Annotated in this window: 34 protein-coding genes and 1 pseudogene (1 of these 35 cut by a window edge); 18 read left to right on the top strand and 17 right to left on the bottom strand. The window is 72.5% G+C overall.

Annotation, left to right across the window (positions count from 1 at the left end; genetic code table 11):
- The coding region (locus tag Q6347_RS15040; protein WP_304607780.1) for an ATP-binding cassette domain-containing protein at window positions 1-454 on the bottom strand (454 nt) is incomplete at its 3' end.
- 405 nt (window positions 455-859) lie between these two features.
- On the opposite strand from Q6347_RS15040, the gene Q6347_RS15035 reads away from it, so the two are divergent.
- Genes Q6347_RS15035 through Q6347_RS15020 form a run of 4 tightly spaced genes read left to right on the top strand, consistent with a single transcriptional unit; the run spans window position 860 to window position 6913 of the window.
- Window positions 860-1525 carry a YoaK family protein gene (locus tag Q6347_RS15035; protein ID WP_304607779.1) on the top strand — a complete coding sequence of 222 codons (666 nt, stop codon included), beginning with the start codon at window positions 860-862 and terminating at the stop codon, window positions 1523-1525.
- A complete protein-coding gene (locus Q6347_RS15030) occupies window positions 1522-3309 on the top strand; it encodes a gamma-glutamyltransferase family protein (RefSeq protein ID WP_304607778.1) in 1788 nt (595 codons plus the stop codon). Before Q6347_RS15035 ends, Q6347_RS15030 begins: the two co-directional genes overlap by 4 nt.
- 59 nt (window positions 3310-3368) lie before the next feature.
- On the top strand, window positions 3369-6104 hold the full coding sequence (locus tag Q6347_RS15025; protein ID WP_304607777.1) for a glycosyltransferase: 2736 nt from the start codon (window positions 3369-3371) through the stop codon (window positions 6102-6104).
- Complete coding sequence (locus tag Q6347_RS15020; RefSeq protein ID WP_304607776.1) at window positions 6101-6913, top strand: polysaccharide pyruvyl transferase family protein; 813 nt, start codon at window positions 6101-6103, stop codon at window positions 6911-6913. The genes Q6347_RS15025 and Q6347_RS15020 overlap by 4 nt, the downstream gene beginning before the upstream one ends.
- Before the next feature lie 37 nt (window positions 6914-6950).
- Here the strand turns inward: Q6347_RS15020 and Q6347_RS15015 are convergent, their stop codons facing one another.
- From Q6347_RS15015 to Q6347_RS15000, 4 genes are all read right to left on the bottom strand, one after another.
- On the bottom strand, window positions 6951-7922 hold the full coding sequence (locus Q6347_RS15015; protein ID WP_304607775.1) for a sulfotransferase family 2 domain-containing protein: 972 nt from the start codon (window positions 7920-7922) through the stop codon (window positions 6951-6953).
- Window positions 7923-8016: 94 nt separating this feature from the next.
- Window positions 8017-9327 carry a sulfate adenylyltransferase subunit CysN gene (gene cysN / locus Q6347_RS15010; protein WP_171247384.1) on the bottom strand — a complete coding sequence of 437 codons (1311 nt, stop codon included), beginning with the start codon at window positions 9325-9327 and terminating at the stop codon, window positions 8017-8019.
- A gap of 3 nt (window positions 9328-9330) precedes the next feature.
- The gene (gene cysD / locus Q6347_RS15005) at window positions 9331-10233 is read right to left on the bottom strand and encodes a sulfate adenylyltransferase subunit CysD (RefSeq protein WP_171247385.1); all 903 of its coding nucleotides are present in this window, start codon (window positions 10231-10233) and stop codon (window positions 9331-9333) included.
- Complete coding sequence (locus Q6347_RS15000) at window positions 10230-11114, bottom strand: inositol monophosphatase family protein (protein WP_304607774.1); 885 nt, start codon at window positions 11112-11114, stop codon at window positions 10230-10232. Before Q6347_RS15000 ends, cysD begins: the two co-directional genes overlap by 4 nt.
- Before the next feature lie 69 nt (window positions 11115-11183).
- On the opposite strand from Q6347_RS15000, the gene Q6347_RS14995 reads away from it, so the two are divergent.
- Genes Q6347_RS14995 through cysC form a run of 3 tightly spaced genes read left to right on the top strand, consistent with a single transcriptional unit; the run spans window position 11184 to window position 13488 of the window.
- Window positions 11184-11306 (top strand): hypothetical protein, encoded by a 123-nt coding sequence (locus tag Q6347_RS14995; protein ID WP_304607773.1) that lies wholly within the window; start codon window positions 11184-11186, stop codon window positions 11304-11306.
- Complete coding sequence (locus Q6347_RS14990; protein ID WP_304603327.1) at window positions 11303-12265, top strand: sulfite exporter TauE/SafE family protein; 963 nt, start codon at window positions 11303-11305, stop codon at window positions 12263-12265. Before Q6347_RS14995 ends, Q6347_RS14990 begins: the two co-directional genes overlap by 4 nt.
- On the top strand, window positions 12262-13488 hold the full coding sequence (gene cysC, locus Q6347_RS14985; protein WP_304607772.1) for an adenylyl-sulfate kinase: 1227 nt from the start codon (window positions 12262-12264) through the stop codon (window positions 13486-13488). The genes Q6347_RS14990 and cysC overlap by 4 nt, the downstream gene beginning before the upstream one ends.
- Window positions 13489-13501: 13 nt before the next feature.
- Here cysC and Q6347_RS14980 read toward each other — a convergent pair whose 3' ends face one another.
- Both Q6347_RS14980 and Q6347_RS14975 read right to left on the bottom strand, forming a co-directional pair.
- Complete coding sequence (locus tag Q6347_RS14980; RefSeq protein ID WP_369810867.1) at window positions 13502-14512, bottom strand: ABC transporter ATP-binding protein; 1011 nt, start codon at window positions 14510-14512, stop codon at window positions 13502-13504.
- Window positions 14505-15413: an ABC transporter permease gene (locus Q6347_RS14975; RefSeq protein ID WP_304607771.1), complete on the bottom strand. Its 909-nt coding sequence runs from the start codon at window positions 15411-15413 to the stop codon at window positions 14505-14507. Before Q6347_RS14975 ends, Q6347_RS14980 begins: the two co-directional genes overlap by 8 nt.
- A 244-nt stretch (window positions 15414-15657) precedes the next feature.
- Here Q6347_RS14975 and Q6347_RS14970 point away from each other — a divergent pair, with 244 nt between their 5' ends.
- Window positions 15658-16668, top strand: coding sequence for a hypothetical protein (locus tag Q6347_RS14970; protein ID WP_304607770.1), 1011 nt, complete (start codon window positions 15658-15660; stop codon window positions 16666-16668).
- Window positions 16665-17861 carry a DUF6716 putative glycosyltransferase gene (locus Q6347_RS14965; protein ID WP_304607769.1) on the top strand — a complete coding sequence of 399 codons (1197 nt, stop codon included), beginning with the start codon at window positions 16665-16667 and terminating at the stop codon, window positions 17859-17861. Before Q6347_RS14970 ends, Q6347_RS14965 begins: the two co-directional genes overlap by 4 nt.
- A 6-nt stretch (window positions 17862-17867) precedes the next feature.
- Here Q6347_RS14965 and Q6347_RS14960 read toward each other — a convergent pair whose 3' ends face one another.
- From Q6347_RS14960 to Q6347_RS14940, 5 genes and pseudogenes are all read right to left on the bottom strand, one after another.
- Window positions 17868-18944, bottom strand: coding sequence for a glycosyltransferase family 2 protein (locus Q6347_RS14960; RefSeq protein WP_304607768.1), 1077 nt, complete (start codon window positions 18942-18944; stop codon window positions 17868-17870).
- Window positions 18937-20358 (bottom strand): polysialyltransferase family glycosyltransferase, encoded by a 1422-nt coding sequence (locus Q6347_RS14955; RefSeq protein ID WP_304607767.1) that lies wholly within the window; start codon window positions 20356-20358, stop codon window positions 18937-18939. Before Q6347_RS14955 ends, Q6347_RS14960 begins: the two co-directional genes overlap by 8 nt.
- Entirely contained in the window at window positions 20355-21326 is a 972-nt protein-coding gene (locus Q6347_RS14950) for a glycosyltransferase family 2 protein (protein ID WP_304607766.1), read from the bottom strand. The genes Q6347_RS14955 and Q6347_RS14950 overlap by 4 nt, the downstream gene beginning before the upstream one ends.
- 31 nt (window positions 21327-21357) lie before the next feature.
- Window positions 21358-22257: an N-acetylneuraminate synthase family protein gene (locus Q6347_RS14945; protein ID WP_216077611.1), complete on the bottom strand. Its 900-nt coding sequence runs from the start codon at window positions 22255-22257 to the stop codon at window positions 21358-21360.
- 72 nt (window positions 22258-22329) lie between these two features.
- Window positions 22330-23457, bottom strand: a pseudogene (locus tag Q6347_RS14940) (cytidylyltransferase domain-containing protein); the annotation flags it as partial.
- 199 nt (window positions 23458-23656) lie between these two features.
- Between Q6347_RS14940 and Q6347_RS14935 the strand changes: the two are divergent.
- Entirely contained in the window at window positions 23657-24532 is an 876-nt protein-coding gene (locus Q6347_RS14935) for a hypothetical protein (RefSeq protein WP_304607765.1), read from the top strand.
- On the top strand, window positions 24529-25470 hold the full coding sequence (locus Q6347_RS14930; RefSeq protein ID WP_304607764.1) for a hypothetical protein: 942 nt from the start codon (window positions 24529-24531) through the stop codon (window positions 25468-25470). Before Q6347_RS14935 ends, Q6347_RS14930 begins: the two co-directional genes overlap by 4 nt.
- Here the strand turns inward: Q6347_RS14930 and Q6347_RS14925 are convergent.
- Window positions 25422-26198: a hypothetical protein gene (locus Q6347_RS14925; protein ID WP_304607763.1), complete on the bottom strand. Its 777-nt coding sequence runs from the start codon at window positions 26196-26198 to the stop codon at window positions 25422-25424. The two genes, Q6347_RS14930 and Q6347_RS14925, sit on opposite strands and share 49 nt — an antisense overlap.
- 82 nt (window positions 26199-26280) lie before the next feature.
- Between Q6347_RS14925 and manA the strand changes: the two genes are divergently transcribed.
- Window positions 26281-27513 carry a mannose-6-phosphate isomerase, class I gene (gene manA / locus Q6347_RS14920; RefSeq protein WP_369810866.1) on the top strand — a complete coding sequence of 411 codons (1233 nt, stop codon included), beginning with the start codon at window positions 26281-26283 and terminating at the stop codon, window positions 27511-27513.
- 9 nt (window positions 27514-27522) lie between these two features.
- On the opposite strand, the gene glf is transcribed toward manA, so the two are convergent.
- The 3 genes from glf to Q6347_RS14905 are packed head-to-tail and all read right to left on the bottom strand — an operon-like array spanning window position 27523 to window position 32410.
- Window positions 27523-28659, bottom strand: coding sequence for a UDP-galactopyranose mutase (glf, locus tag Q6347_RS14915; RefSeq protein ID WP_304603315.1), 1137 nt, complete (start codon window positions 28657-28659; stop codon window positions 27523-27525).
- Entirely contained in the window at window positions 28656-30530 is a 1875-nt protein-coding gene (locus Q6347_RS14910) for a glycosyltransferase (RefSeq protein ID WP_304607761.1), read from the bottom strand. Before Q6347_RS14910 ends, glf begins: the two co-directional genes overlap by 4 nt.
- A 41-nt stretch (window positions 30531-30571) precedes the next feature.
- A complete protein-coding gene (locus Q6347_RS14905; RefSeq protein ID WP_304607760.1) occupies window positions 30572-32410 on the bottom strand; it encodes a glycosyltransferase in 1839 nt (612 codons plus the stop codon).
- A 242-nt stretch (window positions 32411-32652) separates the two neighbouring features.
- Here Q6347_RS14905 and Q6347_RS14900 point away from each other — a divergent pair, with 242 nt between their 5' ends.
- From Q6347_RS14900 to Q6347_RS14890, 3 genes are all read left to right on the top strand, one after another.
- Entirely contained in the window at window positions 32653-34095 is a 1443-nt protein-coding gene (locus tag Q6347_RS14900) for a bifunctional 2-polyprenyl-6-hydroxyphenol methylase/3-demethylubiquinol 3-O-methyltransferase UbiG (RefSeq protein WP_304607759.1), read from the top strand.
- Window positions 34096-34115: 20 nt separating this feature from the next.
- Complete coding sequence (locus Q6347_RS14895; RefSeq protein ID WP_304607758.1) at window positions 34116-34454, top strand: hypothetical protein; 339 nt, start codon at window positions 34116-34118, stop codon at window positions 34452-34454.
- 110 nt (window positions 34455-34564) lie between these two features.
- Window positions 34565-36016 (top strand): glycosyltransferase family 2 protein, encoded by a 1452-nt coding sequence (locus Q6347_RS14890; protein WP_304607757.1) that lies wholly within the window; start codon window positions 34565-34567, stop codon window positions 36014-36016.
- A 33-nt stretch (window positions 36017-36049) separates the two neighbouring features.
- Here Q6347_RS14890 and Q6347_RS14885 read toward each other — a convergent pair whose 3' ends face one another.
- Window positions 36050-37288: a hypothetical protein gene (locus Q6347_RS14885; protein ID WP_304607756.1), complete on the bottom strand. Its 1239-nt coding sequence runs from the start codon at window positions 37286-37288 to the stop codon at window positions 36050-36052.
- A 226-nt stretch (window positions 37289-37514) separates the two neighbouring features.
- Between Q6347_RS14885 and Q6347_RS14880 the strand changes: the two genes are divergently transcribed.
- The 3 genes in view from Q6347_RS14880 to Q6347_RS14870 are tightly spaced (at most 38 nt apart) and all read left to right on the top strand, a layout consistent with a single transcriptional unit that may run on beyond the window.
- Window positions 37515-38279: a Stf0 family sulfotransferase gene (locus Q6347_RS14880; RefSeq protein ID WP_304607755.1), complete on the top strand. Its 765-nt coding sequence runs from the start codon at window positions 37515-37517 to the stop codon at window positions 38277-38279.
- A gap of 38 nt (window positions 38280-38317) precedes the next feature.
- The gene (locus Q6347_RS14875; protein WP_304607754.1) at window positions 38318-41227 is read left to right on the top strand and encodes a glycosyltransferase family A protein; all 2910 of its coding nucleotides are present in this window, start codon (window positions 38318-38320) and stop codon (window positions 41225-41227) included.
- Window positions 41224-41961: the 5' portion of a polysaccharide pyruvyl transferase family protein gene (locus Q6347_RS14870; protein WP_304607753.1), read on the top strand. It continues 60 nt past the right edge of the window; only the first 738 of its 798 coding nucleotides appear in the window; the start codon lies at window positions 41224-41226; its stop codon lies beyond the right edge, outside the window. The genes Q6347_RS14875 and Q6347_RS14870 overlap by 4 nt, the downstream gene beginning before the upstream one ends.

The following is a 41961-nucleotide window of genomic DNA, read 5'->3' as shown; positions in this document are numbered from 1 at the left end:
CCAGGCCGACGCGCTGGCGCATGCCGCCCGAGAGCTGGCTGGGCATGGACGCGCCCCAGCCTCCGAGGCCCACCATGCCGAGGGCCTCCTCGGCCTTGGCCTCGCGCTCGGCCTTGTTCACGCCGCGCAGCGTCAGCGGGTAGGCGGCGTTCTCGCCGACGGTGCGGTGCGGCAGCAGGGCGAAGTGCTGGAACACCATCGACACCTTGCTGCGACGCACGTCGCGCAGGCCGTTCTTGGACAGGTGGGTGACGTCCTGCCCGTCGATCGTGATGACGCCGTCGGTCGGCTCGAGCAGGCCGTTGACCATGCGGATCAACGTCGACTTACCGGAACCGGACAGACCCATGACGACGAAGATCTCGCCGGGCTTCACGTCGAAGGTGGCGTCGATGACCGCGGCGGTCAGTCCCTCCTTGCGGAGCTGATCGCGGTCCGCGCCCTCTTTCAGCATCCGGACACCGCGTTGCGGTCGGCGCCCGAAGATCTTTGTCAGGCCACTTGCCTCGATGGCTGGCACAATTCTCCCTGGTCAGGGGCCATTTACTGGTCGTCGGACTCGGCCGGGGCCAGGCCCGTGCAGGCTGCGACCACCGGCTCGTCGGGCCGGTCGGTCACGAGTCGACACTCACGCACTACCCATCACACTAAGCGATATCTCGCGGGGACCGGCGGGGACCCCTGGAGCGGGCCGATGATCTTTATCACGATGTGTACCAATTTGTTATCGAGATGTGATCTGGCGCGCCTCGGGACAAGACATATCGGAAACATGGGCGCCCTTTGACCGGTGAGCGGCCTCACGATGATCCGGTCGGCCGTGTGCTCGACGTGCCCGCGTCGGGCCTAGGGTGGCGGCGTGCCTCGCGACCGCCTCCATCTCGGCCTCATGCTCGCCCTGACGTTCTCCACGGGGATCGCGGACGCCGTCGGCTTTCTCGGCCTCGACCGCGTCTTCACCGGCAACATGACGGGGAACGTGGTCATCCTCGGCATGGGCGTCGCCGGCGCCGACGACCTCCCCGTCGTCGGCCCGCTGCTGGCGTTCGTCACCTTCCTCGCGGGCGCCGGGCTCGGCGGCCTGGTGCTGCGCGCCGACGACGTCGGGTGGTCCGGACGCACGACGGCCTGCTTCGGCGCGGTCGGCGCGGTGCTCGTCGCCCTGACCGTGCTGCTCGGCGTCCACGACACCGACATGCCGCACGGCATCCAGCTCACGGTCACCGGGATGCTGGCGGGCGCGATGGGTCTCCAGGCCGCCGCGGCCCGACACCTCGCGGTCAAGGAGATCACCACCGTCGTGGTCACGAGTGCCATCACCGGGCTGGCCATGGACTCGCGACTCGTCGGGGGCCACGGACGTCACGTCGGCCGCCGGGTCGCGGCGATCGTCCTGCTCGGGGCCGGCGCCGGTGTCGGCGCCGCGCTGCTGCAGATCCACCTCGCCCTCGGCGTCGCCGTCAGCGCAGTGATCGCGCTGGCCGTGACCGTCGTCGGACACCTTCGCGGACGGGAGACCGCATGACCTTCACCCCACCACCCGCCTCGACCACCCGGCCCGACCTGCAGGGCACGTTCGGGATGGCCGCCTCCACGCACTGGCTGGCCACCGCGAGCGCCCAGTCGGTGCTGGAGCGGGACGGCAACGCCTTCGACGCCGCCTGCGCGGCGGCGTTCGTCCTGCACGTCGTCGAGCCGCACCTCAACGGACCCGGCGGCGACCTCGTCGGCCTGTTCAGCACCGCCGACGAACCCGACGACCCCCGCGTCCTCATGGGGCAGGGCCCGGCACCGGCGGGCGCCACGATCGACCACTACCGCGACACCGAGGGCCTCGATCTCGTCCCCGGCTCCGGCGCCCTGGCCGCCGCCGTCCCGGCCGCGGTCGACGCCTGGCTCGTGCTGCTGCGCGACCACGGCACCTGGACCGTGCGCGACGTGCTGGCCTACGCCGTCGGCTACGCCCGCGACGGCCACCCCGTGCTGCCGGCCGTGGCCGCGACCGTCGAACGGGTCAGCGGGCTCTTCGCCGAGCACTGGCCGACGTCGGCGGCGCGGTGGATGCCGGACAGCCGGCCCCCACGCGCCGGCGAGACGGTCACGAACCCCGCCTACGCCGCGCTGCTGGAGCAGCTCGGTGACGCCGCCGACGGCGCACCCTCCCGGGGCGCCGGGGTCGAGGCCGCCCGAACCGCCTGGCGCGAGCTGGTCGGACCCGCCGTGGAGGAGTTCGTCGCGACGCCGCACCGGCACGCCGACGGGCGCGACCACGCCGGCGTGATGACGGCGGCCGACGTCGCGGGGTCGTGGGCGGGCTACGAGCAGCCCACGACGACGGAGTTCCGGGGCCGCACGATCGTCAAGACGGGCGCCTGGGGCCAGGGGCCCGTGCTGCTGCAGGCGCTGCGCCTGCTGGACGGCTTCGAGGACGAGCGCCTGGACGTGGCCACCGAGCTCGGCGCGCACACGGTGCTCGAGACGCTCAAGCTGGCCCTCGCCGACCGGGACGCCTGGTACGGCGACACGGACGTGCCGCTGGACCACCTGCTGTCCGCCGCCTACGCGGCGGACCGTCGCGCACTCGTCGGCGACCGGGCCTCGCACGAGCTGCGGCCGGGCAGCGTCCCGGGGCGCACCGCTCCCCCGCTCCCGCCGCTGCGCACGGCCGGGGCCGCCGCCTCGGGCACCGGCGAACCGACCGTCCAGGTGAACGGCACCACCCGCGGCGACACCTGCCACCTCGACGTCGTCGACCGGTGGGGCAACATGATCAGCGCCACCCCCTCCGGGGGCTGGCTGCAGTCCTCCCCCACCATCCCGGCGCTCGGCTTCTGCCTCGGCACCCGGCTGCAGATGACCTGGCTGGACGAGTCCTCGCCGTCCCGGCTCGCCCCCGGCGTGCGGCCGCGCACGACGCTGTCGCCAACCCTCGTGCTCGACGGCGGCCTGCCGGTCATGGCCTGCGGCACGCCGGGCGGCGACCAGCAGGACCAGTGGCAGCTGCCGTTCCTGCTGCGCGTGCTGGTGGGCGGGTACACCCCGCAGGAGGCGATCGACGCCCCGACGCTGCACACCACCTCGATGGCCGACTCGTTCTGGCCCCGCGCCTGGACACCGGGCGGTGCCGTCGTCGAGTCGCGGCTCGGCGCCGACGTGATCGACGGGCTCGCACGGCGCGGCCACGTGCTCACCGAGGCGGGGCCGTGGTCGCTGGGCCGGCTGTCCGCGGTGACCCGGGACGCCGCCGGGGGCCTGCTCGGTGCCGCCGCCAACCCGCGCGGCGCACAGGGCTACGCGACGGGGCGGTGACCGGAGGGCCCGAGCTCGGAGGCTCAGGAGGCGACCGGACTCGACGGTACGATCGCGGGATGCCGGACATCGCGGACTCCATCACCCCGGGCGGCACGGGCCGTGGTCGCGCCGAGGTCGATGTCGTGGGCGTCGCGTGGATCGAGGGAACGCTCTATCTCCGCACGGTGACTCGGTGGAAGGACGACGCAGGGCACCCGATCACCGTGGTCGAGGACGACGGCTCGTGGTCTGGGGACGACCTCTCGGTACGCCTCCTCCTTCGCGAACGGGGAGGTGACCGCAAGGTCCCCGTCCCGACGAAGACGTCGCTGCACCTCGTCCGGACGGGGGCCGGCAGGGTCGCACCCGAGATCCGCGGCGAGTCGCGACTCGATCCGCGGCACGCCGACGACGGCTCGTGGTTGCCCGTCGCCGTCTGGGACCTCCGCGCCCGGACCCGCGGCCCGCGCGGAGCGTCCCACGTCGCAGCGACCACCGGCCTGGCACCACGGCCGGCACTCATCGCCGGACGACCGATGGTCGCCTATCAGGGCGGCGACGGCAGCTTCTCGCTCGACACCACCGGGAAGGTGCGATCCGTCGTGGACGACGGGTACGCGCGGCTCCGCGAGGCGACCGTCGACGCCGCGGCCGGCGACCCGAGGAACGTCTCGGTGCGCATGCCACTCGGGGGCCTGCGGGTGCACGGTCGTGGCAGGCTCTCCGGAATCGTCACGGCCCGGCCCGAGCCGTCCCCGGCGGATGCGCGACGCGGGCTCGGCGGGCGGGCGCTGGATGCGCTCGGGCGACTGCGGTCACGCAGCGCGATGGTCGAGGGCACGGCCCGACTCACGGCGGCCGGTGACGAGCCGGCACTGGCGCTCGACCTCACTCTCCCCACGGGCCGGTGGCGGCTCTGGTTCACGTTCTCCGGCCCCGACCGGCGATCGTCGTTCGTCCTCACCGTTCCCCCCACCGGAGCACCCGTGATCGAGGACGGACGTCAGGAAGCGAGCGATCCCGACGTCACGGTCGTCCTCCCCGACCACGGCGACGACGAGCTGGTCGAGGCATCCGTCCGCTCGGTGCGTGAGCAGACCCTGCCGGGTGACCGGGTACAGGTCGTCGTCGTACCCGCGGCAGGGGACGGCTCCACGGTCGGATCGGTCGCCAGGGCCCGCAACGCCGGCCTCGACGCGGCGCGTGGTCGCTACGTCGTCTTCCTCGACCCCGACGACCGGCTGACGAGGGCGGCGCTGGAGAAGCTCGTCGAGACGGCCGATGCAACGGGCGCCGACGTCACCGTCGGGCGATGGCTGGGCATCACCCGACGGAAGCTGACCCCACCCGTCTTCCGCAGCACCCGGCTCGACGCAGGGGCCGTCACCGGGCGTCTCCTCGCGGTCGTCGGTTCCCACCACGTGTTCCGCCGCGCTTTCGTCGACGAGCTGGGACTCCGCTTCGCGGAGGACCTTCCCGCCGGCAGCGACGTCCTCTTCGGCGCCGAGGCGGTGCTGCGCTCCCGACGCACGAGCGTGCTCGCCGACGACATCTACTACCAGCGGTTCGTGACCGGCGTCGAGATCCTGCCGCCCGAAGGTCCCCCCACGCCAAGTCAGGACCTCGAAGCGGCGCTCCGGCTCGCCGAGGTCGTCACCCGCTACACCGCCCCGGGCCGCCGTGACGTCGCGATGCGTCCGGTGGCATCGCCACTGGCCGCCGCTGCGCGACGTATAGCCGAGGAAGCCGGTCCTGACGAGCGCCGCCGTCTCGCGACGACAGCCGAGCAGCGCTTCGGCCAGCACCTGACCGGAGCCGTCCAGAGCGGAACCGACCAGGCAGGCGGGCTGCTCCTCGCCACCCTCGTCTCCGGCGACCCCGAGGCCCTCCACGATCTGAACGTCCACCTCCACGGCGAAGAGCCGCTCCGAGCCTCGGTCGACGGTGCTGACCTCCTCTACGACCTACCGCCGTCCGTGATGCGCGCTCTCGACCGCTCCCACCGGGTCGTCCCCGGACGTGTGGTGCGACACCAGCTCACCTCGTTGTCCGTGGACCACGGTGTGGCCCGTGCCGCCGGGTGGGTCGGCACCGCCGGCACCTGCCCACCACCCGACGAGGTGCGAGCTGCTCTCGTGCTGCGCGACAGCGACGTCCGGGTCGATCTACCGGTCGAGCTCGAAGGGCGCCATGCCGATGACACCGTCGAGGGGACCCGCTTCTCCGTGCGGATCGACCCTGCTGCGCTCGGCAAGAGCGGGCGCTGGGACCTCGTGGTGGCACCGTGCTGGGAGGGCGTCGCTCTCCCGTCGGTCCGCTTCGGGTCCAAGCGACCCAAGCACGTCGACGACATCACCGTCGACGCGACGGGCCGCGCGTTGGGCTCACCGACCACGGTGCTGTACACGACGCCCCACGGCAACCTGTCCGTCTCTCACGATGACGGGCTTCGCGCGGAGGAGGTCGAGGCCCGTCGGCTCGCCTTCGACGACGACGGGCGACCCCAGCTGGTGGTGGACGACGTCGGAGGGGGGAACGCACTGCGGTTCGACGCCGACGTCGACCCTGTCGGCCCCCGAGAAGCGCCTCACCAACTACCGTGGCGACGTCTCGACCAGGACGAGGTCGCCGTCCGGCTGCCGGTCCCCGCGCGGGGCACGTTGCGCTGCGTGGTATCGGTCGTCCACCGCGACATCCGAGGGACGTTGCACGTCCCGCCCGGGCTCTCCCCGATCGGGTCGAGCACCACGTCAGTCGAGCTCGACGGCGACGCGTTCGTCGTCTCCCATCGACCGGAGGTTGTGTCGGAATGAGTCCACTGCGCGTCTACTGGTGGCGCTGGAAGCACCCCGTGCGCACGAACTTCGGCGACGAGCTCAGCGCTCCCCTGATCGAGGAGCTCACCGGCCGGTCGGTGCGCTGGAGCCCCGTGCCCGAGGCCGACCTCGTCGCGGCGGGGTCGATCCTCACCGACGTCCTGCGGGAACACGTCACCTACCCCCCGTTCTGGGGAACCGGCTTCCACTGGCCCTATCGAGAGGAGATTCCCGAACAGGTGCGCCCGCACGCCGTGCGGGGTCGACTCACGGCGGAGCACTTCCCGGCTGACCAGCGGTCGGTCATGGCGCTGGGCGATCCCGGTATCCTCGCGAACCGACTCCTCGACCGTCCCGGGCGGACCAGGTACAGCATCGGCGTCGTGCCGCACTTCCGCGACACCGAGCACCCCGCCGTGCTCGACCTCGCCGGTCGCTCCGGGGTCCGGATCATCGACATCGGTTGGACGCCCACCGAAGTCGCGCGGGAAATCGCGGCCTGCGAGACGGTGCTCTCCTCGTCCCTGCACGGGATGATCGTCGCAGATGCGCTGGACGTGCCGAACGTGCACCTCCGGATGAACGAATCGGTGGGCGGACCCGTCCAGGGCCCTCTGCACGGACTGTTCAAGTACCGCGACTACTACTCGGCCTTCCCGGGCGAGCGACTCTACGAGCCGTGGTACGCCCCGGACGTCGTCGGGCTGCCGACCGCCGAGATCGTGACGAGGATCCACGAGCACTACCCGCCGCCGCACGGCATCCAGACCCTGCGCGACAGGCTCGTCGCAGCGCTCCCCGTGTGACCGGCCGGCTCCCGGCCGGTCGGTCGCGGAGCCGGCTTCAGCGGCCGCGGCCGACCACGCGCCCGACCTTGCGGCGCGCGCGGCGACCCAACTCGCCCACGAGCGCCGTCGCCGGGGCGTCGCCCACGGCGACCCTCTTCGCAAGGGCGTCCTCCAGGTCGCGGCGCCTGGAGCGCTCCCGCCGTCCGATGGAGAACAGGTCGGCGATCCGCTCGTTGTGCGCGACGCGCTGGCCGATGTCCGTCATGGCCGCGCGGTCCCACGAGATCTCCTTGGCCAGGGTCGGACCCAGGTCCCACAGGTGGCCGAACCGTGCAAAGTCCCCCGCGTAGATCGTCTCCAGCTGCTCGAGCACACCGTCGTCGAAGACCTCGCGCCCGGCCGCCAGGGGCGTGTCGTTCTCGCGCGGCATGGCGAGGTCATGAGGTTGACCGCGCCGTTCCAGATGCGCGCCGAGGTCCTCGAGCATTCGTGACAGCTCACGCATCTCGTAGATCCGGTCGTACGGGATCTGGTTCTCGCTGAGCCGGTCGGCCTGCGACCGGAAGTGGCCGTCACGCACGGGACCGTCACCGGCCGCGAGGGCGTCGACGAACCGCCGCCAGTCCTCCAGGACGTCGCCGGCGTCCTTCGGCACCCGCGGCAACCACGGCGCGCCGGCGAACTTGCGGTGGACGTAGACGGGGTCACCGACGAGGAACTTCGACTGCCACGCGGACCAGGCCCGCAGCCGGGGATCGCGGACGACCGCGAAGACGAACCAGCCGTTGGCCTGCGAGATCTCGGCCCGGCTCTCCGGCGACATCTCCGAGAGCCGGCCCACCCCCTTCCACAACCGCCGGTTGTGGACGAGCATCCTGCGGCTCTGCTCGTCGCTCAGCGCTCGACGAAACCCCTGGGGGTCCTGCCCGCTGACCTCGGCCAGCATCCACTTGATGCTGCTGCAGGCGTTCTTGGGCAGCTGCGTGTACAGGATCTTCTGGTCGGGAAACACCCAGGTGTTGCGCAACGTGGCTGCCTCAGCCGAGGTCGGACCACCGGTCATTCTCATCTCCAAGCGTGAACGAGGGGGCCGGCCCCGCGCGGACCGACCCCCGGGCCGATCAGGACGAGTGCGGCAGCCCGCCGATCATGCCCGCCGCCACCGTCCGGTTGGTCGACTCGTCCACGAGGATGAACGACCCCGTCTGGGGGTTCTGCTGGTACGGGTCGACGAACAGAGGCTGCGTCACCCGGAGCTGGATGCGGCCGATCTCGTTCAGCTTGATCTCGGTCGCCTCCTCGTCACGGTGCAGCGTGTTGACGTCGACGCGGTAGTTGATGTCCTTGACCATCGCCCGCGCCCACCGCGTGGTGTGCTTGATCGCGTACTTCTTGCCCTTGACCAGTGACGACTCGGAGTCCATCCAGCAGATCTGCGCGTCGATGTTCTGCAGGGCCGCCGGCGTGTTGTTCGGTCGCGCGATCATGTCCCCACGGGAGATGTCGATCTCGTCCGCCAGGCGGACGGTCACGGCCATCGGGGGGTAGGCCTCCTCGACCGGACCGTCGGCGGTGTCGATCGCCTCGATGGTCGTCTCGAGGCCGGCCGGCAGCGCGACGACCTTGTCACCGGGCTTCATGACGCCGGACGCGACCGTGCCCGCGTACCCGCGGTAGTCACGGGCGTCGTGCGACTGCGGCCGGATCACGTACTGGACGGGGAACCGGACGTCCATGAGGTTGCGGTCGGAGGCGACGTGCAGCCGCTCGAGGTGGCTGAGCAGCGCCGGCCCGTCGTACCAGGGGGTGTTCTCCGAGCGGTTGACGACGTTGTCGCCCTCCAGCGCCGAGATCGGGATGAACGTCAGGTCCGGGACACGCAGGCGGGACGCGAACTCCGTGAAGTCTCGGCGGATGTTCTCGAACACCTCCTCGTCGTAGTCGACGAGGTCCATCTTGTTCACGCAGACCACGATGTGCGGCACGCCGAGCAGCGTCGCCAGGAACGTGTGTCGGCGCGACTGCTCGATGACGCCCTTGCGCGCGTCGACGAGGATCAGCGCGACGTCGGCTGTCGAGGCGCCCGTGACCATGTTCCGGGTGTACTGGATGTGCCCCGGGGTGTCAGCGATGATGAACTTGCGCTTCGGCGTCGCGAAGTAGCGGTACGCGACGTCGATCGTGATGCCCTGCTCCCGCTCGGCGCGCAGGCCGTCGGTGAGGAGCGCGAGGTCGGTGTAGTCGTTGCCGCGGTCCTTCGAGACCTGCTCCACCGAGTCCAGCTGGTCCTCGAAGATCGTCTTCGAGTCGAACAGCAGGCGGCCGATGAGGGTCGACTTGCCGTCGTCGACGGACCCGGCCGTCGCGAACCGCAGCAGGTCGATGGAGCCGTCGGTCAGAGCCTCGGCGGTGGTGTTCTCGGTCGTGGTCATGGCTTAGAAGTAGCCCTCTCGCTTGCGGTCCTCCATCGCGGCCTCGCTCACCTTGTCGTCGCCACGCGTGGCGCCGCGCTCGGTGATCCGGACCGCCGCGACCTCCTCGACGATGGCCTCGAGGGTGGTCGCCTTCGACTCGACGGCGGCGGTCAGGTTCGCGTCACCGACCGTGCGGTACCGCACGGACCGGACCTCGGAGGTCTCCCCCTCCTTGAGGGGCGTGAACTCGTTGACGGCGAACAGCATGCCGTCGCGCTCCACGACCTCGCGCTCCTGGGCGAGGTAGAGGTCCGGGATGTCGATCTGCTCGGCCGCGATGTAGGACCAGATGTCCAGCTCGGTCCAGTTGGACAGCGGGAAGACCCGGATCGACTCGCCCTGGTGGACCCGGCCGTTGTACAGGCTCCAGATCTCGGGGCGCTGGTTCTTCGGGTCCCACTGACCGAAGTCGTCGCGGAACGAGAAGACGCGCTCCTTGGCACGGGCCTTCTCCTCGTCGCGCCGGCCACCACCGAACGCGGCGTCGAAGCCGTGCTTCTCGACGGCCTCCAGGAGCACCGGCGTCTGGATGCGGTTGCGCGAGCCGTTCGGCTCCTCCTGGACCAGGCCGCGGTCGATCGCGTCCTGCACGGAGGCGACGACCAGCTGGACCCCGAGGTTCTCCACCCAGCGGTCACGGCAGTCGAGCACGGTCTGGAAGTTCAGACCGGTGTCGACGTGCATGATCGGGAACGGGATGCGCGCCGGGGCGAAGGCCTTCGCCGCCATGTGCAGCATCACGATGGAGTCCTTGCCGCCGGAGAACAGCAGGACGGGACGCTGCATCTCCGCCGCCACCTCCCGGAAGACGTGGATGCTCTCCGCTTCGAGGCTGCGGAGCTGGCTCAGGACGTGGGACGTCACGACTGGGCACCTTCCTTGATCGCCACGCCGACCTCCTGCAGCGCCGCGCGCAGGTGCGCGGTCAGGGCCGGGTGGCAGACGAACAGATCGGGGAGCCAGGGGTCCTGGCGGTTGTACTCGAGCGGGGAGCCGTCGAGCCGGGTCGCCGTGTGGCCGGCGGCCAGCGCGACACCGACGGGCGCCGCCGAGTCCCACTCGTATTGTCCACCACCGTGGACGTAGGCATCGACCGTGCCGTCGACGGCGGAGACCACCTTGACGCCGGCCGAGCCCATCGGCACCAGCTCGACGTCGTCGCGCCGGGCGAGGTCGGCGACGAACTGCGGGGGCCGGGAGCGGCTGGCGGCGATGCGGAGCGGGCGATCGCCCGCCAGGACCGCCTCGGCGGCCTCGTCCAGGTCCTTGGCCGACGAAGGCGTCACCGTCGTGTGCACGACCTGACGGGCCGGCAGCGCGACGGCGGCTGCCGCGAGACCTCCGGGACCGGCGGTGGCGTCCTCCTGGCCGCGCACCCAGAGGGCGACGTGCACGGCGAAGTCGTCGCGCCACGAGCCGTCCTCGGTGCGCTCGGCGAACTCCCGGGTGCCGTCCAGCGGGTCGATGATCCAGACCCGGTCGGCGTCGAGCCGAGCCGCGCCGTCCTTCGCCTCCTCGGACAGGACCGCATCCTCCGGGCGGGCGTGCGTCAGGGCGGCGGCCAGCCAGCTCTGGGCGGCCGCGTCGCCGGCGTTCTTCAGCTCCCGGGGGTCGAACTCGCCCCCGGCGGCGTCGACGTCGGCGCGCAGCGAGAGCAGCACCCGTCCCGCCTTCTCGGCCAGAGCGGCGGCCAGATCGCCGTCGCCCGTCGTCGGGTCAGGAAGCGCCGGTGATGGCGTGGTCATCGAGCTCCTCGTGTCTCGGGGCTTGGCACGCGACGGGCCAAGGACTCGGCCGAGGCTACCATTGCGGCCATGTCTGGCCACGCCTCGATCCGCCGTGCGGGACCCGTCCTGCCCCGGTCCGCCGGGGCGGCGCGCGGGACGGCGTCGACGGACCCGCCACCCGCCCGGGGCACGGAGGGGTCGCACCGGTGATCGACGTCGATCCCGCCCTCGCGCTCGGCGGCCTCGTCGTCGGCTTCGTGGTCGGTCTGACGGGCATGGGTGGCGGGGCGCTCATGACCCCCATGCTGATCTTCGTGTTCCGGGTCGACCCCCTGGTCGCCGTCTCGAGCGACATCGTCGCGAGCCTCTTCATGAAGCCGGCGGGCGCCGTCGTCCACCTCCGGCGTCGGACGGCGAACCTGCAGCTCGTCGGCTGGCTCTGCGTCGGGTCGGTCCCGGCGGCCTTCGGCGGCGTCTTCCTGATCCGGGCGCTCCCCTTCGGCGACTCCCTGGACGAGGCCCTGCGCCTCGTGCTCGGCGTCGCCCTCCTGCTCGCGGCGACGATGCTCGTCGTGCGCGCGACGATCGGCATGGTGCAGCACCAGCGCGCCCTCGGGGAGGGGCCCGTCCGTCCGACCAACGCCGGGGTGGTGGTCCGCCCGGTCCCCACGGTCGCCCTGGGGGCGGTCGCGGGTCTGCTCGTGGGCATGACGTCGGTCGGGTCGGGGTCGATCGTCATCGTGGCGCTGCTGATGCTCTACCCCGCGCTCAAGGCCTCCAACCTGGTCGGCACCGATCTCGTGCAGGCCGTGCCGCTGGTCGCCGCGGCCGCGCTCGGCCACCTGATGTACGGGGACTTCTCGCTGGACCTGACCACCTCGCTGCTGATCGGCGCCGTCCCCGGCGCGTGGGCCGGCGCCCACGTCTCCAGCCGGGCCCCGGGCGGCCTCATCCGACGCGCGCTCGCCGTCCTCCTGCTCGCCTCCGGGCTGAAGCTGCTGGGCGCACCGCTCGCCGTCGTGCTGGGTGCCGCCGCGGTCGCGCTGGTCGGGGGGAACATCGCCTGGGTCGTGATCAGGGACCGGCTGGCCCACCACCCACCACGCACCCCGCCGACGCCGGACCGGGCGTCGGTCTCGACGACGAAGGACGACACCGAACGCCCATGAACACACCGGAGACGACCTACGTCCTGAGCCCGGTCGAGCTCGACCTGCTCGAGCTCCACCTCGGTGGCGGGACGGACACGCTGACCCTGCTCGACCGCCCGGTGCAGGGACCCGTGACGCTCACCGACGCGGAGAACACGCCGCTGGCCGTCCTCGGGGAGGACGGCACCGCGACCGCGCTCAAGCCGATCGCCCGCGCCGCGGGACCGCACTGGGACCCGGCGGTGCGCCGCGGCGCGCACGACGTCGCGCACGAGATCCGCCGCGAGGTCGGGCCCGTCGGTGACGTGCTGGCCCTCCTGGTCGACGCCGCCCCGACACGGGACGAGCTGGACGCCCTCGACGGTCTCGTCGCCGGAGCCGCCGCCGTGCTGGTGCTGGTGCCCGCGTCCCGGCGGCACCCGGAGCCCGGTCACCTCGGCGCGCCCGGCCTCGCGCGCGTCGGCACCGTGGTGGGCGACGCCGTCGCCGCCGCGTTCGACGGGCCGGTCCGGACCGTCGTCGTGCCCTGGGCCGACGGCGCCGGACTGCGCTGGGACGACGTCGCCGCCCACCACGGCGCGGACCGCGTGGAGCGCCTGGCCGACCACCGCACTCCCCCGACGGCGGAGCGGGTGGCAGGTCTGGGCACGCTGTGGTCGAGGGAGGTCGGGACCCTGTACCCCGACGCCGTCGCCCGGGAGGTGGAGCACGCCGCGCGCGGTGCCCGGTCCGAGGGCACGGTCGTGTTCTTCACCGGCCTGTCCGGTTCCGGCAAGTCCACCGTCGCCCAGGCGCTGGCGGCCGAGCTCGACGACGAGGGGCGCCACACGACCCTCCTCGACGGCGACGCCGTGCGACAGCACCTGTCCAAGGGCCTCGGGTTCGACAAGGCGTCGCGCGAGCTGAACGTCGAGCGCATCGGCTACGTGGCCTCGCTGGTCGCGTACCACGGGGGTGTCGCGATCGCGGCACCGATCGCCCCGTTCGCGTCCGGGCGTGCCCGGGTGCGGGAGATGGCCCAGGCCGCCGGCAGGTTCGTCCTCGTGCACGTCTCCACACCGCTGGAGGTCTGCGAGGCGCGGGACCGCAAGGGCCTCTACGCCAAGGCCCGTGCCGGCGAGATCCCCGAGTTCACCGGGATCTCGTCACCGTACGAGGAGCCGACCGACGCCGACCTCGTCGTCGACACGTCGGTGACCTCGGTGGAGGATGCCGTCGCGCGCGTCAAGGACCTGCTCTGAGCCCGGGCGACGGTCAGGCGTCGGGCGCCGGCGCCTTGTCCTGGCGCCGGGCCCTGCCGCCCGAGACCTGACCGCCGCCCCCGCCGTTGCGCTTGCGGCGTCGGCCCCCCGCCTGGCCGCTGGACCGGGCCTGCCGGTGCGCCCGGACGAACTCGCGATAGGCCGCCGTGACCTCCTCGACAGGTCCGTCCATCACGAGCTGGCCCTGGTGCATCCACAGCACCCGGGTGCACATCGCCTCGATCGTGGAGATCGAGTGGCTCACCAGGAAGACCGTTCCTGCCTGCTGCCGGACCTCGGCGATGCGTGCCTTGGAACGCGCCTTGAACGCGGCGTCACCGGTGGCCAGTGCTTCGTCGACCATGAGGATGTCGGGGATGGCCGCCGAGCTGATCGCGAAGCGGAGGCGTGCCGCCATCCCGGAGGAGTAGGTCTTCATGGGCATGTCCACGAAGTCGCCGATGTCCGCGAACTCGACGACCTCGTCGAACCTCTCGTCCACCTGCTTGGGTGTCATGCCGAGGGCCAGGCCACCGATCTCGATGTTCTTCGCCCCGGTCATCTGCGGCATGAGCGCGGCGTTGACCCCCAGGAGCGCCGGTTCGCCGTCCACGTACACCGACCCGGAGTGCGGGGGGATGAGGCCGGTGATCGCCCGCAACAGCGTCGACTTGCCCGAGCCGTTGATGCCGACGATCCCGATCGACTCCCCGTGCCGGGCCATGAAGGACACGCCGCGGACCGCATGGACCTCGGAGACGGCCCCGACGTGCTGGCGTCCGGCGCCGAGCAACCGCTTGACGAGGCTGCGCCGGGGCGGCTCGGCGTCCTGGACGTGGATCCCCTGCGCGCGGGCGCTCTCGGCCGTCTTGCCGCCGAACACCCGGAAGACGATGTGCAGGTCGTCGACGACCAGGCACGGATCACCGAGCGGGATCGCCTCCGCGTGCTCACCGGCGTCGTCGGCCTCGTCCTCCATGTCGAAGTCGAGGTGGGCGTCCGCCTCGGACACGTCGTCAGTCACGTCCGTACCTCTCCTCACCGCGCCAGAAGATGATGAATCCGGCGACGAAGAACACCACGGCCCAGATGATGCCGAGCCACCACTTGAACGGGTCCTGCAGGAACGCGTCCTCGTTCATCAGAGACGCCCGGGCCAGGTAGAGATACACCGCGACCGGCTGGTACTCGAGGATCGTGGTCGTCCAGCCCTGCATCCACTGGGGCAGCTCGTTGACGTACCGCACCACGGGGAAGATGACACCGGAGGCGTACATCGTGAGACGCAGGACGAAGCTGATGACGTTGTCCAGGTCGGGCGTGATCGCGACCAGCCGCGCCATGATGAACGCGATCCCCATGTTGAAGACCCAGAGCAGACCGACGGCCGGGACCAGCAGCAACCACTCCCACGTCAGGGGCACGGGGTCGTAGCTGGGCAGCAGTCCGGACCCCAGGACGATCAGGCACATGACCACCAGCGACGGCACGAGCGTCGTCAGGTGGGACATGACGTTCGACAGCGGCAGCACCGCACGCGGGAAGTGGAGGGAGCGGATCAGGTTGGACCGCTTGGCGATCGACTGCGCCCCGCCGTTGACCGACTGCTCCACGAACCGGAAGAGGAAGACGCCGATGACGATGAAGGCGATGGTGTTGTCGACACCACGGCTCACGTTGAGCAGCATGCCGAAGATCAGCACGTAGACCGAAGCGTTGAGGATCGGGTTGAGCACCGCCCACAGCTGGCCGAGGTAGGTGTTCTGGTTGCGGGCGTACGCGGTGGACGTGCCGAGCACCCGGATGAACGGTCCGCGCCGGGCCACATCCTTGATGTAGGTCCACAACGGCGGGCGGACGCCCATCTTCGTCAGGCCGTACTTCTCCGCCTCTGCCCGTCGCTCGGCGGACGAGGTCGCCGGCACGACGGGAGCGGGTGCTTCCGGCGATGATGGACGTTGTGCGCCCTGCGTACCCGAGGTCGCGGTCTTCACGGGGGTCACGATACGGTGCGAACCTGTCTCTCAGGGAATCCGACGGTCCGATCGTACCTACAGGGCGTGAGGCGTTCCGAACCAGGTCGGACATGCTGTCCGATGTCGAGCACCGTTCATCCGGGCGCCATCCCCACGCCGTCTCGAGGTCGTCCGGCGCTGCGACGCTGACCGCGTGAGCGCACTGGTCGAGTCCCCGCTGCAACTGCTCTGCGCCGTCGAGGCGCACGCCGCCGGCCACACCGAGGGGCGCCTGCGCATCACGGCTCGCCAGGGGGTGCCCACGATGCCCGACACCGTGGCGGCGCTTCGCGAGCTCGGCCTGCCCGACGGGGTGGACGTGCAGGTCGGGCCCGCGCGCCGGGCACTGGCTCCGGAGGAGCCCTGGGTGTGCGGCGACCCCTTCTCCGGCGCGTACCAGGCGGCGCTGTCGACGGGCACTCCCTCGCGCCAGGTGGTGGTCGACGACGGCCTGGGCACCCTCGACGTCGTCGACCGGCTCGTGTCGGGCCGGCCACTCGTCCGGCTCTCCGCCCCGCGCCACCCCGTCCGGCGAGTCCTGGGCGCGATGACCACCCGACGGCTGCGACGACAGGCCGCTCGGGGTGGGCTCACCCTCTGCACGATGCTGCCGCTGGGCGACGCCCGCCGTGCGGCGCTGTCCCGGCTCGGCGTGGAGGTGGTCGAGCACTCCTTCGAGTGGTTGGCGTCCCACACCCCCACCGGTCCGGACGCCGCCGGCGCCGAACCGACGGTCGTGGTCGGGTCCGCGCTCGTGGCAGATCGACTGGTGCACCCCGACCACTACCTCACCTGGCTCCGCGGGCTCGCCGCCGACGGTCCGGTGCGGTACGTGCCGCACCGGCGTCATCACCCGCTCGTGACCGCCGCTGTCGAGACGCTTCCCGGCGTCCGGGTCGACGCGCCCGGCGCCCCGGTGGAGCTGCGTCTGCGCGGCCTGGACCCCGACCAGCAGGTCGTCTCGCTGCCGTCGACGTCGGCGGTGACGCTGACGCGGCTGCTCGGCCCCCGCGGTGTCCGGGTCACCACGCACGACGTCCCCGACTCCTGGTGGACACCGCACGCGACCCCGGCGCTGCGCGACCACCTCCGCCGCGCGGCCCGGCTCGCCCGGGCAGCCACGCCGTCGCGGCGCCCGTCACCGGCCCGCGTCCGGGTGTCATGAGCGTCCCCCGCGTCCTGGCGGTGGCCGACTCGGACTCCTACCTGAAGTGGGCGGCGTGGACCCTGGCCGGTCTCCGGCTCGCGGATCCTGCGAATGCGCGGGGCCCCGAGGTGGTCGTCGTGCGCTCTCCTCTGGCACCCAGCGCAGCCCAGCGGCACGCCGCGACCGTCGGCACGGCGATCCCGGACCCCGACGTCCTCGGGCCGTGGGGGGTCGGCCGTCTCGTGGCCGACACCCGACCGGACGTCGTGCTCGTGGCGGCCACGGGTCCCGTCGCCGAGCTCGTCGCACGCCAGGTCGTGCGCGCCACCCGGCGGAGCGGTCGACCTGCGCTGGTGACGGGGCTGCCCGGGATGGCCCTGCCGGCCACCCCGCACGGCACCGGGTGGCGCCGGTGGGCCGACGCCTTCGTCGTGCACGGCCCGCAGGAGGTAGCCCCCTACGCCGAGGCCTTCGCCGCCCACGGTGTCGGTCCTCGCCTCGTGCTGTCCCGCCTGCCGTTCATGCCGCGGGCCGGGACCGACCGGCCGGACCCGCCCGTCGCACCGCGTCGCGTGGTGTTCGCCGCGCAGGCGAAGGTTCCCGCGACCCGTGCGGAGCGGTTGCGCCTGCTCGACGGTCTGGCGACGCTGACGGACGACGGGTACCGGGTGGTCGTGAAGCTGCGAGGGCGGGGCGGGGAGCGACAGACGCACAACGAGCCGTTCCCGCTCGACGTGCTGTGGGACGCCGAGCACGGCCGGCTCGGACGCTCGCGCGGCGACCTGGACTTCGCCGTCGGCGCGCTCTCCGACCATCTCGGGCCGGGGACCGCCCTCGTGACCGTGAGCTCGACCGCGGCGCTGGAGTCACTCGCCCGCGGTCTGCCCACCGTGCTGGTCCAGGACTTCGGGGTGGGTCCCGACCAGCTCAACGAGGCCTTCGCCGGCTCCGGGTGCCTGCGACGCCTGGAAGAGATCGCGGACACGCTGCGCGGTGGCGGTCCCGTCCCGGACCCGGCCTGGTGCGAGGACGGCTACCTCCACACGCGTGACGACCTGCCCGGGACGGTCGCGGTGCTCGGCGACCTGTCCCGCCGGGGCGCGCTGCCGCCGGCCACGACCGCGCCGTGGTCGTGGCCACGGCACGTCTGGGCGGCAGCGCGCAGCGCCCTGCCGACCGCCGTCTCGGCACGCCTTCGTCGCCGGCCGTGACCCGGATCAGGCCCGGTGGTCGACCGCCGCCCGGGCGGTCAGACCCCGGACGAACCCCGCGCCCCAGCACAGGTGCATCGTCATGAGCACCACGGGCAGGACCAGGGCGGAACGCGCTGCGAGCCGGGGCCGACGGGTCGCCGCGTGGACGGTGGCCGCCAGGACGCCGAGGAGGTACCCCGCCGGCGCCACGGCCCCGACCGCGGTCAGCACCGGTGCCTCCGTCAGCAGCCCTGCCGCCCCGACCAGCACCGACATCCCGAGCACCGTCACCAGCACGGGCGGTGCCAGGTAGCGCAGACCCGCCGTGGACGGGTCCCGGCGGACCACCTCGCGCCGCCACATCCCGGTGCGCCAGAACTGCTTGGCGACGGCCCGTACGGTCCGTCGCGGGCGGTACTCGACCACGAGCGCCGGGTCGAACCACAGCAGACCGCCGGCCCGGCGGAGCCGGAGGCACAGGTCCCAGTCCTCGGCCCGGAAGAGCGTCGGGTCGTACCCGCCGACGCGGCGCACGGCCTCCCGCCGGAACGCACCCAGGTACACGGTCTGCGCCGGCCCGGGGTCGCCCCCGACGTGGAACGAGGCCGCGCCGATACCCGCCGGGTGGCTCATCGCCCGCGCCGTCGCCTCCTGGACGGTCCCGGTGCCGACCGGGCTCATCACCCCGCCGACCCCGACCGCACCGGTCCGGCGCAGCAGGTCGACGCACCGGCGCACGTAGCCGGGCGGCAGCTCGGTGTGCCCGTCAACCCGCAGGACGACGGGGTGCCCGTCCGCGCCGTCGGCGTGCTCGATCGCGAGGTTCAGCCCGATCGAGCGGGATCCCGTCGGGTTGTCGACGAGCACGACCCGGTCGTCCGCGGCCGCGAGCCCGGCCGCGATCCGCTCGGTCGCGTCGCGGGACGGGCCGACGGCGACGACGAGCCTCAGCTCCCCGTCGTGGTCCTGCGCGAGCACGGAGCGCATCGCGGCCTCGAGGTAGGCCTCCTCGTCGCGCACGCAGGCCACGACCGTGACCCCGCAGCGGTCGGGCAGGGCCTCCGTGTGCCGGAGCACCTCGGCGAGGTCCGCGTCACCCACGGGAGGCCACCTTCGCCCGTGCGACGCCGACGGCGGCCCGCAGGTCGTCACCGCCGCCGGAGACCCCGGAGGCGACGAGCCGTCGCAGGCGTCCGCCGAGCAGCCGCCGGTCCGCACCGTCGAGCGCGGCGACCAGCCGCGTGGACCGCCACCACGGCACGGGGAACCCGCCGGGCAGGCCCAGCGCCGTGAGCCGACGGCGTCGGAACCACCGGCGCAGCTCCGCGTCGTCCAGGCCGCGCAGCAGCGCGGCGGTCTCGTCACGGAACGCGGCCAGGCGCTCGGGCTGCTGGCAGTAGGAGACGGCACGCACGAGCTGCTGCATCCGCGCGGGGTCCTCGCCCCAGGCCTCGTCGGTCCGGTCGAGCGCGTCGACGACGACCGCCGGCACCCGGTTCGAGTTCGGGTACGGCTCCAGCCGGTCGAGCAGCGTCTCGGTGCCGACGCCGACCGTGGGGATCCAGTAGAGGGCGCGGGCGGTGGCCAGGCCCGTCGAGAAGCAGGTCACGACCAGTCCGGGTGCCGACACGTCGAACACCGACTCGGCGAGCACGGCCGAGGGCGCCACGTCCAGCTCGACACCGCGCGAGGCCGCGTGGGCGGCGAGGTCACGCGTCCCCTGGCTCGGCGCCGACGGGTGCGGCTTGAGGAGCACGCGCGTGAACCCCCGGTCCGCCGCCGCGTCCACCATCCGCCGGTGCAGCGCCTGCTCCTCCTGCGGGGTCAGGAGGCCGATCGCGGCCAGGTACTGCCCGAGGACCAGCGCGTACGACCCGGCCGGCGGCAGCACGCCCGCGAGCGCCGCGCCACCCCGCTCGACGGCGTCCGTCACCGCGGCGACGACCTTGCGGAACGACTCGGCGGGGACGAGGGTGCCGGGCACGTCCCACTCGGCCAGCAGCGTCGGGCGGACGCCGGGCAGCAGGTCGGGGTGCAGCACGCGCTCGACCCGTCCGCCGACCTCGTGGCCGACGTCGAACCGGGTCGGCCCGTAGACCATCAGCCCGTCGGCGTACACGGTCAGGGCCGCGCTCGCGAAGATGGCCACCAGCGCCCCGGTCGGCGGGGTCGCCACGGACTCCCCGACGAGCTCGAGCGGGCCGTCGCCGAGCCGCCACCGCTCGCGCAGCAGCCGCTCCCAGACCGGTGCGTCGGCCGGACGCGGTGTCCACGACTTGGGGTGGTGCGGCGCGACGACGTCGTTCCAGGCGACGACGTGGTCGAACCGGTCGGCCAGCGCGGCGAAGCCGGGGCCGCGGGTGAAGTCCTCCGACGCCTCCGGTGCCGGGACGTTGTGCTGGACCACCAGCACCGTCCGGTCGCGGCGTGGCAGCACACCGGCGTCCCACGCCGCGACGACCGTGGCCGTGCCGAACAGCGTCGAGGCGGTCACGACCTGCGTCCCGATGGTCACAGCCGTACTCCTTGCCTGCGGATCGCCCGGGCACGTTCGGGGCCGATGCCCGCGACCTGCCGGGCGAGGACCGCGTCGTCGAGACGGGCCAGGACCTGCGCGGCCCGTCCCGTCATCTGCGTCCAGACGGCGTCCGGGTAGGACGTCCGTCGCTTCACGTGGTGGTGCAGCACCGCCAGGAGGTCGCGGGCGACCTTCGGCTCGTACCGCGTCAGGTCCTGGTCGCGCAGCTGGTCGAGCACCGCGTCGTAGGCCTCGAGGAACCCGAGCTGGCGCGCGTCACCGATGTCGGTCAAGGAGCCGTCCACGGCCCGCCGGTAGACGTAGCCGGGGGCGTCGACGACGGCGTAGGACCGGGTGCCGAGCAGCAGGCGCCACGCCCACTCGCGGTCCTCCGCCGTCGGGAGGCTCTCGTCGAAGACGGCGAGCCCCGCGTCGACGACCCGGCGCGCGAGCAGCCGGGAGGAGACCTGCACGTAGTTCACCATCGTCGACCGGTTCGTCGGCATGATGCCGGTCCGCGGGTCGAGGGCGACGTGCCGACGCGGTTCCGGCGCCCGGACCAGCCGGCGACCCGTGCCGTGCGCCTGCACCTGGTCGCAGACGAGGAAGTCGACGTCGTGCTGCTCGGCCGCCCGCACCATCGCGGCCAGGTGACCGGGGAAGTACCAGTCGTCCGGGTCGAGGAACGTGATCCACCGCCCGGTGGACGCGGCGATCCCCCGGTTGCGGGCCGCCGAGACCCCGCGAGGCGTCGGATGGTGGAGCCGGCGCAGCGCGGGGAACGTCGCGGCGGCGGCGTCGAGCACGTCGCCGGTGTCGTCCGTGGACCCGTCGTCGACGACCACGACCTCCACCTGGTCCAGGTCGAGGCCCTGGCGCCGCAGGGAGCCCAGGGCGTCGGGCAGGTGCCCGCCGGCGTCCCGCGCGGGGACGACGACGGACACCTGGGGTCGAGCGTGGATCATCGGGTCCGCGACCTCCCCGTCCGTCACGCGGTCAGCCGGCGACGCGGCGCAGCCGCGACATGGGGGCGTGCTCGCCGGGCATCACGCGCTTCTCGCCGTCGCCGAGCGCGTCCTGGAGGATGCGGATGTCCCGGACCAGGTTGTTCAGGCCCTTCGGCTCGACGGACGCGGCATGGTCGGAACCCCACATGGCCCGGTCCAGGGTGATGTGTCGCTCGACCGCGACGGCACCGAGGGCGACGGCACCGAGGGAGATCTGCAGGCCGGTCTCGTGGCCGGAGTACCCCACGGGCACGCCGTAGCGCTCGCGCAGCGTGGCGATGGTGCGCAGGTTCGCCTCCTCCGGCGGGAGGGGGTAGGTCGACGTGGCGTGCAGCATCACCAGACCGTCGGTCCCGAGGATCTCCACGGCGGCGTCGATCTGCTCCAGCGTCGACATCCCGGTCGACAGGATGAGCGGCTTGCCCGTGTCGGCGAGCGCCCGCAGCAGGTCGTGGTCCGTGACCGACGCCGAGGCGATCTTGTGGGTCGGCACCCCGAACTCCTCGAGGAACGCCACCGAGGGGACGTCCCACGGCGACGCGAACCACTGGATGCCCTGCGCCTTGGCGTACTGGTCGATCTCGGTGTACTCGTCGTGCTCGAACTCGACCTTGTACTTGTAGTCGAGGTAGGTCATCTCGCCCCAGGGCGTCTGCCGGATCTTGTCGCGCTGGTCCGGGGGCGTCGAGATCTCCGGGGTCCGCTTCTGGAACTTCACGGCCTGGCAGCCGGCGGCGACCGCGACGTCGACGAGCTGCTTGGCGATCTCGACGTCGCCGTTGTGGTTGATCCCGATCTCGCCGATCACGTACACGGGGTGGCCGGCACCGACCTGGTGCTCGCCGATCTGGACGGGCTGCAGCGCCGCGGTGGTCGTGGTGGTGGTCATGACGGGGTCCTTCCGATGGGTGATGACGATGCGGTCGCAGATCTCGCGCACGGCGCCGTGGCCGCCGCGAGCTGCGGTGACGACCCGCGCGGCGGCGAGCACGTCGGGACGGGCGTCGGCGACGGCCACCGGCCAGCCGACGACACCCAGGGCGGGGAGGTCGTTGAGGTCGTTGCCGACGTAGGCGACCCGTCGGGGGTCGAGGTCGCGTGCCGCGCACCAGGCGCGCAGGGCCGCGGCCTTGTCGTCGACGCCCTGGAGGACCTCGACGCCGAGCTTGCGGGCCCGGGCGGTGACGACGGGGTCGGTCTCCTTGGACAGGATGAGGATCGGGAGTCCTGCGTCGCGCAGCCGGCCGATGCCGAGACCGTCGCCGCGGTGGACGCGCACCGTCTCGACACCTCCGGAGTCGACGAGGACGCGGTCGTCGGTGTGCACGCCGTCGAAGTCGGTGACGAGGGCGTCGACGTCGAGCGCCGCGGCGTCCTGCGGCACGGGGGCGGGCCCGGCGACGTCGTCCGCGGGACGGTCGAGCAGGGCCCGGGCGAGCCAGAGGTCGCGCGGCTCGTCGATCTCGAGCGCGTGCTCCGGCGCCACGGGCTGCAGGCCGACCGACCCGAAGAAGCGGCTCCCGGCCGCCCGGAGCCCGGCCGTGCGCATGACGTAGAAGGCTCCGGTCTCGCGGAAGTGCGGTGCACGGTCCTGGCGCCGCGGACGGTGGTCCGTCGTGTGCCCGACGGGGACGGGGCCGCCGGCGTCCAGGCGCCACTGGAAGTCGTGGGTGGGGGTGACGGCGACGACGACGTCGTGCTCCTCGTCGAGCACCCGGCCGATCGCCAGGTCGAGGTCGGCGGGGTCGACGAACGGGCTGGTCGCCTGCAGCAGGACGGTGACGGCGGGGTCGGGCCGTCCCTGCGCCGCGAGCGTGTCCAGCGCGTGCAGCACGGCGGACTCCGAGCTGGCGGTCGCGCCGGACAGGTTCGCCGGGCGCTCGACGACCAGGGCGCCGTGCCGCCGGGCCTCTGCGGCGATCCCGTCGTGGTCGGTGGACACGACGACGTCGGTCACCGCGGGCGCCGCGGTCGCCGCCCGCACGGAGCGGGCGACCAGCGAGCTCCCGCCGACGTGCTGCAGATTCTTCAGCGGGACGCCGACCGACCCGCCACGGGCGGGGATCACGACGAGGACGGAATGGTGCATGTCGGCGACTCTAGGTCGCCAGGACGACGCCTTCGGCCCATTCCCGGTAACGCGGACGGAACAGTCGGTGGCCGATCCGTGAACATTCTTCAGAATGGCACCACGGACCCTGTGCCCGGCCACGAGAATGTCATGTCAGGGCCCTCCCGGGGCCACCACCATTCCTCTGACCGACCTCTCGAGAACAGGAGCAACGACGATGCTGGACGCGACGTCGCGGCCCCCCGCCACCGCACCGGCGGTGGCCGTCCATCTCGGTGCCCACCCGCCGACCGCCCGCGCGGTCCAGGACTGGTGCGGGACCCACCGGCGGCCGCTCCGGCGCCGCGGTCTGGCGGCGCGGACCACCTGGTCGGAGCTCCGCCAGGCGGCGCCGGCCCTCGACTGGCGCAGCGACCGCAGCCGACGCCAGATCCGGGAATACCTCACCGCCGAGGGGCCGGCCCTGTTCTCCTCGCACGCACCGCTGGGACCGGCCTTCCGCCACACCGGTGGGCCGCTGCACCCCACCGCCGCCGCGGGCGTGGACGGAGTGGCCGCCGCGCTGGAGGACGTGCCCTGGACCCTCCACCTGTCCATCGGCCGCCAGGCGGAGACGCTCGTGGACGCCTGGATCACGGCGGTCCGCCACGGCCACCTGGTCACCTTCGACGACTTCCTGACCACGACAGAGGATGCCTCGTGGGTCCCGCTCGTGGAGCACGTGGTCGCGACGGTCGGCGCCGACCGGGTGACGGTCCACGACGTGGCGACCGACCCCGACCGCCGCGACGCGGCCGCCTCGGTGCTCACCACCGCCCTGGGCGAACTGCTCGGCGGGCCGACCGAGCTCGGCGACGACGCGACCGCGGATCCGGTACACCCGTCCTGGTCGCGCCGGCAGACCGAGGTCGCCCTGGCCGCGCTGCCGCACCTGCGCTCCTGGGACGAACGGCGCATGCTGCGCACCTTCGTCGACGGCATCGACGTCGGCGGCGCACCGGCCTGGCCGCTCACGGCCCGCCAGGAGGAGCTCCTGGCCGCCCGCGACCTCGCCGACCGCACCCGCATCCGCACCCTGGTGGAGGTCCGATGAACCTGATCGACCGCACGACGACGGCCCTGCGTCGCCGGCGCCGAGCCCCCGCCGACCGCCGCGTCGTGCTCCACCTGGGGTCCCAGAAGACCGGCACCACCGCCGTGCAGGCCTGGTGCCGCGACCACGCCGAGACCTTGGCGCGCGAGGGCGTCGCGATCCGCACGACCCAGCCGGAGATCAGGGCCGCGCTCGGCGGCTGGTACGACACCTCCCGGCCCGGGGCCGACGCCCGGCTGAGGAGCTTCCTCGAGTCCGCCTGGAGCACGAGCCGCGCCGACGGACTGTTCTACTCGTGCGAGTCCAACGTCGGACCGGCGTTCGTCCGGGACTCGCCGGTGCTGTACCCGCGGCTGTCCGAGGCGGTCGCCGGCATCGACCGCGCCACCGCCGGGGTCCACCGCCACGTGCAGTTCACCGTGCGCAGCTACGGCGACTTCCTCGAGTCCGCGTACCAGCAGCAGCTCAAGCACGGCCGCCCGGTCCGGTTCGACGAGCTGGCCGACCGCGTCCTGGACGGGCTCTCGTGGCGCGCACCGGTCGAACGGCTGGTCGAGACCTTCGGCGCCGGGAACGTGACCGTCTACGACTACGACCGGGCCCGCCCGACACCCGAGCGGCCGCTGGTGGGACAGATCCTCACCGACGCCCTGCAGCTCCTGGACGCGGCGGGAGCGACCGTCGGGGACGAGGTCTCCCGCCGCACCAACACGCGGTACACGCAGCGGATGGCGGACCTGTCCGTCGCGGTGCTGCCGCTGCTGGACGGCGCCGACGAGCGAGCGGCCCTGCACCGGTTCGTGACGGACGCCCTCGGACGCCGTCCGGCCGCCGACGACGTCCCGGCGTCGTTCCTCGACCCGGGCACCGCCGCCGAGCTCCAGGACCGCTACGCCCGCGACCTGGCCTGGATCGACTCGCTGGTCGGTGTGCGATGACGGTGGTCGTAGCCGAAGACCTCCCCCAGCAGACGTTCCCGCGCGGCCACCCGGCCACGGAGGTCCGCGGGGACGGCGAACCCGGAGACGGAGTCCAGGCGTGCGCTGGCGTTCAGCCGCTGCTGGGCCCGGACGGCGGTCAGCGCCGCCTGCCGGGACGGCCGCCACGAGAGGTCGTCGCGCAGCACCAGCGCCTCGAGGTCCTGCGGGAGGCTCTCGTTACGCAGGACCACGTCCACGACGTGGTGCCGGCGGTACGCCCCCACGAACTCCTCCGGCGACCCGACGTCGCGCATCCACCGGTCGGGGCGCGGTGCGGCGAGGCGCGCCACCCGGTAGGAGAGCAGGCCGGTGTGCTCGGCCACCCCGCGGCGGTGGTAGCTCGGCGGATCCAGCACCGCTGCGGAGGCGGGGTCCAGCACCACGTCGAGCCACCGGTCGAACCCGGCCGCCGTGCCATCGTACAGCGCGCCGTGGCCGGCGTCGCGCAGCCGGCCGAAGAGCCCGCCCCTGCCCTGGCACCCGTAGGAGAACAGCGACAGGTACGTGTCCACGGGGTCCCGGACCGACAGGACGTGCAGGCGTCCCGCGGGCGGACGGTCCTCCAGCTCGTGGTGCTTGCGGCACCACACCTCGTCGTCATCGAGGAAGTCGCGCAGGAACTGCGAGACATAGGTGGATCCCGACTTCTCGACGTCGAGATAGGCCAGAGTGTGAAAAGCGTGCACGACAGCTCCGCAAGGTCGATGGAGAATCGAGACCATACCCGATCGCCGAGGAATATACCTCGCCGCCGGAAAGGACGATGACATGCTGATGAACACTGCGCGAACGGCAGATGTCGATGCGCATTCCATTCATCTTCTGGACAATTCCGTGCGGTCGTACGACTGGGGGTCCTTCGAGCACATCCAGGACCTGCTCGGCCTGCCCGTCGACGGCCGACCCGCCGCCGAGCTGTGGCTCGGCGCCCATCCGGCCGCGCCCTCGCGGCTCGCCGACGGCACGAGCCTCGGTGACCTCGTCGCCCGGGCACCCGACGAGATCCTCGGCCGACGCGCCAGCGACCGCTTCGGCCCGCGCCTCCCCTACCTGCTCAAGGTGCTCGCCGCGCGCCGCGCCCTGTCCCTGCAGGTGCACCCGCGGCCGCACGACGCCCGCGCCGGGTACCGCCGCGAGCGTGCCCTGCCCGCCGACGCCCCGGACCGCTCCTTCCACGACGAGCAGCACAAGCCGGAGATGATCGTGGCGCTCAGCCGGTTCGAGGGTCTGGCGGGGTTCCGCAGCCCGCGCACGGTGCTCGGGCTGCTGGAGGGCCTCGAGGGACGCCTGGTCGAGCAGGTGCGCACCGCCGTGCGCGGGACTCGGTCGGGACCCGGGATGCGTGCCGCGCTCGCGGCCCTCGTCGGCGCCCGCGACGAACCCGCGTGCACGGACGACGTCGCCGCTACGGTCGCGTCCGTCGCCGAACGGCTGGCCACCGGTTCGCCCGACCCCCGGGCCGACGCCACCGTCCTGCAGCTGGCCCAGGAGCACCCCGGGGATCCCGGTGCGGTGGCGTCGCTGCTGCTGAACCGGGTCTCCCTGGAACCCGGGGAGGCGATCTTCATCCCGGCCGGAGAGGTGCACGCCTACCTGTCCGGCCTGGGGATCGAGGTCATGGCGGCGTCCGACAACGTGCTGCGCGCCGGGCTGACGGGGAAGCACGTCGACGTCGACGCGCTGCTGGGGTGTGCCGCGTTCGCACCGCGGCCCCCGGTACGGCCGGACACCGTCGTGGCGGGGACGTCCTCGCTGGTGACCAGCTACCGGACGCCCGTCAGCGAGTTCGCGCTGCTCACCGCGGACCTGCACCCGGCCGAGCCGGTGGTGCTGCCGGCGGACGGGCCGCGCGTCGTGCTCGTGCTGGACGGTGACGTCCGGCTGCTGACGCAGGCCGGGACCACCCCGCTGCGTCGGGGTCAGTCCTGCCTCGTCCCCGACGCCGCCGGGGCGGTCACCGCCGACGGCGACGGACGGCTGGCGTGCGCCTGGGTGCCGTGACGGCGCCCGCTAGGAGAGCTTGTTGTCCACCATCGACAGCGCCGACCCGATGGCCATGTGCATGTCGAGGTACTGGTAGGTGCCGAGGCGGCCGCCGAAGTGCACGTCCTGCTCGCCGTCCATCAGCTCGCGGTAGCGCCGGAGCCGCTCCCGGTCCTCGGGGGTGTTCACCGGGTAGTACGGCTCGTCCTGGCGCTCGGCGAACCGGGAGTACTCCCGCATGATGACGGTGCGGTCGCTCGGGTAGTCCCGCTCCGGGTGGAAGTGCCGGAACTCGTGGATGCGGGTGTACGGGACCTCGGCATCGGCGTAGTTCATCACCGAGGTGCCCTGGAAGTCGCCGACGTCCAGCACCTCGGTGTCGAAGTCCAGCGTGCGCCACGACAGCTCGCCCTCGGCGTAGTCGAAGTACCGGTCGACGGGCCCGGTGTACACCACGGGCACCTGCCCCACGACGGCCCGCTGGTGGACCGGCTGGGACGTGTCGAAGAAGTCCGTGCCCAGGCGCACCTCGATGTTCGGGTGGTCCGCCATGCGTTCCAGCCAGGCGGTGTACCCGTCCACGGGCAGACCCTGGTGCGGGTCGTTGAAGTACCGGTTGTCGTACGTGTAGCGCACGGGCAGGCGCGAGATGACCGACGCCGGCAGGTCCCGCGGGTCCGTCTGCCACTGCTTGGCGGTGTACTCGCGGATGAACGCCTCGTACAGGGGGCGGCCGATGAGGCGGACCCCCTGCTCGTCCAGGTTCTCCGGGTTCTTGTCCCCCAGCTCCGCCGCCTGCTCACGGATGAGGGCGCGGGCGGCTTCCGGCCCGTACGCGGACCGGAAGAACTGGTTGATGGTCCCCAGGTTGATCGGCATCGGGAACACCTCGCCCCGGTGCGTGGTGTACACGCGGTGGGTGTACGAGGTGAAGTCCGTGAACCGGTTGGCGTACTCCCACACCCGCTCGTTCGCGGTGTGGAACAGGTGCGCCCCGTACCGGTGCACCTCGATGCCCGTGGTCGGCTCGTCCTCGGAGTAGGCGTTGCCGCCGAGGTGCTCGCGGCGATCGATCATCAGCACCCGGCGGCCGGCGGACGCCATCCGCTCGGCCACCGTGAGGCCGAAGAACCCGGTCCCGACGACGACGAGGTCGGCGTTCATCCGTTCAGCTCCTGCACGTCGTTGGAGAGATAACCGCCACGCCGGCGGGTGTAGGCCCGGTAGCCGGCCGCCCGGATCCGCTCGGGCACCAGTCGGTAGCCGGCCCGGACGAGCACGTTCCGCACCAGCTGCGGCGTGGACACGAAACCCTCGTCGTGCAGCGTCCGCTGCAGTGCCAGCTCGGACGCCAGCAGACGGCGGCCACCCCGCCGGGCGTAGGCGCCGGCACCCACGCGGTACAGCACCAACGGGTCCGTGATGTTCTCGGCGTGGGCACCCGCGGCCAGCATCCGGGCGAACAGCAGGTAGTCCTCCATGAGGTCGAGGTGCTGGTAACCGCCGACCGCGGCGACCGCGGACCTCCGGTACACGACCGAGGGGTGGTTGAAGGGGTCGCGGAACCGGGCCGCCACCGCGATGCCGGCCCCGGTGGGCGGCACCCGGACCAGACCGCGGTCGTGCTCGTCCTCGTCGAACTCCCAGATGGCCGAGCCGACGATGTCGAAGCCCGAGGCCACCAGCGGCACCTGCTCCGCAAAGCGAGCCGGCAGTGAGATGTCGTCGGCGTCGGCCCGCGCCACGATCTCGTGCCTGCACACCGCCAGACCCTCTTCGAGGGCGCTGGCCAGCCCGAGATTGCGCGGCAGCGGCACGACGCTGACCGGGACGTCCGTGAGGCCGGGCAGCCGGTCGAGCACCTTCGCCAGCTCCTCGCCGACCGGGCCGTCGCGCACGACGACGACCTCGTCGGGACGCAAGGTCTGGTCGGTCGTGACCGACCGGAACGCGCGCTCCAGGTGCGCGGCGTCGTCACCGCGGTACACCGGCAGCAGCACGGAGAACCTGCGGTCCGCCAGCGGCTCCCCCGCGACGAACGGCCCGGCGGCCTGGGCGATGCGGCCGACAGGTACAGGAGCGGGCGCCGAGGCTCCGGCCTCTAGTCGCGCCACGGTCAGTGCGGCAGCGCCCACGCCCGACAACACCTCGGTGTCCGGCCGGGGACCGCGGATCAGTCCGTGCCGGAGCCCGCGCAGACCCGCCCGGGCGAGCGTGGCGCGGTCCTGGGAACGCCGGACCGTGCGCACCCAGCGCCGCAGCGTCGATCCCCCGTACAGGACGCGCTCCCCGATGCTCAGCGCGTCGGAGCGCGTGAACATCCAGACCTTGTTGCGGACCTCGTAGTAGAACCGCGGCCCGGGGTCCGCGTCGGTGGCGCCGAGCTTCTTCGTCCGGTGCTCGACCACGCTCCCCGGGACGTACAGACCGACGCGGTCGCGGAGCAGGCGGGTCGCGTACTCGAAGTCGTCGTTCCAGATGAAGTAGTCCGTCACCGGCAGGCCGACGCGGCGCACGTCCGCCGCGTCGATCATCATCGAGACGAAGGACATCGAACGGACCGGCATCGCGCCGGCCGCCCTCGCCCGCTCGACGTCGGCCGACGAGGCCCCCGGACGCGACCGGGGCGTGTTCATCGGGTGGTCGGACCCGTCGGTCCAGACCACCTTGCTGCAGAGCGCGGCGACGTCCCCGTCGTACGCCTCGCGCGCGGCGAGCAGCTCGGACAGCGCGCTGGGGGTGGGGATCGTGTCGTCGTCCATGACCCAGACCAGGTCGGCGGCGTGGTCGGTCACCGCCGTCGCGATGCCGACCGCGAACCCGCCGGCGCCGCCCGTGTTGCGGGCGAGCGCCACGACCTCCGGTGCGGCGGGGTGCTCGCGCGCCACGCGCGGGGCGTCGTCCGTCGAGGCGTTGTCGACGACGACGACCCGGTCGACGGGACGGGTCTGTACGGCCAGGGCGTCGAGCGCGCAGCGGAGCAGCTCTGCTCGGTTGTACGACACGACGACGGCGACGACGGTGGGTGCGGACATCTCGCACATCCTAGAGGCACGGACGGGGAGGCTCGGGCGGGTCAGCGACCGAAGGTCCGGCGCCACGCCTCCACGGAGGCCAGCTCGGGCGCCGCGGCCCGCCACCGGTCGGCCGTCGAGCGCCACCGCAAGGCGAGGCGCAGGTGAGCGACGCTCGTCGCGACCAGCAACCGCCAGAAGGTGCGCACGTCGCGGCGCAACCACGTCCCGGACCCGCCGTCGCCCGACAGCACGAGCACCGAGTCGTGCCGCGGCACCTCCCACCAGGCCGCCTCCGACCGCTGCAGCACGGCCGACGGCCGACGGCGGTCCGCCGCCGACACCGGACGCAACGTCCGCGAGATGCTACGCAACGCGAACCAGGCCTGCCGCGCCCTCCCTTCGGGCTTGGGCGCCACCGGCTGCCCGCCGGCGGCCCGGTCGGGCGCGTCGAACACCTCGTCACCGGGTCCGTGGCGCACCGTCTCGACGTACTCCGCGCCGATCGCGCGGGCGTCGGCGACGGTCCGCTCGAGCTCCTGGTGGAGCTGCTGCGGGCCGTCGAGCACCTCGTGCAGGGCGCGCACGTGCAGGTCGACCGGGTAGTAGCGCATCCCCAGCAGCAGCTTGAGGTCGGTGGCCAGCAGGTCGAGCAGCATCGTGCCGCCGCGGGGCCGTCGCGCGTGGAGCAGCGCCGTGACGACGCGGTTGCGGGTGTGCAGGCGGGCCTGCCACTCGACCGTGTCGTCCTTGTCGACCCAGGCGACGTGCCACAGCGCCGCGCCGGGCAGCGAGACGGTCGGGAATCCCGCCTCACCCGCCCGCAGGCAGTACTCGGCGTCGTCCCACTTGATGAAGAAGGGCAGCGACAGCCCGACCTCCCGCAGCACGGTCGTCGGCACCAGGCACATCCACCAGCCGTTGAAGTCGCCGTCCGCGCGGGCGTGCAACCAGGGCGTGTCGCGCAGGGGCGCCGTGGCGAGGTCGTGCCGTTCCTGCTCCCGCACGACCGAGCCCCACATGAAGTGCCGCTGGTCGACGTGCTCGCTGAAGGCGTGCAGCACCGTCGGGGCGTAGTAGTCGAGCATGTGCCCGCCGACGATCACGGGGTCCACGGCGCACCGGTGGAACCGCACGGCGCGGAGCAGCGCCTCCGGGTCGACGGTGACGTCGTCGTCCATGAGCATCACGGCGTCCGCGCCGGACTCGAGCGTCTCGAGCATGCCGCGCGAGAAGCCGCCGGACCCGCCGAAGTTGCCCTGGTCGATGACCGTCAGCTGGTCGCCGAGCGCCCGGGCGACCTCCGCGTGGCGCGGGTGGTCGACGACCTTGTCGGAGCCCTGGTCGATCACGTAGACGGTGTCCACGACCTCGCGCAGCGCCGGCGAGCCGGCGATCGCCGACAACGTGGCGTGGCAGAAGTCCGGCTTGCTGACGGTGGTGATCGCCAGGCTGACGCGGCCCTCGCGCCGCGGAGCCACGTCGACGAGCCACCGCCCGGAACGCACGCGGACCTCGTCGGTCGCCTCGACCTCGAACCAGAGCCATCCGCCGTCCGCGGCGTCACGGACGTCCACGTCGATCGCCAGCTCGGCCGCCACGGGTTCGGTCGCGACGACGGCGGACGACCCGTCCGGTGCGCTCCGGGAGACCCGGACCGTCCCCGCACCCTCGAGCGAGAGCTCCAGCCGCGCGACCGTCGTCCCCGTCCAGCGCACCCAGTACGAGGCGGGGAACGCCCCGAAGTAGGTCGCGAAGCCCTGGGAGGTGCCCGCAGGGACGACGACGGTTCCGTCGGGGGCGACGACGGCACGATCCGCGTCCTCGGCTGCGCTCCCCTCGAGGTAGAGCGCGCGGCGGTCCGGCATGTCGAGCACGGACAGCACGTTGGCGACGTGCATGGGCACCTTTCGTCAGGCGGTTCGCTGGGCCCGCCCACAGTAGCGGGCGCGCAACGATGCCGGGACCGCCCCCCTGTCGAACCCCGTCGGGAACGTCCCGTAGACTCGCGACCTGCCACTATCGCCGATGAAGGGCCCTTCCTGCGATGAGCTCCGTGACCGCTTCCCGCCTGGGCATGCGTGTTCGCGTTCCCGCCGACCAGCCTTCGGAGACGGTCGACGTGCTCTTCGACGGACACCGCGTGTGGTCCACGAAGCTGCCGGGTCACACCCGCCACCCGCTGGGCCGCCGGCTCGCGTGGCCGGACGCCCTGCGTCCGCACCTTCGCGGCCGCAGCACCGTGACGGTGCGGCGCTCGGCGGACGACACCGTGCTCGGCACGGGCGACGTCGTCTTCGGGGGCGCGTCGCGGGGACGGCGCGTCGAGGTCGTCGACGCGCAGGGCCGGTGGCTCGCGATGAACAAGTGGGACCGGCTCGGCCCGGTGCTCGAAGGTTCCGACGACGGCGTGCGTGACCGTCTGCTGGCCAACGCACGGCACATCGCCGACCTCATGGAGTCCTGGGGATACCCGATCTACATGGTCGGCGGGAGCCTGCTGGGGGCGATGCGCAACGGCGGCCTCCTCCCCCACGACGACGACATCGACTTCGCGTTCCTGTCGGAGGCCACCGACGACTGGGAGGCCGGCCGGGTCAGCTACGAGCTGGAGCGCCGGCTGACCGACGCCGGGATGACCGCCATCGTGCTGAGCCTCGCGCAGATCCAGGTCACCTTCTTCACGGAGACCGGCGAGACCGACCACTACGTCGACATCTTCACCGGCTACCACACCGAGGACGGCCTCTACAACCAGCCCTTCGCCCTCCGTGGCGAGCTGCCCCGCGAGACGCTCGTGCCCGTCTCGACCATGACCATCGACGGGGTCGAGCTCCCCGCGCCGGCCCGGCCCGAGGCGTGGCTGGAGTTTGCCTACGGCAAGGGTTGGCGCATCCCGGACCCGTCCTTCGTCTTCGTCTCGCCGCGGTCGACGCGCCGCCGGTTCGACAACTACTTCGGCGTCTTCAACCGGCAGCGCGTCTACTGGGAGAAGCACTACGAGAAGCAGCCCACCCGTCCGGCCGGGCCGAGCGGCGGCGAGGAGCAGGTCGACCGGTTCGTCTCGCTGCTCCCGCCGGAGTCCTTCGTGATCGACCTGGGCTGCGGCGACGGGCGGCTGACCGAACGGATCGCCAACGCCGGGCACGAGGTCCTCGGCCTGGACTACAGCTACGAGGCGCTGCGCCTGGCGCGCCAGCACCGGCCCGAGGGCGTCGAGTACCGGTTCTGCAACTTCAACAACCGGCACATGCTGCTGGAGCTGACGCTCGAGCTGATCGACCAGGGGCGGCAGCCCTACTTCTTCGCGCACCACCTGCTGCACGAGATGCCCGAGCTCGGCCGGTCCGACCTCTTCCAGACGCTTTTCACCGGCCTGATCGACAAGCAGACCTTCTGCTACGCCACGGTGTGCACGGACGACCCGCTGCGTGACCCCCAGAACCCCGAGACGTGGAGCCTCCGGGCCACCAAGCTGCGCGCCGAGGCGCGTCGGTTCGGGATGGGCCTGCACACGGTCCAGTCCGACGACCAGCCGACGTCGATCGGCGACCGGCAGACCCTGACGACGCTGATCTGGCGCTGACCCCGCAAGGAGCCCGCAACATGAAGTCCTTCCTCGCCCGTATCGCCCGCCGGTTCGCTCCCAGGACCGTGGAGAACCTCGAGGCCCTCAGCGACCTCACCTCCGACCACGCCGTGGGCCCGCTCCGGTTCGTCGCCTACGAGCGCGAGCTGCAGGAGCTGCGCCGCGAGGTCGACGCCCTGCGGCGCGACAACCGTCGTGTCGCCGAGCTCTACGACGTGGTGTTCGAACGGGCCCGGCAGGACGCCCGGGAGCGCGGCGTCGCGCCGACCGTCGACGCGGCCCGGACGGAGCGCGCCGTGAGCAACCTCGACGAGCGCCTCCGGGCCGACGGGTCCCGGGCGGACACCGGAGCATGAGCCCGGCCGCCGACGTCCGGACGATGGCGAGGCGTCCCCTCCGGGCGGTGCGCTCCCTGGCACGGCGCACGGTCGGCACTGTCGCACGGCGACGGGGTCCGCACTCGTCCGTGTCGGTGATCATCCCGGCCTACAACGTCTCCCGGTACGTCGAGGACGCGGTCCGGTCGGTCTTCGAGCAGACCCTCGCCGCCGCGCGCATCGAGATCATCGTGGTCGACGACGGTTCCACGGACGACACGCTGACGATCCTCGAGAAGCTGGCGGCCGAGCACCCCGGGATGCGTGTCATCGCCCAGGAGAACTCCGGCTCGGCGTCCCGTCCACGCAACGTCGCGCTGGACCACGCCACCGGGACGTACGTGTTCTGCCTCGACGCCGACGATCAGCTCACACCGTGGGCGCTGCTGGAGCTGGTGGACACGGCGGACGCCACGGACAGCGACGTCGTCCTCGGCAAGATGCAGGGGATGGGCGGCCGCGGTCAGCCGTCGACCACGTTCCGGCGGACCGTCCTGGACGCCGACCTGGCCAGGGACCACCTGTTCCACGCGATGACGCCGCACAAGCTCTTCCGGCGCTCCCACATCGAGCGGCACGGCCTGCGGTTCCCCGAGGACATCAGCGTCGGTGAGGACGTCCTGTTCGTCGCGGCCGCGGAGCTCAAGGCCCGTCGTATCGCGATCCTGGCCGACCGGCCGTACTACTTGTGGCGATTGCGGGACGACGGGGGGCACCTGTCGAGGTCGGGCGCCGGGTTCGAGACGATCTTCGAGAAGTCGTCACGCCTCGTCGACCTCATCGAGGAGCACGTCACGGCCCGTCGGACCCGGGACGCCCTGCTACGACGAGCCTTCCGCTACGTCTACCACGGCATGCTGCGGAGCCTGTCCTTCGAGGAGGACCCGCAGGTGCGGGCCGTCCGGCTGGACCGCATCCGTGAACGGTTCGGCTACCTGTGGACGGACGGGGTGCGCGCCCATCTGGAACCGCACCTCCAGCTCCCGCTGTGGCTGCTGTTCGCCGGGCGGGACGAGGAGGCGCTGGCCGTCGCCCAGCACGTCAAAGGCGACGTCCGCCGCCTCCGCTACGTCCGGGACGGGGACGAGCTGGTCGTCAACCTCCCGGCGGACCTGGCCCGGAGCGTCCCCCTGGAGTGGCGCCGGGCCGGCCCCGTGGTGACCAGGAGCACGCTGGTCTCGGCGGGCTCCTCCTCGGACGGGGGCCCGGCCCGAATGCGTGCCGACGTGGAGGGGCGCCGGGTCCGGACCGCGCCGGATGCCGTCGCCGCGCGCCTGCTCAGGACGCCGGGCGGCGCGGCCGTCGACGTCCAGGCCACGGTGGTCGGGAACGACCGGGGGACGGCCCACGTGGAGTTGGCCCTGCCGACGCTCGAGCCGGGCACCTGGCACATTCAGGTCACCCCGTCGTGGGGCCCCGTCGTGGGGCAGCCGACGAAGGTCCTGGGCCCGGCGGGCGCCGACCCGGGACCCGAGGACCTCGGCTCCGCGCAGACCCTGACGGTGACCGCGGGGCGCCCGGTCTCCGTGCGGCAGGACTGAGACCGGACCTCCTCCGCAGTCGGAGACGCGCCCTCAGCCGCGTCGGGCCAGGCCCTTGACCCGTCGAGCCGCCCGGCGGGCCACCTCCGAGGCGAGCTCGGTGGCCTTGAAGCGTTCGAGCATCTCGATGTCGCGGCGCTGCTGTTCCTTCTTGAGGTCCTCGCGGCTCTCGGCCAGCGAACCGGTCGCCCGCTCGAGCCGTTCACCCTTCTCCAGACCGGCCTCGATGGCACCGATCACCGCTGCCTTCGCCGCCTCCAGCGGCACCTCGTCGACGGTGAAGACCGGGTCGTCGCTCCATCGGGCGGGCGCGCGCAGCACGTCGAGGTCGCCGACGACGCGGACACCCGTCGCCTCGATCTTGTCCGCGTAGCGGGTACCCCGCTCGGTGGCCTTCTCGGCGGCCCAGCGCGGCAGCTCGAACGCCGCGTCGTGGTCACCGGGCTTCCGCGCCGTCATGAGGTTGCCGGCGACGCCCTGGCGCATCCAGTGCTCGTAGGCCGACCACGGCAGGTCCTGCCGCCTGAGCTCGGTGTTCACGGCGCGCAGCAGCTCGGCCTCGTCCACCGACATGCCCCGGTTGGAGGAGAAGCCGTCCTGCTCGTGCGCCGTGAGGAAGTCCCGCGGCAGTCCCAGGAGGTCCTCGAACGCGTCGGTCAGAAGGTTGGGGGTCGCCTTGTCGATCACGATGGCGGTGACGTTCTCCGCGCCGACGATCTTCGCCCAGCGTGACAGGACCAGGCCCTGGTTGTTGCGCGTGTGGAAGGTCCGGGTGACGCTCCGGTCCGGCGGGTCCGCCAGCACGGCCTCGAGCCAGCTCTCGAAGTCGACGGTGGCGCCCATCTTCATGTACTGCTGCCAGGAGGAGGCGAGGATCGAGCCGTAGTGCCGCAGGGTGACCACGACGTGCATCCGCTCGCCGATCGCCTCCTGGAACCGCTTCACCGTCTTGACGGAGGCCTCGGAGGCAAACTCGTGCCCGAACCAGATCCGGTTCCCCGGGTCGGCCTCGATCTCCGCCTGGAGGCGCTCCCAGTGCTCGAGGGTCGGCTTCTGGCCCCACCCCCAGCCGCGCCCCATGAACGAGGACACCTCGCGACGGTGGTTGAAGGTGCGGCCGGGGTACAGCACCCCGTGCTCGAGCAAGGGCTCACGCAGCGCCGCGGCGGCGTTCTGCAGGTGCGTCGTCCCCGTCTTGGGAAGTCCGATGTGGAAGAGTCTGGCCCCCTCGGGCAAGAGGAGCGAGTTCTGCCGGGCGTCGATCGCGGTCATTCCACATCCAAGACGTCTCGTCGGACCGGCCGTCCGGCCGGAGCGCTGCTGCGGGAGGAAACAGGGACAACTGTAGCGCTCCCCACTGCACGCCAGGATGGCCCGGAAGACCATGGCCCGGCATTCGTGGCGTTCCTCGACGACGTCCCCGCGGTCCGACCGTCCGGTAGAGTTCCCGCCATTGCCTACGCTCCCTCGTCGTGACGGGAGAAGGAGAGATCAACCCATGAGCCAGCAGCAGGCAGGTCGGCCAGGATCCGGCGACACGGGCTCCCAGAAGTGGGACCAGTTCGGCGACGCCTATGACCAGCCGACCTTCTCCGGTACGCCCAGGACCTACGTCATCGCCTCGATGCCGCGATCCGGCAGCCACATGCTCGGGCACCTGCTCCACGGGACGGGACAGCTCGGCAGCCCGTTGGAGTACATCCACACGCAGCACCTCGCGACCTGGCAGGAGCGGCTCGGAGAGCCGACCCGGGCGGCGACGCTGCAGGCCGTCATGCGACGTCGCACCTCGCCGAGCGGCTGGTTCGGGGTCAAGGCGCACTGGAAGCAGTTCGCTGACGTCATGGACGACCAGGAGGTCATGGCCGTCCTGGATCCCCAGGACTGGATCCGGATCACGCGGTCGGACAAGGTCGCGCAGGCGGTGTCGCTGGTGATCGCCCAGCAGACCAAGGCATGGATCAGCTTCCACCAGGCCAAGGGGGAGCCGGTCTACGACGCCGACGCCATCACCAAGGGCATCCGCGCCTTCCAGAAGCAGGAGTCCGCCTGGGACACCTTCTTCGAGACGAGGGGCATCACCCCGCACGTGGTGGTGTACGAAGAGATGCTGGAGGATCCCGCGCGGACCGTGGCCGATGTCTGCGCACGCCTCGACGTCCCCGTGCCCGCCGTTCTCCCGGAGCCGGGTACGACGCGTCAGGCGACGGCCGTGAACGCCGAGTGGCGAGCGCGCTACCTGGCCGAGTCCGGGTCGCGCTGATCGCGGTCTTTCGGTTCACGAAGTACGACGGAGGCACGGTGGACTCCCCCAGGGGATCAGTTGAGGTGGACGGCGCCTTCCACGCCGTCTCGGACGTGACCGCGACGGTGTGGGTCGAGGGTGCGCTGCGGATCTGGTCGACCACGAGATGGGTCGACGACGCGGGGCGGGAGCGTACGGTTCCCTCGCCCGACGACGGGACGGCGGTCGGTGCGGGCGACGCGTCGGCCCACGCCTCCGCGGGCATCGCGCTGGAGTCGCGGTCCGGCACGACCGCCGTGGACGTCCCGAGCAGGACGTTCAGCGTCCTCGCTCCCGTGTCCCCCGGGCGCGTCGCCGTCCGCCTCCGCTCCGAAGCGACTCTCGACCCGCGGGAGGTCGTGGGCGGCAAGCCGCTGAGGAACGGCGTGTGGGACGTCATGGCCGTCACCTCGGAGGACGGCGTCGAGACGCGCAGCGGCCTGCGCCACGAGGGTGCAGCCCGGCCGGCTGTCGTCGGCGACCGTCCGATCGTCGCCTACCGCAACCAGGCCGGGGCCCTGAGCCTCGACACGAGCGGGACGCTGCGGACGGTCGTCGAGGACTCCCGGCCGAGGCAGGCCGACGTCAACCTCGAGACACGCCCCGATGACGCGGGGCGCAGCCGCGTCACGTTCTCCGTCCCCCTGGACGGCGTCCACGTGGCTCCGGCCGAGGGGCGCCGACGCCGGCCCACGTCCGGGACGGCCGAGCTCGTGGCGCCCGTCGGGTCGATCGTGCGGCGGACGGCGCTGAAGGTCCGTCGTCGCCTCGGCGCCTCCACGGCACCGGGCCGCTTCAGGCTCGAGACCGAAGGACCGCAGGCACACCTCACCGTCACGGCATCGGCCACTCCGGGACTCTGGCAGGTCGTGCTCACCGACGGGGGACGGCGCCGACCGGCACCCTTCGTGGTAAGGATCGACCGCGGCGGACACGCCGAGGTGGAGGTGCTGCCGACCGAGCAGTCCCGGGCGATGTCCGCGCCGGTCGAGCGCCCGGTCGTCTCCGTCGTCGTGCCGGTCTACAACGCCAGCAGCTTCGTCGAGGACGCGATCCGGTCGGTCTTCGCACAAACGCTGCCAGCCGACAGGATCGAGATCGTCGCCGTCGACGACGGATCGACGGACGAGTCGGCCGCGATCCTGCAGGAGCTCTCGCGACACCACCCCCGCATGCGGGTCGTGTCCCGCGAGAACTCCGGCTCCGCAGCAGCTCCGCGGAACGACGGCATCGACCTCTCGACCGGGCGCTATCTCTTCTTCCTCGACGCCGACGACCTCCTCGCGCCGCACGCGCTGGAGGCGATGACCGACGTCGCGTCCGCCTCCGGCGCCCAGGTCGTGCTCGGACGGATGCGAGGGTTCGGCAACCGGGTCGGTGTGCCCCGCCGTGTCTTCCGTCGCACGACCCTTGACGCCGACATGGTCGAGCACCACCTCATCACGGCGCTCGGCCCCACCAAGCTGTTCGACGCGGACCACGTCGGACGCCATGGCCTGAGGTTCCCCACAGGTCTGCGCAACGGCGAGGACCAGGCGTTCGTCGCCGAGGCCGAGCTCACCGCGGATCGGATCGCCGTGCTCGCCGACTCCGACTACTACCTCGTGCGTGGTCATGACGATGACGTCGCGGAGCACCAGTCACGGACGTCGGAGACGATCGACGACAAGCTCATGAAGGCACGGCTCCTCTCCGCCGTCATCGTGCGTCACACGGAGCCGGGTCCCTCCCGGGAGGCACTGCTCGGCAGGCCGTTCGGCGGTGCGGCTCTGGAGGGGGTGTTCCGCAAGGGCTACCTCAAGCTCGATCCGCAGGACCGCGCCGACCTGGTGGCCCGGGTGGTCGACGAGTTCGGGCACCTGTGGACACCGGGCCTGCGCCGACGACTCGCCGCGCCGGCCCGTCCCCTGCTCGAGCTCGTGTTCCGTGGCGATCCCGAACCTCTCACGGAGCTCGTCGAGTTCGCCGGCGGCAACGTCCGGCACCTCGCGGTCGAGGCCCGCGACGACGGGCTCGTCCTCGACGTCCCGAGGTCCATCGGCGCGATCGTCGGCCCGGAGGTCTTGCACGTCGAGGCGCCCCCGATCGAGCACCTGCTCACCAGCCTCGACGTCGACCGTGCGGGAGACATCACGCTGCGGGGCCAGGTCGAGGGCCCCGACGACCGCCCCGCGCCGACGACGGTCCACGCGTCGTGGCGCCGACGCGGCACGGACGACGCGGTTCCCGCCGAGGTCGGCGACCTGGGCACCCGTCGGAGGGCCGATGGGCACGATGCCCTGACCTTCGGCCTCAGGACACGTCCCGAGTCCCTGCCGCCGCACGGGGTCTGGGACCTGTACCTCACTCCTCTCTGGGGAACCCAGGCCGGTGCTGCGGTGCGGTTCGGCAGCGCACGGACGCGGTCGGTCGACACCGACGCCGTCGTGCTGATCTCCGTCGGTGCCGTCCTGTACGGGACGGCGAGCCACGGCAACCTCTCGCTCGACCGGGACGGGTCCGTCCATCCCGTCGAGGCGGCGACCCTCGAGGAACTCCGGCTCGACGAGGACGGGCGCCCGGAGGCCGTCATCGCGCTGCCGCGTCCGGGCGCGGACGTCCGCGCCTACGCGACCGTCGACCCCTCGGGGGGGCGTGATGCCCGGTACCGCCTGCCCTGGCGGGACGTGGCGCAGGGGCGTCTCGCCGCCCGTCTCCCCGTGCCCTTCGACGCCATCGACACCGAGATCGTGCTGAAAGTGTCGCTCGACGGCACGCTGCTGCCCGTCGTGGTCGCGCAGAACCTGTCGGTCGAGTCGCCCGAGGTCCTGACCACCGCGACGCCGGCCGACGCCGCCCATGGCGCCGTCGCGCACGTCGCGCGTCGTCGTCCGGTGCCGGACGCCCGCGCAACCGCGGCCGGTCCGCGCGAAGGGAGCAACTGGTGAGCCCGCTCCGACTGTGGTGGTGGCGTTGGCGCTATCCGACAGAGCTCAACTTCGGTGACGAACTGACCACTCCGCTCCTGGAGCGCCTGACGGGCAGGCCGGTCGAGTGGTCGCCGCTGGAGCAGGCGGACGTCGTCGGCGCCGGGTCGGTGCTGCAGACGGTCCTGCGGAGCCGTCCGGACCGCATGCCCAAGATCTGGGGCACGGGCATGATCGCGCCCCTCCAGGACGCGGCACCGCCGTCCTTCCGCCCGCTCGCCGTGCGTGGCCGGCTGTCGTTGGAGCAGCTGTCCCCGGAGTCCCGAGCCGCGACGGCGCTCGGAGACCCTGGCATCCTCGCCGATCGGCTCGTCGACGGTCCCGTGCGAAAGCGGTACGCGCTGGGAGTCGTCCCGCACTACAAGGACGCAGGCGACAGCACGATGCGCGCGCTGACGGACCTGGGCCCGTCCGTCCGCCGCATCGACGTCGCGTGGTCCCCCGAGGAGGTGGCCCGCGAGATCGCCTCGTGCGAGGTCGTCGTGTCGTCGTCGATGCACGGGCTGATCTTCGCCGACTCGCTCGAGGTCCCGAACGTCCGCCTCAAGGTCAGCAACAAGCTGGTGGGCGGGGACTTCAAGTTCCGCGACTACTGCTCGGCGTTCGGTCCGGACCGCTACCAGGACCCGGTCCGGCCGGACGACGTGCGCGACCGCTCGCTCACGCAGGTCGTCGACCTGGTCCGGGACCGATTT

This window comes from Isoptericola sp. b408, assembly GCF_030588085.1.
Lineage (GTDB): Bacteria > Actinomycetota > Actinomycetes > Actinomycetales > Cellulomonadaceae > Isoptericola > Isoptericola sediminis.
Note: the sequence above shows the minus strand (reverse complement) of the source record. Positions and strands in the feature narration are given on the sequence as shown.

Excerpts from the sequence above, each read along its gene's own strand:
- Q6347_RS15030 (WP_304607778.1), top strand. The coding sequence starts at position 1,522 with ATGACCTTCACCCCACCACCCGCCTCGACCACCCGGCCCGACCTGCAG.
- Q6347_RS15025 (WP_304607777.1), top strand. The coding sequence starts at position 3,369 with ATGCCGGACATCGCGGACTCCATCACCCCGGGCGGCACGGGCCGTGGT.
- Q6347_RS15020 (WP_304607776.1), top strand. The coding sequence starts at position 6,101 with ATGAGTCCACTGCGCGTCTACTGGTGGCGCTGGAAGCACCCCGTGCGC.
- cysN (WP_171247384.1), bottom strand. The coding sequence starts at position 9,327 with ATGACCACGACCGAGAACACCACCGCCGAGGCTCTGACCGACGGCTCC.
- Q6347_RS15000 (WP_304607774.1), bottom strand. The coding sequence starts at position 11,114 with ATGACCACGCCATCACCGGCGCTTCCTGACCCGACGACGGGCGACGGC.
- Q6347_RS14995 (WP_304607773.1), top strand. The coding sequence starts at position 11,184 with ATGTCTGGCCACGCCTCGATCCGCCGTGCGGGACCCGTCCTGCCCCGG.
- cysC (WP_304607772.1), top strand. The coding sequence starts at position 12,262 with ATGAACACACCGGAGACGACCTACGTCCTGAGCCCGGTCGAGCTCGAC.
- Q6347_RS14965 (WP_304607769.1), top strand. The coding sequence starts at position 16,665 with ATGAGCGTCCCCCGCGTCCTGGCGGTGGCCGACTCGGACTCCTACCTG.
- Q6347_RS14950 (WP_304607766.1), bottom strand. The coding sequence starts at position 21,326 with ATGATCCACGCTCGACCCCAGGTGTCCGTCGTCGTCCCCGCGCGGGAC.
- Q6347_RS14945 (WP_216077611.1), bottom strand. The coding sequence starts at position 22,257 with ATGACCACCACCACGACCACCGCGGCGCTGCAGCCCGTCCAGATCGGC.
- Q6347_RS14935 (WP_304607765.1), top strand. The coding sequence starts at position 23,657 with ATGCTGGACGCGACGTCGCGGCCCCCCGCCACCGCACCGGCGGTGGCC.
- Q6347_RS14930 (WP_304607764.1), top strand. The coding sequence starts at position 24,529 with ATGAACCTGATCGACCGCACGACGACGGCCCTGCGTCGCCGGCGCCGA.
- manA (WP_369810866.1), top strand. The coding sequence starts at position 26,281 with ATGCTGATGAACACTGCGCGAACGGCAGATGTCGATGCGCATTCCATT.
- glf (WP_304603315.1), bottom strand. The coding sequence starts at position 28,659 with ATGAACGCCGACCTCGTCGTCGTCGGGACCGGGTTCTTCGGCCTCACG.
- Q6347_RS14910 (WP_304607761.1), bottom strand. The coding sequence starts at position 30,530 with ATGTCCGCACCCACCGTCGTCGCCGTCGTCGTGTCGTACAACCGAGCA.
- Q6347_RS14905 (WP_304607760.1), bottom strand. The coding sequence starts at position 32,410 with ATGCACGTCGCCAACGTGCTGTCCGTGCTCGACATGCCGGACCGCCGC.
- Q6347_RS14895 (WP_304607758.1), top strand. The coding sequence starts at position 34,116 with ATGAAGTCCTTCCTCGCCCGTATCGCCCGCCGGTTCGCTCCCAGGACC.
- Q6347_RS14885 (WP_304607756.1), bottom strand. The coding sequence starts at position 37,288 with ATGACCGCGATCGACGCCCGGCAGAACTCGCTCCTCTTGCCCGAGGGG.
- Q6347_RS14880 (WP_304607755.1), top strand. The coding sequence starts at position 37,515 with ATGAGCCAGCAGCAGGCAGGTCGGCCAGGATCCGGCGACACGGGCTCC.